32 protein-coding genes and 3 pseudogenes are annotated in these 48,504 nt (G+C 72.0%); 28 read left to right on the top strand and 7 right to left on the bottom strand.

The features are described from left to right. Positions 1 to 1,257: 1,257 nt before the first annotated feature. The 3 genes from GFH49_RS20820 to GFH49_RS20810 all read left to right on the top strand — a co-directional run bounded on the left by GFH49_RS20820 (position 1,258) and on the right by GFH49_RS20810 (position 3,355). Positions 1,258 to 1,686, top strand: a complete 429-nt coding sequence (locus GFH49_RS20820; protein ID WP_155057603.1) for a hypothetical protein — start codon at positions 1,258 to 1,260, stop codon at positions 1,684 to 1,686. Between the two features lie 536 nt (positions 1,687 to 2,222). Then, positions 2,223 to 2,504, top strand: a complete 282-nt coding sequence (locus GFH49_RS20815) for a hypothetical protein (RefSeq protein WP_155057602.1) — start codon at positions 2,223 to 2,225, stop codon at positions 2,502 to 2,504. Next, positions 2,501 to 3,355 (top strand): hypothetical protein, encoded by an 855-nt coding sequence (locus tag GFH49_RS20810; RefSeq protein ID WP_155057601.1) that lies wholly within the window; start codon positions 2,501 to 2,503, stop codon positions 3,353 to 3,355. Before GFH49_RS20815 ends, GFH49_RS20810 begins: the two co-directional genes overlap by 4 nt. A 353-nt stretch (positions 3,356 to 3,708) precedes the next feature. Here the strand turns inward: GFH49_RS20810 and GFH49_RS20805 are convergent, their stop codons facing one another. Beyond that, complete coding sequence (locus tag GFH49_RS20805; protein WP_230396403.1) at positions 3,709 to 4,410, bottom strand: GNAT family N-acetyltransferase; 702 nt, start codon at positions 4,408 to 4,410, stop codon at positions 3,709 to 3,711. A gap of 920 nt (positions 4,411 to 5,330) precedes the next feature. On the opposite strand from GFH49_RS20805, the gene GFH49_RS20800 reads away from it, so the two are divergent. Together GFH49_RS20800 and relB are read left to right on the top strand one after the other, a co-directional pair. Beyond that, positions 5,331 to 5,657, top strand: coding sequence for a hypothetical protein (locus GFH49_RS20800; protein ID WP_155057600.1), 327 nt, complete (start codon positions 5,331 to 5,333; stop codon positions 5,655 to 5,657). Between the two features lie 9 nt (positions 5,658 to 5,666). Continuing rightward, a complete protein-coding gene (gene relB, locus GFH49_RS20795) occupies positions 5,667 to 6,797 on the top strand; it encodes a type II toxin-antitoxin system RelB family anti-toxin (RefSeq protein ID WP_155057599.1) in 1,131 nt (376 codons plus the stop codon). Positions 6,798 to 7,392: 595 nt separating this feature from the next. On the opposite strand, the gene GFH49_RS20790 is transcribed toward relB, so the two are convergent. Both GFH49_RS20790 and GFH49_RS20785 read right to left on the bottom strand, forming a co-directional pair. Further along, positions 7,393 to 8,031, bottom strand: a complete 639-nt coding sequence (locus GFH49_RS20790) for a hypothetical protein (protein WP_155057598.1) — start codon at positions 8,029 to 8,031, stop codon at positions 7,393 to 7,395. Between the two features lie 3 nt (positions 8,032 to 8,034). Further along, complete coding sequence (locus tag GFH49_RS20785; protein ID WP_155057597.1) at positions 8,035 to 11,997, bottom strand: DnaB-like helicase C-terminal domain-containing protein; 3,963 nt, start codon at positions 11,995 to 11,997, stop codon at positions 8,035 to 8,037. 790 nt (positions 11,998 to 12,787) lie between these two features. On the opposite strand from GFH49_RS20785, the gene GFH49_RS20780 reads away from it, so the two are divergent. From GFH49_RS20780 to GFH49_RS20765, 4 genes are all read left to right on the top strand, one after another. Further along, positions 12,788 to 14,173, top strand: coding sequence for a TniQ family protein (locus GFH49_RS20780; protein WP_230396402.1), 1,386 nt, complete (start codon positions 12,788 to 12,790; stop codon positions 14,171 to 14,173). An 81-nt stretch (positions 14,174 to 14,254) separates the two neighbouring features. Continuing rightward, positions 14,255 to 14,509, top strand: a complete 255-nt coding sequence (locus tag GFH49_RS20775; protein ID WP_196218066.1) for a hypothetical protein — start codon at positions 14,255 to 14,257, stop codon at positions 14,507 to 14,509. 319 nt (positions 14,510 to 14,828) lie between these two features. Beyond that, positions 14,829 to 15,725 carry a hypothetical protein gene (locus GFH49_RS20770; RefSeq protein ID WP_155057595.1) on the top strand — a complete coding sequence of 299 codons (897 nt, stop codon included), beginning with the start codon at positions 14,829 to 14,831 and terminating at the stop codon, positions 15,723 to 15,725. 166 nt (positions 15,726 to 15,891) lie between these two features. After that, positions 15,892 to 16,134 carry an Hpt domain-containing protein gene (locus GFH49_RS20765; protein WP_155057594.1) on the top strand — a complete coding sequence of 81 codons (243 nt, stop codon included), beginning with the start codon at positions 15,892 to 15,894 and terminating at the stop codon, positions 16,132 to 16,134. A 153-nt stretch (positions 16,135 to 16,287) separates the two neighbouring features. Here GFH49_RS20765 and GFH49_RS20760 read toward each other — a convergent pair whose 3' ends face one another. The 3 genes from GFH49_RS20760 to GFH49_RS20750 all read right to left on the bottom strand — a co-directional run bounded on the left by GFH49_RS20760 (position 16,288) and on the right by GFH49_RS20750 (position 19,660). Further along, positions 16,288 to 18,357 carry a Shedu anti-phage system protein SduA domain-containing protein gene (locus GFH49_RS20760; protein WP_155057593.1) on the bottom strand — a complete coding sequence of 690 codons (2,070 nt, stop codon included), beginning with the start codon at positions 18,355 to 18,357 and terminating at the stop codon, positions 16,288 to 16,290. Positions 18,358 to 18,426: 69 nt separating this feature from the next. Then, positions 18,427 to 18,708 (bottom strand): hypothetical protein, encoded by a 282-nt coding sequence (locus GFH49_RS20755; protein WP_155057592.1) that lies wholly within the window; start codon positions 18,706 to 18,708, stop codon positions 18,427 to 18,429. A 31-nt stretch (positions 18,709 to 18,739) separates the two neighbouring features. Beyond that, entirely contained in the window at positions 18,740 to 19,660 is a 921-nt protein-coding gene (locus GFH49_RS20750; protein WP_230396401.1) for a PIN domain-containing protein, read from the bottom strand. A 410-nt stretch (positions 19,661 to 20,070) separates the two neighbouring features. Here GFH49_RS20750 and GFH49_RS20745 point away from each other — a divergent pair, with 410 nt between their 5' ends. The 10 genes and pseudogenes from GFH49_RS20745 to GFH49_RS20700 all read left to right on the top strand — a co-directional run bounded on the left by GFH49_RS20745 (position 20,071) and on the right by GFH49_RS20700 (position 32,547). Beyond that, positions 20,071 to 20,907 (top strand): TnsA-like heteromeric transposase endonuclease subunit, encoded by an 837-nt coding sequence (locus GFH49_RS20745; protein WP_155057591.1) that lies wholly within the window; start codon positions 20,071 to 20,073, stop codon positions 20,905 to 20,907. Then, positions 20,904 to 22,880 (top strand): Mu transposase C-terminal domain-containing protein, encoded by a 1,977-nt coding sequence (locus GFH49_RS20740; protein ID WP_155057590.1) that lies wholly within the window; start codon positions 20,904 to 20,906, stop codon positions 22,878 to 22,880. The genes GFH49_RS20745 and GFH49_RS20740 overlap by 4 nt, the downstream gene beginning before the upstream one ends. After that, positions 22,874 to 24,967, top strand: coding sequence for a TnsB C-terminal domain-containing protein (locus tag GFH49_RS20735; RefSeq protein WP_155057589.1), 2,094 nt, complete (start codon positions 22,874 to 22,876; stop codon positions 24,965 to 24,967). The genes GFH49_RS20740 and GFH49_RS20735 overlap by 7 nt, the downstream gene beginning before the upstream one ends. Further along, positions 24,964 to 25,503, top strand: a pseudogene (locus tag GFH49_RS20730) (TniB family NTP-binding protein); the annotation flags it as partial. The gene GFH49_RS20735 and the pseudogene GFH49_RS20730, both read left to right, overlap by 4 nt. Positions 25,504 to 25,653: 150 nt before the next feature. Next, a complete protein-coding gene (locus tag GFH49_RS20725) occupies positions 25,654 to 26,802 on the top strand; it encodes a tyrosine-type recombinase/integrase (protein WP_230396400.1) in 1,149 nt (382 codons plus the stop codon). Next, complete coding sequence (locus tag GFH49_RS20720; protein ID WP_155057587.1) at positions 26,802 to 29,435, top strand: tyrosine-type recombinase/integrase; 2,634 nt, start codon at positions 26,802 to 26,804, stop codon at positions 29,433 to 29,435. Before GFH49_RS20725 ends, GFH49_RS20720 begins: the two co-directional genes overlap by 1 nt. Beyond that, positions 29,432 to 30,019, top strand: coding sequence for a DUF6262 family protein (locus GFH49_RS20715; RefSeq protein ID WP_155057586.1), 588 nt, complete (start codon positions 29,432 to 29,434; stop codon positions 30,017 to 30,019). The genes GFH49_RS20720 and GFH49_RS20715 overlap by 4 nt, the downstream gene beginning before the upstream one ends. Before the next feature lie 130 nt (positions 30,020 to 30,149). After that, a complete protein-coding gene (locus tag GFH49_RS20710) occupies positions 30,150 to 30,968 on the top strand; it encodes a phosphotransferase family protein (RefSeq protein WP_155057585.1) in 819 nt (272 codons plus the stop codon). Between the two features lie 149 nt (positions 30,969 to 31,117). Next, a pseudogene (locus GFH49_RS20705) lies at positions 31,118 to 31,618 on the top strand (TniB family NTP-binding protein); the annotation flags it as partial. A gap of 59 nt (positions 31,619 to 31,677) precedes the next feature. Beyond that, on the top strand, positions 31,678 to 32,547 hold the full coding sequence (locus GFH49_RS20700) for a TniQ family protein (protein ID WP_230396399.1): 870 nt from the start codon (positions 31,678 to 31,680) through the stop codon (positions 32,545 to 32,547). A gap of 251 nt (positions 32,548 to 32,798) precedes the next feature. Here GFH49_RS20700 and GFH49_RS20695 read toward each other — a convergent pair whose 3' ends face one another. Beyond that, a complete protein-coding gene (locus GFH49_RS20695; protein WP_230396398.1) occupies positions 32,799 to 33,329 on the bottom strand; it encodes a metallophosphoesterase family protein in 531 nt (176 codons plus the stop codon). Positions 33,330 to 33,464: 135 nt separating this feature from the next. Between GFH49_RS20695 and GFH49_RS20690 the strand changes: the two genes are divergently transcribed. The 9 genes and pseudogenes from GFH49_RS20690 to GFH49_RS20650 form a co-directional block, all read left to right on the top strand. Next, positions 33,465 to 34,310 (top strand): hypothetical protein, encoded by an 846-nt coding sequence (locus tag GFH49_RS20690; RefSeq protein ID WP_155057583.1) that lies wholly within the window; start codon positions 33,465 to 33,467, stop codon positions 34,308 to 34,310. 48 nt (positions 34,311 to 34,358) lie between these two features. After that, positions 34,359 to 35,498: a hypothetical protein gene (locus GFH49_RS20685; RefSeq protein WP_155057582.1), complete on the top strand. Its 1,140-nt coding sequence runs from the start codon at positions 34,359 to 34,361 to the stop codon at positions 35,496 to 35,498. Then, complete coding sequence (locus GFH49_RS20680) at positions 35,495 to 37,006, top strand: hypothetical protein (protein ID WP_155057581.1); 1,512 nt, start codon at positions 35,495 to 35,497, stop codon at positions 37,004 to 37,006. The genes GFH49_RS20685 and GFH49_RS20680 overlap by 4 nt, the downstream gene beginning before the upstream one ends. Further along, on the top strand, positions 36,996 to 38,345 hold the full coding sequence (locus GFH49_RS20675) for an AAA domain-containing protein (protein ID WP_155057580.1): 1,350 nt from the start codon (positions 36,996 to 36,998) through the stop codon (positions 38,343 to 38,345). The genes GFH49_RS20680 and GFH49_RS20675 overlap by 11 nt, the downstream gene beginning before the upstream one ends. 206 nt (positions 38,346 to 38,551) lie before the next feature. Further along, the gene (locus GFH49_RS20670; RefSeq protein ID WP_155057579.1) at positions 38,552 to 40,087 is read left to right on the top strand and encodes a DUF2397 family protein; all 1,536 of its coding nucleotides are present in this window, start codon (positions 38,552 to 38,554) and stop codon (positions 40,085 to 40,087) included. Continuing rightward, a complete protein-coding gene (locus GFH49_RS20665; protein ID WP_155057578.1) occupies positions 40,084 to 41,379 on the top strand; it encodes a DUF2398 family protein in 1,296 nt (431 codons plus the stop codon). Before GFH49_RS20670 ends, GFH49_RS20665 begins: the two co-directional genes overlap by 4 nt. Further along, on the top strand, positions 41,376 to 46,385 hold the full coding sequence (locus tag GFH49_RS41015; protein WP_155057577.1) for an SbcC/MukB-like Walker B domain-containing protein: 5,010 nt from the start codon (positions 41,376 to 41,378) through the stop codon (positions 46,383 to 46,385). Before GFH49_RS20665 ends, GFH49_RS41015 begins: the two co-directional genes overlap by 4 nt. Next, the gene (locus GFH49_RS20655) at positions 46,385 to 47,617 is read left to right on the top strand and encodes a DUF2399 domain-containing protein (RefSeq protein WP_155057576.1); all 1,233 of its coding nucleotides are present in this window, start codon (positions 46,385 to 46,387) and stop codon (positions 47,615 to 47,617) included. Before GFH49_RS41015 ends, GFH49_RS20655 begins: the two co-directional genes overlap by 1 nt. 574 nt (positions 47,618 to 48,191) lie before the next feature. Beyond that, positions 48,192 to 48,504, top strand: a pseudogene (locus tag GFH49_RS20650) (IS21 family transposase); the annotation flags it as partial.

Raw genomic sequence — 48,504 nt, 5'->3', positions numbered from 1 at the left:
GCGCGCGGTCTCCTCCGGAGACATGACGCGCCGTCACTTCGCGACGGAAGATGTTGGGTTGCTCCGCAACCCTCTTGAAGACGTTGAGAGTTGAACGTTACTCTCTGTTGTCCGCTTCTCGTGGTCCCGGGTGCCGGCCTCGGGGTGGGATCCTGGCCTGTGGGGCGTGGCTCCCGATTTTGGTGGCGGCTCGATCTTCTGTTTTCCCTGTTCAGAGGCTTGATGCCTCCTGTTTGAGGGGGTTTGCGTCTCTGGTCCAGCTGGGCCGGGGCGCCCGCCGGGCTTCCCGGCCCCGGCTCGTTGTGGTTACAGTATGGCAGCAGCAAGGGGAGGTTGGCAACCGGTGCCGCATCGCTGCTGTCTGACGGTTCATCAGATCAAGCGTCCATGCTTGGTTCTGAGTGGACTAGACCTCTCTAGAATTGATACGCATTCCATTACGGGTTACGTGGCGTCAGAAACTTATTCCGCTGGAATTGACAGTGCGTCATCCAGAGGGAATCCCGATTAGCGGGTTGTTACGGGTTCGGGAAAGGACACGTAACGCGTAACGGAGTTGCGGGGAGAGAAAGGCGACCCGTAACAGAATAGGGCACGGGAAGGAATTGGGGAATTGAGCGCCACAAATTCAGTAGTTGCCGTAGTCGACGGTACGCGCGGGGCGGGCGAGGAGCGGGCGGCGGGCGGTGGTGGCGCTGCGGACGGGAACGGTGTGGCGGCCGAGGTCCGGCCGGTGCGGTACGAGCGCTGGGGCGACGTGCCGGCCGGGCTGGTCACCCGGGCCCGGCTGGGCGACGCCGACCCGCCCCGGCGTCCCGGCGGGCCCGTCCGCGCCCGCGTGTCCACGACTACAACTGGCGGGGCAAGCTGCAGACGTTCGACCTGTACGCCGTCGCCGAGTCCGTGCCCATGCGGCCACCGGCCGCCAGCTGGCCGCCGCGGCGCAGCGGCGGGCGGTGGGGCGGGTGTGTGAGGGGTGCGGGGGTGGCGGTCAGCTGCCGCTGCTGGAGCACGAGGGGCGGCGGGTGTGTGCGGCGTGCCGGCATCTGGCGCAGCTGGCCGGCACGCAGGAGGCGTTGCGGGTGCGCAGGGCTGAACTGGGGTTGTGGGCTGGGGGGTTGGTGTCGCGGCCGCTGGCGGTGGTGTGGGTGGAGGTGACCGCGGCGCCGTTGTTCGGGTTCGGGGCGGGCGCGGCCGCCGCTGGCCGGGCGGGTCCAGGTCGCGGACGAGACGGGCCGCGTCCTGGAGGACGTCCTGGTGCGCCTCGCCGGGCCGCGCACGAGCGGGGCACCGGCGGGCGCGGTTTCGGCGGCGGAGGGGTCGGGGCGGATCGCGCGGGTGCTGGCGGTGCGCCGGCGGGTGGTGTGGGGGCCGCTCGGGGACGTCACGGCGCGGCTGGAGGTGCTGGGGCATCCCGCAGGCCTCGACCGCGCCCTGGCCGTAGCGGGCGGCTGCGGGGGCGTCCGGCCGGACGCCGTACCCGGCGGGCACGGGATCCTGTGGCCGGACGACGTCGCCTCCCGGTACGCACAGTGGTGCGGCGAACTCGACCCCGCCACGGGGAAGTTGCGCATGCCCTGGCCACCCGGGAGCGCCGACCGCCTCTGGTACGTGATCGCCCAGATGGCCGGCGCGCACGGGGGCGTTACGGGCCCGGTGGGCGCGGCGGCGCAGCCCAGCGGGTGACGGCCGGGCGCCCTCCGGTCGCCGGCGGGGTGCAGGACGGGCGTGACCTTCCGGGGGTGCGGCTCGTTGTGGGGGTTGGGGTGGCCTGTGCCTTCGCGGGTGCCGGCTTGGTGTGCGGGGTGTGTGCCGGCCCAGGCTCGGCCGGTCGAGATCAGATCGCCTGGTTAGGGTATCCGGTCCCTCGGACGGGACGGGCGCCCCGGACGCTCCCGCCCCGCGTACGCCGCCGTCGAGACCGAGCCCCGCGCGGTCTCGACGGCGCGGCCGGGCAGGCCGGCTGACGGCCCGTACGCAGGCCGGGCCGTGCCGCAGGGGTGGGCGTTGGGCGCGGTGGGCCCTGGCGGGGCGTGGACGGGGACTGCTCGGTTGTGGGCGCTGGCCTGGGCATTGCCGCGGGAGGCGAGGAGAACGTCGGGTGCGGGGCAGGCGGTGCGCGAGTCGCGGAGACGGGGCGGGCGCTGCCACCATCGGCTCACCGCGACCGGGCGCACCCCGGGCCGCGGACGTCCCGCCGAACCGTCTGGAGGCACCCCCTCATGTCCGCTCCCCCGCCCGCCGCCGGGCCCGTTGTCGAGCATGGCGGCGCCCGGTCGGCGGCCCGGGCCGAGGCCGCCTTGGGCAAGCTCGGTGCGGGCGAGGCGGCCGTCGTCATCGCCGTGGTCGCCGCGGTGACGCTGCTCGCCGTCCTTCAGCGCCCGATCCCGATGGTGCTGACCCTGCTCGCGGGCGCCGTGATGGTGCTGCTCGCCGGGCGCCGCGCGGGCCGGCTCCTGGCCGTCGTCGCCGAGCTCGCCACCAGCGGCGGCGGCCGCGGGTGAGCCGCCCGGCGGCCGAGCCGGTGGAACTGGCGCGGCTGCGTGGCTGGTTGCGCGCGGCGAAGGGGCGGCGCACCTTCGAGGCCCTGGCGCGGCGGGCCGGTGCCCGGGAGATGCCGGTCTCGGCGTGCACCGTGCGCCGGGCCCTGGACGGGCGGCTTCCCACCCTGTACACCGTCCGCGCGTTCGCCCGCGGCACGGAGGCCGACGAGGAGGAGGGCGCGCGGGTGTGTACGGCGGCCGCGGCCGCCGTACACCCGGTGCCCGTCAGGAGGCCGACCGCGTACGTGCCCGGACGCCAGATCACCACCCGGGCCGGACTGGCCACCGCCATGGAGAAGATCCGGGCGGCGGCCGGCGGGCCGAGCCTGCGCCGGCTGGCCGACTCGCCCGCGGCCGCGGGCCGTATCTCGCGCAGCGCCCTGCACAACGCCCTCACGGGCCGACGGCTGCCCGGCGAGGAGTTGCTGGCCGGCTTCGCCGCGGCGTGCGGCGCCGGCGAGGAGACCGCCCGCGCGCTGCTCGCCGCCCGCGCACGGATCCTGACCGGCCCCCCGACCCCATCGCGGGCGGGGTACCCGTGCGAGATCGCCGAAGAGGCCGAGGCACGGCGCGAGCGGGACGCGGCCGTGCGCCACTGGATCCGGGACGAGGACGAACTCGACTGGTACGAGAAGCAGTTGCGCGACGAGGAAGAGGCCGAGCACCGGCGGACGGAAGCCTGGGTCGACGACCTCACCGACGACGAGCTCCAGGAGCTGCAGCAGGCGCGGGACGCGGCCGGCGCAGGGCGGGGCAGCCTTCGCGCCGAACTCGCCGCGTACACCCGGACGGCGAGCGGGTCCGGCGACTGACGGCCGTATGGTGCCGCCGTTACGGCGGCGCGTGCTGGTCCCGGGCCGAGCGGAGCGCGGCGCACAGCCGGCGACCGTCCGCGGTGTCCGGGATCTTGGCGCGGCCGGGGTTAGCCAGCCGGTGTGTTCGCCTTGGGTGCGGCGGGCGTAGGCGTCCAGGCCCGCGAGGCCGGGCCGGGCCGCGGCGACCTCGGCGGTCAGCGCGCGGACCGAGGGACGGCGGGCCTCGCCGGGTGCGGCGAGCTCGATCCGGCGTAGCTGGGCGAGGGCGCCGGCCGCGTCGCCGGCATCCAGCAGGGCGCGGGCGGTGTCGGTGGCGGCCCGCGCGCGGCGCTCGGCCGTCGGCACCGAGGTCACCGGTCGGCGAGCAGACCCTCCAGGACACCGTGTCCGTACGACACCCGGCCGGTGAGCGGGCGCACCAGGTGCCGCATCGACGCATCCGCCGGGTACCGGAGCCGGCCGATGGGCAGCCGCAGGTCGAACGGGGCGCCGGGCGCCAGGACGTGGAATCCGTCGGCCTCGTAGTACGGCGCCAGGTGGGGCTTGTGCGTGTGGATGCCGCCGAGCATCGCCTCGTAGCCCTGGCGGGTGTAGGAGTCGACCAGGTGGCCGACGAGCCGGTGCCCGAGCCCCTGGCCGCGGGCGTTGTCGGCCACCGACACCGCCTCCAGCTCGACGAGCGACCGCGACAGCCGCATGCACCACTGCAGATCCAGCCCCGCCTCCGCCAGCCACTGGACCGGCGGGACCGCATGGGCGAGGCCGACGACCTCACCGCCTGGGTGTTCCTGGGCGAGCAGCAGGGTCGCCGTGCCGAACCCGGCCGGCAGACGCCAGCCGGTGCGCATCCGCTCAACGATCCCCTCAGCCATCGCCGCGTCCATGAAGTCCACCGGCTCCAGCAGCGCGCGCACCACACCGGGATCATCGTCCGGGGTGGCCGGACGCAGGAGATACCGCCCCAGCACCACCGCTCCCGGGCCGGATCCGGGTTCCGGCGCCGCCGCCGGTGCGGCGCGGCGTTCCGCACGTCGTCGAGAAGCTCGTCCCATACCCCACATCCTCACCCAACACCGTCCAGTCCGGCGGACGTTGACTGCCGGACCGGCCGGTGGGCGAGCGGGAAGGGAGAAGGCCAGCGGCTGAACTCCCGTGCGCCCAGGTCCCGTACCGGGAACGAGGCGCGGGGCAGCCGGCGGAGCACGCCGGTGACGGACGGACGGCCGTGTCGGCGCCGACGGCCGCTCACGCGCTGGTGCCCGGCAGGACCTGCGCCAACACGGCCTGCGGGGTGTCCTGATGCGGCGGAATCGCGACCCGTACAGCTCAGGAGCGCCGCCGGCTCGGTGAGCCGGTCAGCGGATGCCCCACATCGTGAACCCGACGCTCGCCAGGGGCAAGCACGTCTGGAATACGACGCCCCGGGACAGCAGCAGTCTGCGTCAGCCGGCGGGCGGCCGTCTTCCCTCCGGATGCGCGTCAAGGCCGGCACCGAGGGCGGTGCCGGCCTTGACGCGGCGGCGGGCGCGGGCCAACGCGCTCGCCTTCCAGGACGGGTTCGGGCTTGCGACCAGGAGCCGTCAGGAGGACACCGGCGAACTCGCCGTCGGTGTCGTGCTGTTAACCACCGTCTTTCTGATACGGCCCAGGCCGCAAGTCGGCCCGAACAAACGGTGGGCCGCCAGGAGGGTCTCGGGCACGCAACCCGTCGTCGTCTCCCTGGTTTTGGCGGGCCGGCCGGGCGCCGGATTCCTCGCCGGGACGGGGAACACCGACGGGGCCCGCAAGCCGCATAGCGACCAAAAGGGGCGCTGGGACGGGGCGGCGGGGTACCGGGGCGTGGAAGGCTGTACGCCGCGCAGCCCGATCAGCGGCAGGGCCAACTGCCCCTGGACCGCGCACCCTTGCGACCACAGCACCGGGCCCCGGCATGCCGCCGGGCGGCCCCCGTCAGGAATGAGTCCTGCACACCATGAGCCTTCCCCCGCTCCCCCGCCCGGCCAGCCCCGGCCCGGCCTGTACCTGCGCACCCGCCGCCGCGCCGACGCCGCCGGCGGGCGGCGGCGAGCCGGACGGCACCACCGGGCGCTTCGGGCCCACGCACGCGCTGATCCTGCTGATCGCCGTCCTCGGGCTCGGCACCGGCCTGTTCCTCGCCGGCACCGAGCTGCAGACCGTCTTCGCCCTCCTGGGCGGCTGCGGGGCGATCGGCGCGGCCACCCTCACCGCCGCCGGCGGCGGACGCCGCCTGATCAGCGTCCTCGCCGAGGCCGCCGTACGCTCCGGCGCGGGCAGGTAGGCGCCGGCCATGACCCGTTCCCCCGCCGACGACGCCGGCCGGCACCCCTTCGCGCACCTCGCCGGGCACCTCACAGCCCTGCGCGGCGCCGCCCGGCTGACCCAGCGCGCCCTGGCCGAGGCCGCCCACATCTCCCGCGGCGCCGTCCAGCGTGCCGAGTCCGGCACCGCCCCGCCCACCCCGTCCGTCCTCGACGCCTATCTGCGCGCCTGCGGCGCCGGCCCGGCCGACCAGGACAAGGCCCGCCGCCTGCGCGCCCGCGGCCGTACCGCCCAGCGCGACCGGCTGCGCGAACTGAAGGCGCCCTCCCCCGCCCTCGTCCACGACGAGCGCGACCTCGGCCTCCTGCTGGCCCAGACCTACGAACGGGCCGGCGCCCCCCGCCTCCCGTTGCCGCGCACCACCGCGTGGCGGATCGTCAACCGCAAGGGCCTGCCCGCCAGCCGCGAGCAGCTGATCACGTTCCTGACCGCCTGCGGCATCCACCCGCCCGCACAGCGCCCCTACCTCGACGCCTACCACCACGTCATCGCCCAGCGCGGCACCCGCCCCGCGCCCCCGCGCGGCCGGCGCAGGCAGGTCACCCAGCGCATTGTCCGCAGCCACCCGCTCCCCCTCGCCCGCGGCGGGACCGACACCGGCGCCCTCCTCGACATCGACTTCGACCGGCTCGCCGCAGCCCTCCGCCCCGTCCTCGAAGCCCTCGCCGCCTACCAGTCCCGCTACTACGACGCCGACCGGCTCGCCGCCGGCATCAAACCGGCCGTCGACGCCCTCGCCGCACAGTCCCGTCACTACGACTACGACCGGCTCGCCGCGGGCATCCAGCCGGCCGTCACCGCCCTCGCCCTCATGTTCCGGTCGGCGAGCCGCGAGGCGCACCGCAACGGCACCACCCCACCCGACTGGATCACCGCCACCAGCCTCATCACCCACGGTGTCGACCTCGCCCGGCCCGACACCGCCGCCGTCTCCCGCCCCGCCGACGACCACGGCACCGACCTCGTCGTGCACACCGCCGACGGCGGCACCCAGCTCTACCAGGCCGCACACAGCCAGCGGCCCGGCACACCCCCGGCGCTCCCGCCGGCCCTCGTCCCGCAACCGCCCCCAGCCACACCCGCCGCCCGCGCCGCCTGACCGACGGCGACGAAGCCGGCGAAGCCAACCGGCACGCCCAGCCGTAACGGCGCTGCTCCGTCGCCGTCGGCTCGCGCAGGACGGCGGAACCCCTGCGGGCCTCGCAGGCAGACCCGCTCGCGTACGGCGGGGCAACGGCGTCGTGCGAGCGTGAGCAGCTGTCCGGCGCCGTCCTCAACTCCCCCAGGACACAGAGGTGGAGGTGTTCGTCGCCCGGGCCCGGCCCTCGCGGCGTGCCGACAGAACTGCCCGCCGCACGGCGCGGCGCGGAGCCGGACGACCGGGACGGCGACCAGCAGCAGCGCGTCCCCGACGCCGGGGGGACAGCGGCGCGTCCGGTGATCGAGCCGGCCGGGACGAGCTCGGCGCGCGCCCGCGTCTGCGGAAGCCGCACCGCCTCCCCGACGGCCGCGTACCGGGACTCGGCGCAGGCCGCCGCCAGGAACCGGCCCGGGGCCCGTGACGTGCGGGCGGCGCCGTCGTTGGCCATGCGGAGTCCTGTGCCGCTCAGCCGCCGTCCGCCCCGCCGTACGACGGGTTCAGGCTCGGGCGAGGCCCTCGTCCGACGGCGGACAGCGGACCGGGTCCCCCCTCCTCAGGCGCCGAGGCCGACGTAGGAGACGTAGGTGTAGGCGCCCCAGTCGGAGTCCAGGTCGGTGATGATGTCGTCCCAGATTTCCTCGAGTTTGCCTTCGTCGCCGGCTTCCATGGCGTCGACCGCGTCGTTCCAGACGTAGCGGACCGCGGGCAGGGTGCGGATGGCCTGGTCGCCCATGAGGTTGGGGCGGCGGGCGTGTTCGTCGACGAGGTCCTGGTTGATGGGGTGGATCTCGACCGCGGTGCCGTTGCCCTGGTTGTTGAGGTGCTGCTTGAAGGCGCCGGGGTTGTCGCGGATACGCCGGGTGCGCAGGTCCCAGTACGCGGTGTCGACGAGTTCGAGGTTGGCCGGGTTGGGCTTCTGGGTGCCGGCGAACCAGTTCTTCAGGGCGCGGGACTTGACGGTGATCCCGGCCTCGCGCATGGCCTGGATGCCGGCGTCGCTGTTGAGGTAGTTCAGGCGCGCCTTGAGGCCGCGGGGGGTGGTGACGGGGGACTTGATGCCGCCTTCGAGGATCTGGCGGGACAGGGCGTCTTCCAGGGCGCGGCCGAGGGCTTTGCCGCCGCGGACGTTCTCGGCCGACCGGTTGGCGCCGTAGGTGCCGAAATTGCGCCAGCCGCTGTCGTCGTACGGCATCGGTTATTTTCCCCCGAGGGTGTAGAGGCGCTTCACTTTCATCTGGGTGGGCTTGCGGCCCTCTTCCCACACGGTTTTCCAGTCGCCTCCGGCGACGTGGAGTTCATCGACGCCGGATACCTGGACCAGGATAAGGCCTGCCTGGTGTGCTTTCCACGCCTTCAGCCAGAGGCTTGCGAACGCCTGGGAGCGGATGGTGTGGACCCACTCGGGTCGGCGGAGTTCTCGGTTCTTTCCTGATTCGCCGATCGTGGAGGTGAACCGGGAGTACATGGCCTTGACGTATTCCCCGGTGACCGGGTCCCCGGTGTCGATCGCTGTCTGGCGGGCTTCCTGGAGGACCCGGCGGAATTTCTCCAGGAGTGCTTCGGAGGCGCCGGAGGTCCACGATTCCAGGATCTGCGGCGGCTCGCTCAGGCCGAGTTCGTGGCAGCGGATCAGGAGGCGGACGGTGGCCTCGTCCAGGAGGTAGGGGCCGGGCTCGATCCGGTTGCCGAGCGGGCTGGGCAGGTCGGTGTGATCCCAGTTGAACTGGGCAACCCGGTGGATCCCGGCGCGCTTGCGGTCGAAGCCTCCGGTCGGGTCGTGCTTGAGCGCCCCGATCGGCAGGTGCGTCTTGAACGCGGAGAGATAGGCCGCGTTGATGTCCAGGCCGACCACGTCCAGCGGATGGCGCTCCCCCCGCTTGATGGCCTCGTAGAGGGGGGCGTTGCGCCATTTCTGGCGCCCTTCCCACACTCCGTCAGCCTCGCCCTGTCCGGGCTTGGAGAGGAAATCCAGAGCGGGCGGGTAAACGGTGTGAACGTAATTTCCCCCGACCCGTGTGAGTTTGAAAAGGGCCATTGAGTCCGGCACGGCTTTCTTCTGCAGCGCCTTGACGGCGGCCTCGATGTCGCCGTCCGTCTCGTCCAGGGCCTGCTCGACCGCGTCGCGGATCTTGCCGAGGAAGAAGGAGTAGTTCCGGCGCCCGCTGCCGGTCCCGGTGCCCGGGGTGCCCTCGGGCGGAGGCGTGTCGTCGCTGAACGAGGCCGAGGGCGCATCCATGACCACTCCCTCCACCACGTGCCGGGCCGGAACGGCCGTACCGGACGCCGGTGCCTCGCCGGACTCCGGGACAGCGGTACCGGGCTCAGTGGCGGGGGCGGGCTCGGTGACCGTCAGGGACGCCGTGGCCGGGGTGTTCAGGGGCGCGGGGGCGGGGAGGGCGGACGGGGTGATCCCTGCGGCGGTCGCGGCCGCGTGGTAGGCGGTCAGGGCGGTGCGCAGCCGGGCGGCGTCGTCCGTTGGGGGCAGGCGCAGCCGGCGGGCGCCGAGCTCGGCGGCACGGGCCCGGGCGGCCGACAGCACCGGGAGGAGGTGCTCGTGGCCGGGAGCGAGCGCATCGCGCAGGGCGGTCAGGACGTGCTGGGCGTGGACCGACAAGGGCGAGCGGTGCTCGTTGCCGGTGAGGAACGGCGCGGCGGCGGCGAGGAGTTCGGCCTCCGCCGCGTCCAGGTCCGGCACCTGGGCGGGGACCGGACCCGCCTCAGGCGTGCCGGCGGCGGGGACCGGCTGCGGGCCGGCCGGCATCGCCGGCACCGGTGACGCGCCCGGGGCGGCGACGCCGGTGGGGGTGTCGCGGTGGGCGGCGGTGAACGCGGCCAGCGCGGCGCCCAGGCGCCCGCCCTCCGGTGTGGCCGGCACCGGCGGCCGGCGGGCGGCGAGATCGGCCAGGGCCTGGCGCAGCCCGGGCAGTTCGTCCGCGCGGCCGGACACGGTGGAGGCCTCGCGCAGCGCGGCGAGCGCGCCGGTCAGGCGGGCGGACAGGCCGTGGCGGGCACCGGAGGTGAACGGCAGCGCGGCGTCAAGGAGTTCGGCCTCCGCGGCCGCGAACCCCTCCCCCGCAGCCGCCGCCTCGGCCGGCCCGACGGCCGGTGCGGAAGCGGGCTGCAGGGCGGCGGCCGGGGACGCCAGGGCGCCCCCGGCGGACGGCGACGTCGTCACGGCCGGGCCGGCAGTGGCGCCGGACGGCGTGCCAGGGCCCGCGGCCGCGGACGGCTTCACCGCCCCCGCCGAAACCGCCCCCTGGACAGCCGAAACCGCTCCCTGGACGGGGGCCGGTACGGCGGAACCGTGGCCGTGGGCAGCGGCGTGCGCACAGAAGGCCTCAAGAGCCTGCTGAAGCCGCCGTCCGGGGCCGGTGTCAGGCAGACGCGGCCGGTGAGCGGCGGCGCCGCGCACCGCCCTCTGGAAGTAGGACAGGTTCGAGGCGGACGCATCCTCGCCGTCGAGGACACGGACCATGGCGAGCAGCACAACCCGAAGGTCGTCCGGGAGCTGCCCGAGCGTGCCATCTTCCATGTAGGGGCGGACCGCGTCGGCGAGGTCGGCGGTGACCTTCTCGCCCTCCGCACCGCGGAAGGCGTGTTCGGCGTCGAACCGGTACCCCGGCTCGGGCGCGTCGGTGAAGCGGGCGCACGCGAGATCGGCACGCAGCGGCACCCTCGTCAGCTCGCCGAAGTCGCGTTCGGCCACGGCTACTTGGGCGTCGTTGCCGGTACGGGTCAGGGTCAGGGTCACGTGGGCGGCGTCCAGCGCGGCCAGGACCTCGGGGTCGGCGGTGTCGAGCACGGCCACCACCGGCACGTTCCGGGTACGGGCCACATGCGCGAGCAGCCGGGCCGCCTCCGGAAGCGCGGGACCGGACAGCGGGATGAACCGGTCGGCCGCGTGCTGGAACCGGTCGACGACGACCAGGGCCAGGCCCTCGACGTAGGGGGCGGTCTCCGCGATCGCCTCCGCTGTCAGGCCGGTGCCGTCGTCGACGTGCAGGGCGGCGCCGGCGAGGCGGGCCTGGACGGCGGCCGCGGCCCGCTGCTCGTCCTCGGTGAGGGCGCCGGTACGCAGCCGCCGGTAATCAAGCCCCGCCTCGGCCGCGATCACCCGCATCGCCACATCCGTCCGCGACAGCCCCGACGCCGCGTACAACACAGGCAGCCGGCGGGCGAGCGCGGTGTGCCGGGCGGCGTGCACGGCCAACAGCGAGCCGCCCGCGTGCGGCTCGGCCGCCACCACCGTCAACACCCCCACCGGAAGACTCCCCAGCACAGCATCCAGGGCGTGCAGACCGAACCCGAACCGCGGCACCACCGACGGCGCGACCGCCTTGCTCAGCGCCTGCCCGGCGACATCACCGAGGCCGTGCAACCGGTGCAGCCCACCAGCAGCCGGGACGGATGCGGGGGCCTCGGCCGGACCCGCCAACGGCACCGGACCGTCCCCACCCGCCGTACGGACCATGTCCCGACCGTCGGCAGCAGCCGTGCGGTCACCGGCACCGTCGTGAGCAGCAGCGTGACCGGACGCGGCCGCCGGAGCACCGGGAACTGCCTCGGCGCCTGTGGGGGGCACGTCACGGGGGACGGCCACCGGGATACCGGAGTCGCCATCAGCAGCCGGTACGGCGGCCGGGGCGGCGGAGGCTGTGTCAGCGGCGGGGGTCGGGACCGGGGCGCCAACGTCTGCATCGGCCCCCCGCCCGGCGGCGGGCAGGCCCTTTCCAGGGGCTTCGGGGGCCTGGGGCGCTGTGGACACGACAGACGGGAGATGTGCTGTGTCCACCCACGCTGCGGCCGGTGCGGGCGCGCCGCTGATGGGGACGGCAACCGGTGCGTCGCCGGGCGGGACCAGAGCGGCGTCCACCAGGACCGCAAGAGGCGTCGTACGGTCCAGCAGAACCTGCGGCACGCCCGGACGGCGAGCCGCGTCCATCACGCGGTCACCGAGCTTCGGCCGCGCCGCTGTGCGCGCCCACGACGGCCATCCCGCAAGCCGCATCCGCGCGGAGTCGTCCAGCCGACCCACCGGGATCAGTGCGGCGCGGTAGGCACGGTGCGATTTCCCGTCACGTTTCACGATCACCGTTACCCGGCCCTCGTCCCGCGCCGCGTCTACCAGCTCGTACAGCCGGTTCCGCGCCTCGGTCACCCCCAACACCTCCGGCGCCTCGACCGACGTCGGCGCAGCGGCGGCCGGCTCGGCAGCACAGGCACGCGCGGGAGCACCACCTGCCTCCTCCGCTGCGGGCCCAGCAGCGGAAGGATCGGGGACAGCGGAGTGGGCAGGCATCAGGATCTCCAGACACGCGAAGCGGGACGGATTGGGAAGCACGGCCCCAGGGCACCGGCACGCCACCGGACGCTGAACACGACCATGCCCCCGCCTTCACGAACCACCAGCAGCGGGCGGCGGGGCTCGGTCGAGACGGCCAGGACGCAGCCACAGACACAACACACCTACAGCGCAGCCGAGTTGACTCGGGCAGCCGCCAGCAGCAAGCCCCACCCTACTCGACCCGTAACGCCATCCGCCACACAACTCCGACGCCGACACGTAACGCGGCGAGGTGGAAGGGAGTGACGTGACCGGTGGGGCGAGAATGCGTAACGCAAGGCCGAGTTGGGCGCGGGGCGGACACGGGCGGGCGCTCCTCACACCGCTGCGGACTACTCCCCGGCCGGGGACCGCAGTCCGGCCCGTGCTGGAGGGCAACGTGCAGGGGCGCGTCGGGGCGGTGGGCAACAGTTGCGCTGCTGGTGAGGATGAGGCGGTCACGCCGTGCGGCCGCAGTGTTCATGGTGCGGGTACCTGCCCTGGCTGCACAAGCGGTGCCGCACCATGATGGGGTCCCAGGGCCAGGCGGGAACGGGCTTTTGACCGTGAGACGCGGTGCGCAGAGGGCACCGAGCAGCAACAGGAAACGGCGTCGGGGAGAGCTGTGGCAGCAGGGGTGTTGCGGACCGTGCCGTTGGCCGGGGAGCTGACCACGTCGCTGATCAGCCGGGTCGCGACCCGCTACGGTCTGGCGGCCGGGAATGTGCTGCGGCTGTGGACATGCCGAAACTTCGCCGCGCGGTACGACGGCGGCGGCGTGCGGGCCGATGCGGAGGTCGTGCTCAACGATGCCGGGCGGCGTGTGCTCGCCGAGTTGTGCAGGGTGGAGCCTCACGTGCTGGCGCGCGCCTTGCCGGCCTTCACCGTGGACGACCCCAAGATCAGCACCGGCAAAGAGGCCGCCGTGGCGCAGGCGCGGTGGCGGGCCGCGGGCACGGTGGTGGGGCCGGCCGCGTTCGGCTGCCAGCTGTGCACCGCGCGGCGCACCGGGCAGGCGGTACGTGCGGTGCAGTACGTACCACGCTGGCGGCGGGTCTGCCTCAAGCACGGACGCTGGCTGCTGGACGCGGACGCCGACCAGCCGCTGGAACACCTGACCTTGCACAGTGTTCCCGAGGTGATGGCCGCGCAGCGGCGGTGGCCGGGCGTGGCGCGGCGTGCGATGCGGGCCGGAGTAGAACCGGAACAGGCGTTCACAGTGGCGCATGCAGTGGTGGCCCGCTGGTGGGAGGAGGCCCTGTACTGGGAGCACGAGGAGACCTGGCCGCGCCGTCTGCACCAGCTGGCGGGCAGCAGCGCGGGGACAGAGCTGGAATGGTGGCGGATCGTGGGCCGGGACGCGGCCATCCTCCCCGAGGTGGTGGCCGTGGCGGGGGCGCTGCTGGAGCCGGCGATGGCTGAACTGGCCTGGCGCGCAAGCGGCGGGATGCGGCCGCGTGCGCTGGAGGATGACGACCCGTTCTGTCACCGGCTGGGCGAGCGGGTGGGCCGCCCATGGCTGGGTTCATTGGTCGCGGCCGACTACGGCAGCCCGCTGAGCGACTTCACGGGCGCGATCGTGCGCGGACGCCGCGGCGGCGGGCCGCCGGGGTGGCGGGACGATCCGTGGCAGCTCAAGCGTGAACAGCAGCCCGCAACGATGGCCGGTCAGCTACGCGTCTTGGTGGCGGAGAGACACTCGGGCGGCTCGGGTACCCGATGGCGTGCCACCGTCCGTGCCGAACACCGCCTCCATATCACCCAGTTACTCGACGACGCCCGGGAGCAGCTGGCACAGCTGCACGGCACGCAGAACGGCACCACCGCCGAGGTGGCCCGCACGCTGCTGGAGCACCTCAGCCACAGCGCCGGCCTGATCGACCAGGCCCTCCTGCACACCGCCGCCGCAGCCGTCGCCGCCGGGGTGGCACTGGAGGAGGTCGCCCAGTGGTCCCGCCTGCCCGCCGACGAGCTGGCACAGGTTCTTGCCGCGGGCCAGGATGACGGCTGACGCCCCCATCGTGAGTCCTGTCCTCGCGTTGTCGCGCGGGGCGGGCGGCGGTGGATCCCAAAAGGTGTGAGGCAGGCCCCGATGACGCCGGTGGACAACCCCGAACTCGCGGTCATCCTCGCTGGTGTCCCGGACTCACTCGTCCTCACGTACGCCTCGCTGGTGGACCGCGGCGACTACGAGGCCCTCCAGGAGCAGGAACGCCCCTACGAGCCCTGGCAGGGCAACGGGGAGAGTAGGGCGCAAGAAGACGCGCGGTCCGCTGGAGGCCGCTCTGGCGGGCGGAGAGCGCCTCTACGGCCAGCAAGACAGGGCGCAGTCGTACGGACCGCGTAGGCCGCTGGCAGCCACGGGAAGAGACGCCACCAGCGACCGGCTCGAACCGGATTCGCCGCCGTGTTCTACCAGGTACGGAGTCACGGCGTGAACTATCCAAGAGTAGGGTTCCAGAACATCAAAGATCACCGTCTGAAGCGTTAAAGGTTCCAGGTGTCGATTACGTGACTGCCTGCGGCTGTGGCCGCCAATGGTTTCCTACTGGGGTCATCAGTTATCCCATGTTTTCCGATAGCCCGGTCTGAACGGGAAGCGGCCAAGCGGCCCGCACCGGAATTCGGCACCCGCTTCGTGCGGCCGATCGGTGAACATGGACTCCGTGAACACCGAACTGACCGTGCTCAAGCGGGACATGGCCGTGAGCCAGGACGACACGATACGGATGCTGCTGGAGCAGTCCAAGCGCACCGGCCGTGCCGTCCTCATCCGGCGTGCCTTCGTCCAGGATGCCGATCCCGGCCTCCGCCTGGTCACGCGGCCCGGCCCGTTCTCCAAGATGCTGCGCAGCAACGAGCGGCTGGACCTGTTCCTCCTGATCCACTGTGTCACCGCGCGCGCCGACTGGGGCGTCGCTCACCGGTCCGAGACCTGGGGCCGCGCCGCGGGGATCTCCTTCGCCACCAACGGCACAGCGAGCGCCGCGGTCTCCCGGCACCTGCACAAGCTCAAGGAACTGAAGCTGATCAGCACCGAGCCGTACGGCCGGATGACGAAGATCACCAAGTTGCTCGAGGACGGCTCCGGCGACCCGTACACGCTGCCGTCGGGCGACAAGGAGGGTTCCCGCAAGAGCACCTACTTCAAGGTGCCGTTCGCGTACTGGGAGCAGCACTACTACCGGAAGCTGTCGATGCCGGCGAAGGCGATGCTGCTCATCCTCATGAGCCAGCGCAGCCCGTCCTTCGCCCTGTACAAGGCCAGGGAGTACGCACTCTGGTACGGGATCTCCCCGTCGACGGTCGGGCGTGGCATCGAGGAGCTGAAGAAGAAGCGCCTGCTGTACGAGTTCCTCTCCGAGCAGCAGTTGGACGGTTTCTCCGTCCTCGGGCAGAGCACGCACGTCCGCTGGGCCCTCGCCGCGCCGTTCGACCTGAACGTCAACAAGACGGAGCGCGAGGCGGCAGTGGCCGCCTGGACTCCCGAGGGCATCGCCCGCACCGCGCTGCGGATCGGCTCCCGTATCCCCGCACTCTCGGGGGCCGCGATTCCGCGATGAACACCACCGGGGCGCTACAGCCCCGGTCCTACGACTCCCGGCCCCGCGCACACGGGTCGGGCGCGGCGCAGGCCGCCGCCCCGCAAACGGGCGGCGGCCCCCTGTTCCAGCAGGGAGCCGCCCAGTGAAGAAACCGACAGTCACTCCCCAAGGAGGCACCATCAGCATGTCCAACGAGCCTAAGGGCACTGACCAGCCGGCGTCGACCCGGCATCACCAGGGCAACGGCAAGCTGCGCCACATCCGGTCCGAGATCCGGACCCGGCTGCGGCGGCTGCTGGACGGCGACCTCCGCCGTCGCCTGCGCGCCCTCGCCCATACGGCGGGCCACGGCATCGTCCGCGGCTCCGCCGGCGCCGTGGGCGCGAGCGGAACCGCGTGGATCATCTGGTGGATCCAGCAGCGCTGACCCGGCGCACCCGCTGATTTCACATCCGCAGACCTGGTGGTCCCGGTCCCAGCCGGGGCCACCAGCGGCTCACCCCGTACGACGGTCACCACACGCGGGCCGCCGTACGTACTGAACGCACCCACAGGCCAACCAGACAGGTGGATGGGAGCCTTAGCGATCTTCGACGATGAAGCACGCCCGCTGGTAAAGCTCATCGAACGTGATGATCTCGACGTCCTGGATCGATGTCCGGTACAGCTCGAAGGAGTTGATCTTCTCGGGGTTCACACGGCCGTTGTGGGTGAACTCGCGCAGGCTCCCGATCACCACGACCTGCCGGGGCCGGGTGGTGGACAGTTCGACGCCGGTCGGGGTGCCGTCGTCGTCGTAGATATGGGTGAGGAACTCGCGGGAGATGAGCTGCTGGGCCTTGCTCACGGTCTTCTGCACCTGCGCCACGCCGCCGCCCAGTTCTTTCGATGCCTGGTAGACGCCCGCGCGGTACGGGGTCTTGGCGAGCAGCTCAGTGTCGTGGGTCTTGATTTCGCAGAAGAGCATGCTGCTGATCAGGCCCTTGGAACGCATGATGGCGTCGATGCGTTTCCCGGCTCCGCCGAAGATATCGGCACCGGTGGTGATGCGTTCCAGTTTGCCGTCGTCGATGGATTCACAGGCGATGAGGTTGAGCCCGTAGCCGAAGATCCACTGGTTCGCCTCGAAGAAGGCCTGCCAGACCGCCTCCGCCCCGCGCGTCGTCGCAAGGCTCTCCTCCTGCTGGAAGTAGTCCGGATCGTTCAGCAGCCGCTTGAACCTCTGGAGTTGCTCTCTGCGGTTGCTGATCAACCGGATGTCCGCCTCGGTGAGCCCGCCGCCTATCGCGGTCCTGACCGCACCGAGAACCATCATCCGGTCCTGGCCGGTCAGCAGCTGGGTCAGCTGGGCCTCGTCTCCGGCCACGAGCTGGAGGGAGCCGCCGGGCGTGCTCAGCCCGGCGCAGCCCTGGAGGAAGTTGATGACCTTCCAGAAGTTCTCGTGGACGTCCCCGGTGTCGACGAGCGCCTTGACGGCCCGGGTGGCCACGGTGTCGGGCACCGTCTGCGTGGCGGGGACCTCCCCGGCCTTCTTCTTGTCCTTCTTCCACAGCTTGATCCTCGGCGTGAAGGTGTTGCCCTTCTTGATGATGGTGACGCTGCACAGTGTGGCCACCTGGGGCCGGTCGTCGAGGACGAAGTCGGTGATCATCCGGCGTGCGCGGGTGTCGTAGAGGTAGTGGAACCCGCTGCTGTCATGCGAGGCACGGATCTCCAGGTCGGCGAAGTCCCCGCGGGTGACGTCGAACTCGGTGGTGGTGAAGGGGAGGCGGAGACCGCGAACGATGGGGGTGGCGGGTGCGGTGGCTTGGGCCCGCCAGTCCGGCGGAATGTGGGGCAGCGGCCGGGTGTCGCCTTCGACCACGAGGTCCTGGACGTCGGTGCGTCCGAGCTGGCTGAGCAGGGTCTCCAGTGTCCGCCAGATCGCCTCCTTCGTCTCCGGGGCGCAGGTGGGCAGGAGCTCGCGCTCCACGGTCAGGACCGCCTCATAGGTGTCCGCCGTCCAAGCATCACCAGGCGTGGGGTGGAAGATTCCGCCGTCGGGGCGCAGGGTCAGGACAGCTGTACGCAGCAGGTCGCATGCGGTCTCCTCGCCGGCGCAGTCCAGAAGGCTGTAGGTCTGCCCGAGGACCAGGTCGAGCTTGCCCGTGTCGTCGTCGTTCAGCGGCAGCGGGACCAACGGGCCCGTGGGCGGAAGCCGGACCGGCGTGTAGATCGGGCGGCCGGAGAGGAACTCGTAGGAACGCAGGCCCCACCCGTCCGGTGCCAGCAGCCGGTTCAGCTCCTCAACCTGCTTCATCGCCTCCTCGACGCCGGCCGCAACCTCGGGATGGACCGTTCGTGCCAGGAAGGCAAGCAGCACCTCGTCCGGCCCGTCGGAGAGCTCCAACCGAGAGTCCTCGAAGATCCAGTCGTCGTCCAGGTCGTAGTTGTTAATCCGGTGCTGCTGGATGTCAGCGCGGACAGTCGGGAGCCGACCGTTCTCGGATGCAGGTCGGTCCAGGTCGTAGAGGTCCTCCAGGAACGTGACCTCGTCCAGTTTCCCCCACCAAGGGCTCGATATCCCGCGCAGATAGCTGAAAATGTCATGCCGCGTCACCGTCGTGATCGACGGCTGCGCGTATGCCGGGGCGGGGCCGCTGGACGTCATATGTCCAGGATGGAGGGCAGAGCGGTCAGGTACCGGTCGATCGGAACTTTCCATCTGCCGAACGAGACGTCAGACGACGAAGCGCAGCGCGGCAACGGGGGAACCGCCGAACCGGCCCGCCCCGGCCCACGCGACCGCGTAGGCCATGAAGGCCGCAGCGCCGGTGAACGGCTCGAAGCTCCGGGAGGCCAGGAACTGAGCGGCTGTGGCGGCGAACCCCACCAGGAAGATCGCCTTCGTGTCTACCTTCGCGCCCGACTCCGACTGCCGCGCCAAACGCGCCGCGAGTTCGCTGTTGATCAGCTCCAGGGTCTGTTCCTGATCTTCGAGCTCTTGCGGCGTCATCGTCATGTCCTGAGCGTATGTAGCGCGGAGCGTCCGTTCATGGTGCCTCGATGAACGGCAGTCCGACTGCGGCGAGCTTCGTCTGCAGGTTGATGTCGTCGCTGGCCACGTAGACGGAAGACCCGGGATGCCGGGACTGCAACAGCAACGTGGAGGCCACCAGGCGGTCATCGGACACGTCTAGCTCCAGCCAGTTCGGCAGCCCGTCGCCCTTGGGTTCGATGTGCTCGAAGACGGCGTGCACATCGCCGGCGACTCGGACGCCGCGCCGCACGTCGCCGTTGGTCCGCAGTCCCTTCAGGCGGCGGTCGGCCTTCTTCGCCGCCTCTCGGATTTCGGGGTTGCGTCCGGCGCGCTTGTGGTCGTCCAGTTCCCGCAGGACAGCGGGCATCAGGTGAACCATGTACCGCTTCCCCAGCAGCGGCGTGTAGATCGCCACGTCGGGGTCGTCCAACAGCACGTTCGTGTCGACCACCAAGCGCACCGCCCAGGGGTCAGAGGGCAGCAGCTCACCCAGTTTCCGGAGTGTGGTCACTGCGTCGCGCACATGGTCGGTGGCCTTGTCGATGGTGGCCGGCACCGTTCTGTCACGCGGGCGCTCAAGCCAGCGCCGCAGTAGGTCAAGGTTCTCCTCAAGACGCTTGGTGACCTCGGGAGTCGGATGCGGGAAAAGCAGGCGGAACAGCGGCTCCCAGTCCCGCACGCGCCCCAGCAGTTGCATTCGTCGCGCCTCGAGTCCGGGGCTGCTGGGCACCCATCCCCACTTCGGAGCGCCAAGGTGCATCACGTAGTCGCGTCCCCGGTTGGGGTCGGTGTTTCGGATCTGTGAGTCCGCGAGGATCTGCACGAAGTCCGCTTCGATCAGGTCCAGGTCCGTCCGGAGGCGATCCAGATAGGTCGGTGGAGCTGCTTGCGTGGCCATCTGCCGATGATGTCGCACGCCACTGACATCCCTCACCGGTCGGACATCCCAGAGCACCTCCGCCGCCGGGCTGATGGCGGCGCGGCGCGGCGGCCCCGGCCGACGCGCAACCGGGCTGAGCGCGCCCCGATTCCGCCTTCAACTCGGCCAACTATCAGGTCAGGCATGATGCGGCGGCATGGACTCAGCCGTCATCGCTGCACTGATCACCACACCCACCGCCGTCCTCGCAGCAGCTACCGCCTACGCCGCCCCGCCCCGCGTGGCGCGCATAGTGCTCGCGGGGCGGGCGGGAAGGTGCAGAGACCCGCACTGACACGGGCGGCACCAGGTGACACCGTGGGCGCGCATGCTCATGGCGAGGGGCCTGGAGCCGAGAAGAACGTGTCCTGGTTACCGCCCGGTTCGCCTGCGCGGCGCGACCGGTATGACGTTGTCTGGAGTACGTGATCATCGACAGCAGCCAGGACGGCGCGCCGGCCGGCTTACCCGCCGTCGCCGGCAGCGTCTACCGGGTACCGGAACCGGGCACGGTGGAGGCGGAGTTCACCGGGGTGGACGGCACGCTCGTGCAGCGCCGCTGGGTGGAGGCCGCCGTCGCGGTCAGGTTCGAGCGGCTGGCGCCGGTGGCCGGGTTCCCGGTGGTGCCGGGGCGGCGGTGGGGGCCGGGCTGGTGGTGGTCGGCCACGACCGGGCGGCATGTGATGCACGGTTCGCAGGCGATGTGCATGCAGCTGATGGTCCTGGACCGCGATCCGCACGTGGTGGGCCTCTCAGCGCGGCCGGTGCGGCTGATCTGGCGCGATCCTGACAGTGGGCGGGTGCTGACGTGGGTGCCGCAGCTGTTCGCCCGCTACGCCGACGGGGGCGCGCTGCTCGCCGACTGCCCCGCCGCGACGGCTCCCGCCGCCGGCCGGGCCGAGCGCGCCGGCGCGGTGCTGGAAGCGGCCTGTGCGGCGGTGGGGTTCACCTACCGGCGCCTGGTGCCGCCCGAGACAGTGGTGGCGGCGAACGTGCGGTGGCTGGCCGGCTACCGGCACCCCCGCCACCGTGACGCGGGCGGCCTTGAGCAGGCGGTGCTCGAGGCGTTCGCCGCGCCGCGGCCGCTGATGGCCGGGGCCGCGGCGGCGGGCGAGGTACTCACCGCGCTGCCGGTGCTCTACCACGCGCTGTGGAGCGGTCGGCTGGCCTGCGACCTGACGCGGCCGCTGGGCGAGCACACCCTCGTGACGCCCGGCCCGGCCGCAGGCGGCGGAAAGCGGCGGGAGCAGCAGGAGAGTTGAGCAAGCGCGTGGTGACCGCCCCTGGCGGGCGGTGTGTTGAGGTGGGCGCTCAGGTCACGTTCGAGGGCCGCGCCTGGCAGGTGACCGGCCTGGCCGGCGGGCGGGTGCACCTGGTTGCCGAGGACGGGGCCACCGGGTGTGTGCTGGCCGCCCATCTGGTGTCCGCGCCCGGCTTCTCGGTGACCGCTCCCGCGGCCGCGGAGCCGCCGGCCCCGGCGCTGTGGGAGACGGTGCCGCTGGCCGCGCAGGAGCGGGCCCTGGCCTGGCTGCGGCACATCCGCGAGGTCGAGACCGGGCTGCCCGGCGGCCCGGCAGACGGCGGGATACCGCGGCCCGAATACGACCCGCAGCGCTTCACCCTCGCCGAGCGGGAAGAGGCCAAGGCGCGTGAACTGGCCGCGCTGGGCTGGACCCGGGCCAGCCGGACCACGGTGCAGCGGATGCGGCTGGTCTACCAGCGGCAGGGGCTGTGGGGGCTGGTCGACAAGCGCCACCTGCGCACCGGATCGGCGACCGGGCGTACCGACGAGCGGGTGGTGGCCGCCGTGCTGGAGGCCCTGCGCCGGCGCCGCGGCCGGTCGAAGACCACCACCTTGCAGGTCATCGAGTTGGCCGAGCAGATCGTGGCGGACACCTACGGGCCGGCCCGGGTGAAGCTGCCCGCCCGCTCGTCGCTGTACCGGCTGGTGAAGGTCCTGGCGGATCCGGCCGAGCCGCCGGGCAGTGCGGCGCGCACCGCCACCGGCCCGGCCCGCCCGGGCGGCCCGCCGCCTGCGCTGCGGCCCGCCGAACGGGTCCACATCGCCACCGCCCGCCTGGGCCTTGAGGCGGTGGGCGAGGACGGGGGTGGGGTGCCGGTGGCGGTGACGGCGGCACTGGACGCGGCGAGCGGCTGCGTGCTGGCCGCCGTGCTGCACCCGCCCCAGGACGGGCCAGTGCAATTGTCGGTGCTGCTGGCCGAGATGGCCGTGCCCAGGCCGCAGCGCCCGGGCTGGCCGGCCCTGCTGGAGCAGGCCCACGCGGGCGGGCCTGCCCGGCGGCTGGTGTCCCTGCCCGCACGGATCGAGGCCACCGCGGCGCGTCCGGCGGCCGTGCCCGAGACGCTCGTCGTCGCCCCGTCCACAGCCGCCGTCACCCCCGCTGTCCTGGCCGTGTGCGAGGGCCTGGGCATCAGCCTGGAGCCGGCCCCGTCCCGGGCGGCGGGCGCCCGCCGCGGCGCCGCGTACACGCTGGAGGTCTTCGCAGGCCTGTTCGCGCGGCACGCCACCGCGGCGGAAGAAGCATGCGCAGCGGGAGAGGCCGCCGGGGCGTACTGGAGCATGCCGCAGCTGCAGGACCTGCTGGACGAATGGATCACCGTCAGGTGGCACCAGCGGCCCCAGGAGCAGCTGCGTCATCCGCTGCTGCCCCGGGCGGGGCTCGCCCCCCAGGAGATGTGGGAGGTGTTGCTGGGCGTGGCCGGGGTGGTGCCGCTGCCGCTGGCCGGGCAGCACTACGGCGAGCTGCTGCCGGCAGCCCGGTGCGCCCTCACCGATTCCGGGATCCGGCTGGGCGGGCGCCGCTACGACGATGCGTGTCTGGACGAACACCGCGGCCGCGGCCGGCGGTGGGAGGTCCACCACCATCCCCACGACCCGCGGCAGGTCTTCGTCCGGCTGCCAGACGGCCTGCTCCACGCGATCGGGTGGGCCGACGGCGAGCACACCCTGCGCCCGTTCGACGAGCTGGTCCGGCGCCGCACCGGCGGCGTCCTTGCGCTCCGCGGCACGGGCACACAGCCGGACAGCGAGACAGCCGGCGGCTCCGGTGAGGCAGGGCGCAGTGCAGACGTCGCGGCCATGGAAGGGATCGCCGGCGCCACGATGATGCACTTGGTGCACGACGCTGACGGCGGCGGTGCCGGCGACCGCGTCGCCCGGGATACCGGCGGGTTCGGGGTGTACGACCCGCTGGCGGAGGCCGAGCTGTGGTGAGCGCACACGGCGGCCGCCCGGTGGCCGCAGCCCGCCACCGGCAGGTGAAGCTGGGGGCGTACGTGATGTTCGAGGGCCGCGCCTGGCAGGTGGCCGCCGTGGCCGGGGCGTCGGTACGCCTCGTCGACACCCGCGGGCAGACCGCCTCCGTGCTCGCCCCCTTCCTGTTCGCCGACCCCGCCTTCGCCGTGGTGGACTCCCCCGCCGCCGCGGTGCCGCCGTGGGGGCTGCTGGAGTCGGTGCCCGAGCGGGAACGCGAACGGGCCCTGGCCTGGCAGCGGCACATCCGCGAGGTCGAGACCGGGCTGCCCGGCGGCCCGGCCGACGGCGGGACGCCCCGGCCCGAATACGACCCGGCACGGCGGTCGATGGCCGAGCGGGAGCAGGCCAAGGCCGACGAACTCGCCCGGCTGGGCTGGCCGCAGGCCAGCCGGGCCACCGTGCGCCGCATGCGCGCCCGCTACCACGCAAGCGGCCTCATGGGCCTGGTCCCCCGCCGCAAGCCGTCGCGTGCGACGGGGCGGGCCGATGAGCGGGTGGTGGCCGCCGTGTTGGAGGCGCTGCGCCGCCAGCGCGGCCGCTCGAAGGGCACGCTGAAGGGGCTGCGGGAGCTTGCCGGGCAGATCCTGGCCGACACCCACGGGCCGGGCACGGTCGCGGTGCCTGCGCCGTCGACGTTCAACCGGCTGGTGCGCGTGCTCGCCGACCCTCTGGAACATCCCGGACGGCCGGCCCGCACCGCCACCACCACGCCGGTACGGCCGTACACGCCGACGGTGGCGCTGCGGCCGGGCGAGCTGGTGCAGGTCGACACCACCCGCCTCGACGTGATGGCCGTGGGCGAGGACGGGAAGCCGGTGCGCCCGGAGCTGACGATCGCTCTCGATGTGGCGACCCGCTCGGTGGTCGCGGCCGTGCTGCGCGAAGAGGGCACCAAGGCCGCGGACGCGGCGCTGCTGCTGGCGGAGATGGCCGTGCCCCATCCCGCGCGGCCCGGCTGGCCCGGCCATCTGCGCCTGGCCCACGCCGCCGTCCCCTACGACCGGCTGCTCGCCCTCGACGCACGGCTGGAGTCGGCGGCGGCGCGGCCGGTGGTGGTGCCCGAGACGATCGTCATCGACCGCGGGGCCATCTTCGTCTCCGCCGCTTTCCTCGCCGCCTGCGAGACCCTGGGGGTGAGCGTGCAGCCGGCACCTCCCCGCTCCCCCGCTGCCAAAGGCGCCGTCGAGCGGACCTTCGGCAGTATCAACACGCTCGTCGCCCAGCACATCGCCGGCTACACCGGCTCCCATATCCTGGAGCGCGGCGAGGCAGTGGAGGACGAAGCACGGTTCACCATGGCCCAGTTGCAGGAACTGCTCGATGAGTGGATCACCACCCGCTGGCAGCACCGCCCCCACGAGGGCCTGCGCCATCCCCTCCTGCCGAAGAAGGCCCTCACCCCGAACGAGATGTGGGGCGCGCTGCTGGGCGCGTCCGGGTACGTGCCGCTGCCGCTGACCGGCGCCGACTACCTGGAACTGCTGCCCGTACGCTTCCACCCCATCACCGCCCGCGGCATCCGCATCAACTACCGCACCTACGACCACGCCTGTCTCAATGAGCACCGCGGCCGCCCCTCCCCCACCGGCCAACCCGGCGGCAAGTGGGAGGTCCACCTCAACCCGCACGATGTGCGACAGGTCTACATCCGCCTACCCGACGGGCTCCTGCACGAGATCCCGTGGATCCACCGCGACCACGTCCACGCCCCCATGGGCGAAACCGCATGGCGCCACATCCGCGCCGCCCTGAACCGGCGCGGCGACCGCGAGCGCCACGAGGCCGACCTGGCCGAGGCCGCCGACCAAATCCTGCGCCGCGCCCGCCCCCTGCCCGGCCACGGCGCTCCCGCCCCAGCGGCGCCGGGAACGGCGGGCCCGCAGACGGCGGATGACGACGCGGAGGCCGAGGAGAGTCCCGACACCGCCGACTCCCACGCCCCTGACGCTGACGCTGACGGCAATCTTGCCGACAGCGATGAACTCTCCCCGCCTGCGGGCCGATACGCGCTGTACAACGCCTTCGAGGAGGCCGAACACTGGTGACCAGCCCCGATGTCACACCCACCGTCGAGGAGACGTCCCCGGGGACGGTCACCACGTTCGACGCCTTCGCCCGGTTCGCCACCACCGCCCCGCCCACGCCGCCGCAGCCGGGCCAGGCACCCCGCCCGCCGGAGGAACGCCTGGCCTACCACTCCCAGTTCGTCACCGTGCGCACCCCGGCCATCGAAACCCTCTCGCGCAATGTGCGCACCCTGATGATCCTCGGCCGCCACCAGCAGGTGACCGCACGCCCGTCCCTGATCGTCACCGGGCCGGCCACGACCGGCAAGACGACCGCGCTGCTCGAAGTGGGCCGCACCTGCCACCTGGCCCACACCCGCCGCGCCGCGCCCGGCGACGACAGCGTGCCCGTCGCCTACGTACTGGTGCCGCCCGGCGCCACCGCCAAGACGCTGGCCGGGGAGTTCGCCCGCTACCTCGGCATCCCCGTCACCACCCGCATGACCACCACGCAGATCACCACCGCCGTCTGCCACACCTACACCGCGGCCGGCATCAAGCTCGTGCTGATCGACTTTACCGACCGCCGGTAGTCCTGCCCGTGATGTCCGTCTGGGACTGTGACCAGCACGTCCTGGGCTTGTTTACCGACCGTGTCCGGGGCGTCTGTCATGTTCTGGAGTCGGTACGGAGGACAAGTGGTACGGCACGTGGTGGTCGGGGACTTGAGGGTCCAACGGATCGAGCGGAAGGAGGGGCGACGGTCGTGGACGATCGTCTGGCCCGAGGGAACGCTGCACACGGAGGCGGACCGGTTCCTGCGTGAGCACGAGGGCTCGGGCACGCAGAAGACGTACGCGTACTACCTGGTGGACCACCTGCGGTGGCTGGAGCGCGAGTGCCTGGGCTTCGACACGGTCCAACTGCGGGACCTGGAACGGTACATGGGCATCGTCGGCGCCGAGGTCCGCATGCCGCTCGGGGAACCGTGGCGGGTGGGCAAGCGCCCCTACGGCCGCTCGGCTCTGTCGACCGCAGCCGCCTGCCTGAAGGGCTTCTACCTGCAGCAGGCTTCTCGCGGCATCAACGGCGAGCTCGGCAAGAAGCTCGATCAGTCCCGGCTGCCGTCGCGGGTGGACAAACGCCGCTCGTTCCTCGGGCATGTGAAGAACACGCTGCCCACCAACCCGCTGGCGCCGAAGGGGCCGCACCGCCGGCACCCGAAGATGCTGCCGGACGGCGCCCGGGAGAGGCTGCTGGAAACGGTGAACGCCGCCCGGGACCGGCTGGTGGTCACCTGGCTCGCCGACGGCGGGCTTCGTATCGGCGAGCTCTGCGGACTCCACCTGGTCGACCTGCACCTGCGCGAGAACGCGGCCTGCGGCGAGTGCCACACCCCGCACCTGCACGTCTGCCACCGGCCCGGCAACCCGAACCGGGCCGAGGCCAAGACCAAACACCCCTGGCGGGTCGAGCACGGCACCGTGACTGGCGGGCTGATCAAGCGGGTCAGCCCGGCGATGGTGCACTCCTACTTCGAGTACATCACCACCGAGTACCCGCAAGGGGTTCGGCACGGCATGCTCCTGGTCCAGCTGCACGGCGCCGATGCCGGGCAGCCGTGGGCACCGGTCGGGGCCCGGCGGATGCTCGGTCGGGCCGGGAAACGCGCTGGTCTGGGGCTGGTGAAACCCCATGCCTTCCGGCACACCTTTACCTCGGCGGTTCTCGACGCCGCTGACGGCAACCTGCTGATAGCCCGGGACGCCGGCGGTTGGGCGTCGGCCGCGATGGTCGACGAGGTCTACGGGCACGTCGATGTCCACGACCCGGCGTTCGACGCCGCACTGCGCGCGGTCTGGGGTGGGGCGTGATGCGGCGGCAGGAGTACCTTCGGCCGCTGTTCACCGAGCGTCCGGACCGGGTCGGCCGCGACCGGCTGGAGATCCTGACCGCGCTCATCGGCGGGCCGTCCTTCGACCCGATCTACCGGCCCGACATCATCGAGATCCCGCGCGGCCACGCGATCTACCGGTGGGAGTGCGTCGTCGGCAGCTGTGAACGCACCCGGACGGGCGGGTCGGACCTGTGCTCGGAGCATCAGCGGCAGTGGGTCTGCGACCGCGAGCGCGGCGTGGGCAAGGCCGCTTTCGTGGCCGCGGCCCAGGGGCTGGAGCGACATGTCGGAGCGGAAGAGAGCATCTGCCGGATCTGCCCTGAACGGCCCGCAGCACACAGCGACCTGCGGCTTTGCCAACGACATCTGAGCCGGTGGGTCGCGCGCAAGAAGGAGGGAGATGACAGCGACTCCTTCGCCACCTGGGTGAGCGACGAACAGCCGTGCCCTGGCTACGGTCCCTGCGGCGCGGTCGTCTGCCCGAACCTGGCCGATGCCCCGCTGGGGCTGTGCTCGTGGCACGGCAGCCGCTACCGCCGTGACGGCAGCCCTGGAGGCGCCGCGATACCGCCCAACTGGTGGCAGCGATATGAGAAATTCGGGAAGACGGTCCCGATTGAGTACGGCGACCAGGAGGAATTCCGACACTGGTGCGCTACCGTTCCCGCGCATCCGTGGCCGGGGCAGATCAACCTGCGCGGGCTACGGCCCCTGGTGCGGGCCGAGATCCAGTGGGGGCTGTTCGTCCACACCCGCCGGGCCCGGCCCAGCCGGTGGGATCTGGGCTGGATCCGGTCGCTGGTGACCACATGCCGCACGCTGGAAGTGAACTCGCTGATCGACTTCGAGTTCGGGACCGGTGGTTCTGCCGCGTTCACCGGGGCGATCGCCAAGGAGATCCTGCACGAGCTGCGATTGGTCTACTTCACCCCGCAGGAGGCCAAGGACGCCGGTTTCCTGGAGACCGAGCACTTCGGAGTGCTGTTCCCGCACCGGATGAGTCACATCGACCTGACCGGCATCCCGCAGCGCTGGCTGCGGGATCTGACGTGGGACTACCTGGCGGACCTCCTTCGGTCACCACGCTGTCCGCGCTCTGCCGGCCCGATCGACGATCTTCGCCGGGCCGCCATCGAGCTCGGAGCATTCCTGGAAGTCGAGGCGCCTGGCGGTGGCCACGACCCTGCAGTTCTGCGGGAAGAACACGCCCAGCGATTCGTCACCGACCAGCGCCATCGTGAACGCGAAGGGCTCCCCTCTCTGGCCGTGAAGCGGCCGGACGGGACCGCGAGCATCGTCACCACCGTCACACGGTCGGTCGTATTCAACGCCGTGCGCAAACTGATGCGCGACGCGCTGGACACCGGCACTGCCGAAGGGCTGGGCCTGGAGCGGGAGTTCATCATCGCGTTCCCGACAGCCGGCGCCACCACCGGCCGGACCGCGCGTCGGCCCTTCCCCGACGAAGTCGCCCGGGCCCTGGCCGACGAGGCGAATCTGGCCGAACTCGCTGCCACCTACGACGCCCAGGACAACGGCGTCCGCGACATTTGGGAGACCACCGTCACCACCGGTCGCCGCATCGGAGAGGTGATCAAGGTGCGGTGGGACTGCATCGGCCGCTACGGCGGCCTGGCGATGTTCTGGCACGACCAGACCAAGGTCGGCAACTACGACGCCGCGATCCGCATACCCGAACGGCTCTACGAGATGCTCGCCGAACGCCAGCGCAAGACCCTGGACCGCTTCACTGCCCGCTACGGCTACCGGCCGACCGGCGCCCAACGCGCCGGACTGGCCCTGTTTCCCACGATCTACCGCAGCCAGGACGGGACCGTGTCGCTGACCCATCAGTGGTTCTACAGCCGGTTCCGGCCCTGGGTGGACGCCATGGACCTCGGCCACTATGTCCCCCACCAGGCTCGCCATACTCTGGCCACCAATCTGTTGCGCAACGGGGCGACTTTGACCCACATCCGCCGCTATCTGGGACAGGTCAGTGATCGGATGGCAGAGCACTACGTCCATCTCACCAGCTCCGATCTGGAGAACGTGCTCCAGCACGTCTGGGTCGCCGGTCCCGGCGCCGCACACCCCGGCGAACTTCTGGCCGGGAAGACCACCCCGCTCACCCGGGAGCAGGCTCAGGCCCTGGCGATCGACCTGTCCCGCCGCAGCACCCCGGCCGAGGGCGGGTTCTGCACCTTCCAGCCCGTGGTCGACGGCGGCGCCTGCCCCTGGAACCTCGACTGCCACAACTGCGACAAATTCGTCCTGTCCGGCGCCGACCTCCTCTACTGGCGTCGCAAACGCGAGCAGTGGCAGCTGCTGGCCGAAGGCGCCCCCGACGACGCGACCGCCGACTACCTGCACCGCTACTTCGAACCCACCGCCCGCGCCATCGACGGCCTGGAGAAGGCCCTGGCCGGCCTCGGCCTCCTCGACGACGCCCTTGCCCTGGACCTGCGCAAACCCCAGGACTACTTCCACCGGGTCTGGTCCACCGCCTTCCGCGCCGCCGACCTCGCCGACGCGGGCAGCGACGGGCCAGACGAGTACAGCGGTACGTGCACAACCGACGGCGACGACCCCGAACAGGAAGCTGCATGAACACCGCCACCATTCCCGGACCCCGCACTGCGGCGGCCCTGGCAGCCCGCCGCCGCAAGACCGAAGCCGCCCTTGAGCGCGTCCACCAGGCCATCGCCCGGCTCCGACGCGAGAAAGCCCAGGTCAGCGTCGCCTCTGTCGCCCGCCGAGCGAACGTCTCGCGCACCTTCCTCTACGACAATGCTGAGGCCAGAGCCGCAGTCGCCGCAGCGATGACTCAGAACGGTGAACGCCGGTCCCGCATGCTCGTTGAGCAGGACAACGAGCGCGAGGCGACCTGGCGCGAACGCGCCCTGAACGCCGAGGAGGCCCTCAAGGCCGCCCATACCGAGATCCTCTCCCACCGCACCCGCATCGGTGAACTCCTCGGTCAAATACGTGACTTGGAGGATGAGTGGCCGCAGGAAGCCGTCCAGCGGATCACCACCGAGAACACCACCCTCAAGCAGCGCGTCCGCCAACTCACCACCGACAACCGCACCCTCGACGAACGGCTCAAGGCCGCCCGCTCCAACCTCCGCTTCCAGGACCGCCGCCTGGCTGACCTCGAAGCCCGCCTTGCCGACCCGGGATCAGGCATGTGATCCCGTCCGCTGACCGCCTCATGACCAAGTAACCACCTTGGTGACACCATCGGCGAAGTCCGGTGGCGCCCCAGATAGGCCAGAGGAAAGGGGGCGGTCCTGCCCCCTACACCTGGCAGGATCGCCTCCCATGAGTTCTGACCGATGGAGCACCCACACGATCGAGATGGGTCCCGACAGCGTGATCAAGCGCTTCCGGGACGCGGATCGCGAGCGGTGCGAGCGCGAGTGGCGTGCCCTGAGACTGCTCGACACATACGTCCCCGGGCTCGCACCGCGACCCATGCCCGCCGATCCCTCAGCCGCAGTGCCCACCGTGGTGATGTCCCGACTCATCGGCAGACCTCTGCGCGGGCGCCCCATCGACGAGCGGCAGACCAAGGCCCTGGCAGAAACCGTCGCCGCGCTGCACAGCGCAGTGCCGTCGTCAGCACTTGACGAAGTCCCCCTCAGACCAGGACGTCAAGGCGAGCTCATCGCCCACATCGACACCTGGTCCGCGCGCATCCCCGCTCGCGCCAGCAGCCCGGTGTCCCGGGCCATGGCCGCGGGCCTGGCGTGGCTGGCCAAGTCGGGCCTCGAACCTTCGGGCGAGCCATCAGTGCCCACAGTCTTCGGCCCTGGCGACGGCAACCTCGCTAACTATCTTTGGGACGGCTCGAAAGTTCGGGTCGTCGACTTCGAGGACTCCGGCCGCAGCGATCGCGCCTTCGAGCTGGCGGAGATCACTGAACATGTGTCGAGCTGGGTGGAGCACCCTCTTGATGTCCCGGCGTTCCTGGGGCACTTTGACCTGACCCTCGTTGAAGCCTCCCGGCTCCGAGAGTGCCGACGGCTCCTCGCCCTCGTCTGGCTGTTCCTGCTCTCTTTCGACGATCCAGACCATCCCAGGAACCCTCCCGGCACGGCGGATCGGCAGGCCGACCGTCTGCTGGAACTGCTGGACTGAACAGACACCCCTGCCACCTCGATAGGCGGGATGCGTCGCACGAGACAACTCGGACGAGCAATAGCATCGGCCGCACACGACCGCGCGGACATGTAGTCTATGAATCGTCGCAGTTCAGAGCCGGTTCACGAGCTCCTGCGGTCGGTAAAGTCGACGAGATCCACCGGCTCAACCCCCGCACCTCCAGCGGCTCCGAGGCCGCCGACTGGCTCAAAGACCTCACCGAACGCGTGCGGGCCACGTTCGTCTACGCGGGCATCGACGTCACCGACAGTGCCGTTTTCACCGGGCTGCGCGGCGCGCAGCTGGCCGGGCGTGCCTCTCTGATCGACTGCGGGGCACTGCCCGCCCGAGCTGGCCAGCGGGAGCCGTTCCGGGAGCTGATCGCCGCCCTGGAACGCGCCCTCGACCTGCACGCCCACCGCGCGGGCAGCCTGCCGAAGCTGGCCCCCTACCTGCACGAACGGACCGCCGGACGCATCGGCAGCCTCTCCCGCCTGATCCGCCAAGCCGCCATCGAAGCCATCCTCGATGGCAGCGAACGCATCACCAAGACACTTTTGGACGGCATCGCGCTCGACCACCTCGCCGAAGAGCACTACCGGCCCCGCAACCCCGCCCGCCGCCGCACCCGCCCCAGCGGCCGGTGACCTCCCCGGCCTCAACCAGGCCATCGCCCCCGGTGCGGGCCGCCACCGCGTGGCCATCCGTGCCCGGTCCGCTGCGCGTACGGCCGCTGCCCGGCGAGGCCACCGCCTCCTACCTCACCCGCCTCGCCGCCACCTACCGCCTCAGCCCCGCCCAGCTCCTCGACGGACTCGGAACCACGGTCACCGGCACCGAGAACGCCCCGCCCGCCGCCGAGATCCGCCTCAGCACCGAAGCCGCCCGCCGCCTGTCCGGCTTCGCCCGCATCCCGACCGCGCACCTCACCCGTGCCCTGCCCCATCTGCGCCCGCCCGCGCCCTCGTCGGCCAAGATCGGCGTGCACGGCACGGCCACCGCCCACTGGCATGTGGTCGAGCCCGCCCTGCAGCCGTTGCCGGCGTGCACCGCCTGCACCATCCGCCGCAGCCCGCACACGTCAGCCTCCGCGTGGATCCACCCGTCGCCGGGCCTGCCCCGGATCATGATCTGCACCCGCCACCAGCAGGCATCGAGCGACCCCAGGCATCCCGCGCCCCTCGACATCCGGGCTGTCCCCGAACTCACCCAAGCCCACCTTCGCGCGCGCCGCCCGGCGACACCGGTCTCCCTGAGCTGGGCATCGACGATCACCACACGCTGGTACGACCACCATCAACACCTGCACCAGCGCTGGCGGATGCGCCTGCACCGGCTCATCGCCGCCAACCCCCACATCCCCACGGGCCCGGCCTCCCCCGCCCTGACTTGCCGGGACCTGATCACCTATCCCGAGACCCTCACCCTCGCCGCGGCCCTCGACCGCCTGCGCCCGCACCCCCTGACACGCACACAGCAGACCGCCTTCCTCCACCACCTCGCGGGCCACCTCCGACTGCCCCGCCTCGCACCCGCCGACCACGACCTGCTCTGGCAACGCCTGCACACCCGCTGAACCAACACACGCCCCTCGCTGCCCGGCCCTGACAGAACAGGCTGACAACTCCCGTACCTATAGACGCGCCAACTACCCTGCGCAAAAACCACCACCACACTCAACTCACTGCGCAGCCATAAACGTCCAGCTCAGCCCACGTGCCACCCGTCGTCGGCGCCATGGCCCCACGTAAGCCTCCCCCGCCGAACAGGCATACCGCTCACTACAACTGAGCAACAGCAGACCACAACCAAGATCAATAAGCAGGCTCACCAGCTACGCCACACCTGGACGATGCGTATCCGCTCGGTGTAGGCCGCGGTTGTCATGCCGGGGTCGGCGAAGTCGTAGGTGAACCGGTTGGGGTGCAGGTACGGCAGCGCGCCGATGCGCAGTGTCAACTCCTCGCCTTTGGTGGGGTATTCGGCCACGAGCAGCCCGTCGGGGCGGGCGTCGGTGGCGAAGCGGACCCGGACCTCGTCCCCTTCGCGGGTTCCCATGTCGCTCAGCATGAACTTCAGGAACGCCAGGACGTAGGTGGTGTCGTGGTTGCCGGCGACGACGACCACGGGCGCGATCTCGCCGAGGCGGCGCAGTGCCTGCGCCGCACGGCGCAGGTCGTCCAGGCTCGGCCGGGAGCTGTCGAACAGGTCGCCGCTGTGCACGATCAGGTCGGGGGCGAAGTCGGCGGCGATGTCGATGATCTCGTCCAGGACGGCGTCGACTTCGGTGTCACGCCGGTAGCGGCCGATCTGGCGGCCAAGGTGCCAGTCGGAGGTGTGGAACACACGTCCCGTCACGGGGTGCCTCCAGGGGAACGGTCTGCGGAGCGGCGCGGGCTGCGCCGCTGCGGCCGGAGGTTCGGTGGCGCCGACTGTACACCGGATCTCGGGAAGAAGTCTGGAAAGCTCTGGAACTCTGGTAGCCTCTGGGGCATGAGTGATCCGCTGGACGCCTTGGAGAAGAGCATCAGCACCCTGCGCCGCGCGATCCGCGACGCTTCCGCCGCCGGTGACACCGAGCGCGCCGGCGAGCTGCGGATGCAACTGCGCCGCGCCGAGCGGGCCTGGGACGCCCTCGTCGACGCCGACGAACCGGCCACCGCCCCGCCTCACCCCGTACCGGCAGCGGCTCCGGCCGCGCGGGGGTCACAGCTCCCGGCGCGCGAGCACGTCCACCGTGCCCTGATGCTGCTCGGGACCCCGGCCGCCCCCAAACTGATCGTCGGCGTGCACGAGGCGTTCTTCCCGGGCGAGCTGTCCGCGTCCAAGCTTTCCAGCCTGCGCCGGGACGAGGAGCGCTCCTACCGGTCCAGCCCCGGCGCCCGGCCGTACTACCTGTGCCCGGCACTGGCGCACGACCTGCTGACGCCGGTGCGGGCGCTCATCACCATCAGCACCTGGACACTGGACCAGCGAGTGATCGGCCCGCTGTCGCCGCGCGTGGACTTCCTCACCAGCGCGATCCGCATCGCCGAGGCCGTGCGCACCTCGGCCGAGTCCACAGCCGGCGGGCCCGGTCCGGAGGCGCTGCGGCTGCTGTGGCGCTTCGCAGTGAACATCCCCGACGCCCTGCCGAGGAGCGTGGCCGGTCACGAGAGCGCGATGGACCCGCAGCAGGTGATCGACGCCGCCGGGGCCGAGCTGGACGTGCACGCCGACGCCGACCGCGCCGCCCGGGCGGAGGCCGCACGGCGGGCACGCAAGTCGCTCAAGGACGACCAGCAGTTGTTCGGCGCGCCCGCGCAGGGCGTGACGTACCTGCGGACGGCCCGGGCCTGACTCCTGACGCTCAGCAGTCCCTTCTCCCCCGCAAGGATCTACGAGACCGTGAATGCACCAGTCGACGAACGCCTCGCCGCGCTTCGCGGATCCGCGAAGCGCCTGGACTACAACGCCCGGTCGCTGGCGGCCCTGCAGAACAACCCGCGCTGCACGCTGCGGGCGCTGCTCGACGCCTCCGGCTCCGACAAGGCCGCGATCGCCGCGCACGCCGGCCACCCCTCGCCCTTCGGCCAGTCCGTCTTCGCCCTCGCGCGCGGAAACGCCTTCGAGACGATGGTGAAGGACAACGGCTGCGCGGAGCTGGTACGGGTCCTGCGCGAGACCCTGCAGCTGACGCTGCCGGAGGTGGGGTACGAGGACCTGAACAACGTCGGCGGCGACGGCCGCGCCGCGGTGCGCCACGACCGCACCGCACAGGTCCTGCTGCAGGCTGCCCGGGGTGACGGTGACGGCACCTTGTTCGACCATCCGATGCTGCGCCTGCGGGTCGGCGGGCACGAGGCGTTCCTGGAGCCGGACCTGGTGGCCTTCCGTATCGACGGGCGCTTTCACATCGTGGAGATCAAGAGCTTCCCGATCCTCGACGGGCAGGCCGATCCCACGCAGGTGCGGGCGGCGACCACCCAGGCGTGCGCGTACATCATCGCGCTGCGCGACCTGCTCGCGCGGGCCAGTATCGACGGGCAGGCCGTGTCCGACACGGTCGTGCTGGTCGCGCCGAAGGACTTCACCAACCGGCCGACCGCGGCGTTCGTCGACGCCCGCAAGCAGGTGGCCGCACTGAGCCGCCAGCTGGCCCGCATCGCGCGCATCGGCGACCTGGTGGACCTGCTGCCCGAGGGCCTCACCTTCGATCTCGACCTGGATGAGGAGCAACGGCCCCGGCGCCCGGCCGGGGAACTGGCCGCATCGCTGGATCGGGTCCTCGTAACCTACCGTCCGGACTGCCTGAACCACTGCGAGATGGCGTTCTACTGCCGCAGCCGTGCCCGCGCGGAGGCCTCGCTGGATGTCCTCGGGCCGGTGGTGCGCGAGCAGTTCGGTGGTATCGACACCACGACCATGGTGATGGGACTGGCCCACGGCGAACTGCAGCCCAGCGAGGCCCAGTCCGAGATGGCCGACGCCCTGCGGCACGCAGCACGGCTGCGCGCCGAACTGGAAGGCCTCGGAGGTGCGGCGTGAGCATACTGTCGGCGTTGGCGCATGTGCAGGCGATGGAGTCGATGCGGGCGGTGCCGCTGACCGAGTTCCGGCACCGGCGTCTGTCGGGCCGGCCGCTGGTGATCGTCCCGCTGGCCATGGCTGGCGAGGCCGGGGCACCCCTGGCCGCGATGGTCGGCTCCGCCAGGAGGAACGGTACGCTGCTGGTCGTGCCGCAGCCCCGCAACCGGGACCAGCGGTTCGCGTTCGCCGCCGGCCTCGGCCGGATCGTGGTGGACTACATCGATTCCTTCCGTCACAACCGCCGCGGTGAAGACGAGCGTTCCCTGTACACCGACGCTCCGCAGGTCCTGGTGCCCAACCCCGGCGGCGTCAAGGCCCTGGCCGATCTGGGACGCATGTGCCGCTTCCGCTCGACGTCCGGTCCTCACGCGGTGCCGGATGTCGTCCCCGAGTTCGGCATGTGGCTGACGTTCCTGGTCGACAGGGCCGAGCAGGCAGGCACCTCCCTTCTGCTGCCCGTCACCGGAATGCTCGCCGAGCACTGGGCGACCGGCCAGAGCACGCTGGAGGACCAGAACCTCGCCTCCCTGATGGCCTGGATCGCTCCCCCGGCGGGCCTGAGCGTCGAGCAGGCCATGGCCGAGGCGGAGAACCCGGACGTGTGCCCGCCAGCGGGCCCGACGACCTCCCCCGAGTTCGACAACCGCGACCTGGCGCCGGCGATCAGACGGTTCGACACAGCCCGCGCCCTCGGTGACCCGCGTGCGCTGGCCACCGCCGAGTCCGACCTGCGGGAGCTGATCGCGGGGCAGATCCAGCCCACCTGGCGCATGGTGTGGGAGGCCATATCGCTGCTGCGGTCCGTGCCCGAGGCTCCGCAGACCGCCAGGCGCTTCGAACGCGATTGCGCGGCCTTCACCCGCTACTCCGACGACCGGGACGCCGGGGGCCTTCCGCAGCGCAAGCGGGACACCGCGATCGGCGCGGCCCGGAGGCTAAACCGGCTGGAACGCGCGCTGGCCGACTTCGAGTCCGAGACGGCGTTCGACGACCGGTTCGTGCGGGCCGACCGGCGTAGCGCCGGGGAGGCGTTCGCCGGGACGGTCGTGGAGACCGAATCCGGCCGGACGGTCACCACGGTCAAGAACAGGCGGGTGCCACGGCCGCGGGTCACCGTCCGCACCGAGGATCCCGTGCGGCTGGCCGCCGACACCACGCTGATCAGCCCAACCATGCCGACCAGTCACAAGGCCGTGATCGTCTCCGTCCTCCCCGACGGGGACGCCACGCTGGTCATGGTGGAGGTCACCGGCGGGATGGGGCGCTCTGTCGTCCCGAAGCCGGGCACGGTGCCGGAGCTCGGCCAGAGCATCGACTACCTGCCCGACCCGGGGTGGCGCCCGGAGCCACGATTCCCGGTGTCCGATCACACCCCGTGGACGCACAGTGCCGGCCCGGACGGGCCGGGCATCGAATCCGCCGTACCCGAGGACGCCGCCGCAGAGGAGTGGGGCAATGACGACTGACGACACCACCGCGTTCGACGCGTCCGCGGCTGCGGGCGCCGCCACCGCGGCGATCCTGGCCGACCTGGCCGACTCCCGGCACAGGGCCGTCGTCGTCGACTCCCCGCCGGGCGCCGGCAAGAGCACCCTGGTGATCGACGCCGCCCAGGAACTCACGGCGGGCGGCGAACGCCCGATCATCGTCGCCCAGACCAACAACCAGGTCGACGACCTGATCGAGCGGCTCGCCGAGAAGCATCCCGACCTTCCCCTCGGCCGTCTGAGCGCAAGCACCTACAGCCCGCCGCAGTCCCTGAGCGAGCTGACGAACACCACGATCGGGCACACCCTGGCTGATCTGGCCGGCTGCCGGATCGTCGTCGGTACCGCCGCCAAGTGGGCCACCGTCCGCGACGCCACCACGTTCGGCTGGGCCATTCTGGACGAGGCCTACCAGATGCGCTCGGACATGCTGCTGCAGATCGTCGAACACTTCGACCGCGGTCTGTTCGTCGGCGACCCCGGCCAGCTGGACCCCTTCACGATCGTCGGCACCGAACGCTGGATCGGGCTGCCGCACGACCCGACGCAGAACGGCGTCAGCGTGATGCTGGAACACAACCCCGGCATCCCCGTGCACCGGCTTCCGGTGTCCTGGCGCCTGCCCGCCTCGGCCGCACCGACCATCGCCCAGGCGTTCTACCCCTTCAACCATTTCACCGCCGGAACCGAAGAGGCCACCCGCGCCCTGGAGTTCAGCACCACCGGGTTCGCCCGCACCGACCTGGACGAGACCCTCACCAAGGCGTTCACCACCGGCTGGGCCCTGCACGAACTGCCCCGCCGGCACGTACCGCGCACCGACACCGAGACCCTCCGGACCGCCGCCGATCTCGCCGCCCGGCTGCTGATCCGCGGAGCGGTTGCCACCTGCGAGCGCCACCCGGACGGACGGCCCCTGAACGCCGGTGACATCGCCATCGGCGTCGCCCACCGCGACCAGGCCGACCTGGTCCGGGCCGCACTCGCCCGGACCGGGAACCCCCGCGCGCGGGGCGTGGCGGTGGACACCGCAAACCGGTTGCAGGGCCGCGAGTTCGAAGTCGTCGTCGTCGTACACCCGCTGTCCGGCCGCCGGGACGCCACCGCCTTCCACCTGGAGGCCGGGCGGCTGTGCGTCCTCACCTCCCGCCACCGGCAGGCATGCATCGTCGTCGCCCGCGAAGGCATCACCGACCTCCTCGACAGCCACCCCTCGATGGACCCGGTGCATCTGTCCGTGCGCGCCAAGTTCCCCGACGGGTGGGAGGCCAACCAGGTCATGCTGGCCAAACTCGCTCAACACCGCGTCGCCGCATGATGCCCGTACAGCACCCCATATCCGGAATGCCCGGGCGCGCAGCCTTCCCGTCTGCCTTGGTGGACGGCCGGGACGGGAAAGTGCTGGTGGGTGGCACTTTGCGTCTGGTGTAAAACGGCCGTTATTCCGGGTTCGTGGGGGATCTGTCAGTGGTGGCCTTCAGACTAGGAAACTCTGTGCACGCGGGGAGCGTACGAGGGGGCGGTATGGATCAATCGCGACAGTGGTGGCGGAGCGTTCTGTCCAGCGACTGGACCGTGTTCGCCTTGCCCGAGGACCTGGTGCGGGAACGCTATACGGCCCTGCTGGCCGCGTTGGAGGAATTGTCCACCCGCGGCCCGATGTGGACACCGGCTCAGATCCTCGAGCAGCTGCACATCGTGGGCTACCACGATGGGCTGTCCGAGGAGCAGTTGCTGTCGTCGCTTGAGCAACTGGCCAAGTGGGAGCTTGCCAAGCCGTTCAGGGACTATGCGGCGCCGGTGCGCAACTACCGCGGGGTGATCTCGCGGCAGGAGGCCTGGGCGCTGACGCTGCGGGGCCGGGCGCTGGTGGCCGCCGTACGGGCAGCGGTGCTGGACTCCCGTCGTGCACTGCAGCTGCCGAGCCGATTGCTGGACGGTGTGGAGCAGACGGTCCGCCGGATGCTGGAGCATTTCCAGAGCGATCCTGGGCTGCTGACGGGTGATCTCGATGATGTGCGGACGCGGATCGATGAGCTCCAACGGGTGACGGCCGACTTCTACGGTGCGCTGGCGCAGATGGTCCAGTCCGATGTCACCGACGACGACGTGTTCGGCAGGAACCGGGACCGGGTGCTTGAGGCACTGCGGCAGTTCCCGCGGGAGTACGGGCGGGCGCTGCGGCGGGTGGGAGACGCGCTGACAGCGCTGCGGGAGGTGGGCCACGGTCCGGTCGTGGAGACCGCAGCCGTGCACGCGGGTCTGGTGGATCCGGCCGAGCAGCAACGCTGGGTGGACGAGCGGACGCGTCGCTTGGCCGACTTGGAGGCGTGGTTCACGCCTGACGGGACGGTCTACCGGCTGATCGCTTCGGCCACCGGTGCTGTGCACACGCTCCTGATCGCGATCGACCGGCGGTACGCGGCCAGGAGACGGGGTGCGGATCTGGGAGCCGACTTCCGCTCCGTGGCACGTAGCCTGCACCGGCAGGGCGACGAGGAGCAGGCGCGGCGCGTGTACGGCGCGGCGTTCGGGGACTGGCCAGCGTGGCACGCCCAGATCGGGCCCGCCGAGGAAGACGTGGCACATGCGACGGTGGCGGCGGCCGGACTCACCGTGCACCGCGTAGAAGTGACGCTGCGTGAGCATGAGCGGGTGGGAAGACCTGGTGGCAGGCCCCGGAAGCTGGCGGACACCACCGTGGACCGGGAGAGCGCGCTGGCGCTGGCACACGAGGAGGCGCAGCTGCGCCGCCGGTTTGCCCGAGTGCTGGTGACGCCTGGAGAGGTGGGGTTGGAGCATTTCGCAGGGTTGGCGGCAGATGCCTCGGTGATCTTGCTGCGGGCGGTCGAGGCGGCGCTGCAGGAGTTCGACCCGGTGCTGGGGTTCGGGTCCGCGGTGGCCGAAGGGGCCAACGTCGTGGTGCGGGTACGGCCGGGGGTGGCGGACCGGCAGGTCCGGGTGGAGTTGGCCGAAGGGGTGCTGACCGGCCCGGATCTGCGTATCCGTGTCGATGCGAGCGAGCGGGCCGACGAAGCGGTCGCGCGGGGGGCGGCATGAGTGGCGAGGTACTGGAGGCCGATCTGCGGGATGCGGCCCGGGCGCTGGTGGATCGGGGACGGCTCCGGGCCGAGGCTGAGCCGGAGCTGTACCGGGCAGCGGTGAAGGGGCAGGCCGCGTTGGCGGGGCTGTTCCGGTCGGAACTGGGCTGGACGTTCGAGGTGCTGGAGGTGGCGCAGCTGGTCCGGCTGCACAAGCGGCGTGTGGATGTCCCTGGTGACCGGGGACCTTCGGTGGCCCGCGGCGGAGGCCGTCCGGTGCTGCTGTCGCAGGAGGCGCTGGTGCTGGTGTGTCTGGTGTGTGAGCAGTTGTGGCGACGGCCGCGGTTGAGCGTGCGGGAGTTGATGCAGGCGCTCGCGCAGGTGTGCGCGGAGGAGGCTGCCGCGGGTGGGCTGCCGCGGGTGCAGTGGGTGGCCGGGGAGGGGACGTCGAAGCAGGAGGCCCGCTGGCACCGGCAGAATCTGGTGGACGCGTTGCAGGTGCTGGAGGCCGAGGGTTCGGTGGAGGCGGACTCCGACCTGGAGCGGGTCGTGGTGGACGAGGACGCTGACCTTGTGGTGACGGCTTCGAGGGACCGGCTGGCGGCGCGGTTCTCGTCGCTGTCCCCCGCGCTGCTCGGCCTGGACGCAGTGCCCCCGCAGGAGCACGCGGCGGCACTGTCGACCGCTTCGTTGCTCGACCCGGTGGCACCGGAGCCGGACCAGGCAGCGACGGTGGAGGAGCGGCGGCTGCAGGCGCTGCGGCGGCTGGTGGACGACCCGGGCGTGGATCCCTTCGACGAGCAGACGCCGGGGACGGCGTACCTGCACACGCTGGCCGGCCGGGAGCGGGGGCTGGCGCTGCTGGCCGGCTTGGGGTTGGGGGTGACAGTGCGCCGGGACTGGTGGGAGGTCACCGATCCCAGTGGGCTCGGGACCGCGATGGACTTCCCCAACGGGCGGCGGATGGAGCGGCAGGCCGCGCTGGCGCTGCTGGCTCATCTGTCCGAGCGGGACCGGGCCGGTTCGGTGGTGCAGGTGGGCGACGTGGTGGAGCTGCTGGAGGGGGTGCGGGCGGTGATGCCGAACTGGGCGGCCGGTCACAAGGCGCAGCTTCCCGCGTTGGCACGGGCAGCGATCGGTGAGCTGGCAGCGGCGCGGCTGCTGGTGCCGGTGGTGGGTGAGGCGGAGCAGTGGCAGGCGACGCCTGGGGTGCACCTGTGGCGGGTGCGGGTGGCGCACGCCGCCCGCAGCGCGGCGGGGCCGGAGCCCGGCGAGGCGTCCGGTGTGGAACCGGCTGAGGGGGATGTGTGAGGATCGCCGGAAACGGGCCCGTCGGGGCCGAAGGCGTCGGGCTGGGGGTGCCGGTCGCACAGGGCCGCTGGCAGCCCACGCGGGCCGGGGTGGTGAACTCCTGGGCCTGGGCGGAGGAGGAGCTGCTCTTCGGCAACGGGTGGCTGACACTCGCGGGGCCGAACGGGTCGGGGAAGTCCTTGTCTGCGTCGATGCTGGTCACGGTGCTGCTGGACGCGGACGTGTCGCAGACTGCCTTGTCGGTGTCGGGGAAGGCGGCGGGGACGCTGCTGAGCCGGCACACCGACCGGGACGAGCAGCAGGACCGCACGGGGGTGTGGTGGCTGGAGTACGGGCGGCGCACCGATGGCGGGGCTGTGGAGTATGTGACGACCGGGTTGTGGCTGAGGGCAGTCGGCAAGGCGGTGCACCGGGTGTTCTTCCTGGCGCGGGGCCGGGTCGGGGAGCAGCTGCGGCTGCAGGTGGACCGGGAGCCGGTGCGGATCGGTGACCTCGCAGCGCAGTTGGCTGCCTGTCAGGGGCAGGCCTTCACCTCCAGCGCTGCATCTGCAGCGTCGAACCGGGCGCGGTTGTCGGAGCATCTGCGGGTAGTCGGGGACGAGCACGACTACCGGCGGGCGGTGCGCGAGGAGTTGTTCGCTCCGCTGGACGAGGTGCAGTTCGACGCGCTGGTGGGGGTGCTGCGCAGCCTGCGCAGTGTGCGCACTGCGGAGGCGATCTCCGCGGCCGAGATGGGCCGGCTGCTGTCCAGCGCACTGCCTGCACTGGACAGCGAGCGGCTGACGGTGATCGCTCAGGCGATGGAGCGGATCTCCGAGCTCGAGGACCAGTTGGAGCGTGCCCGGGCGGAAGAGAAGCTGCTGCAGGGCGCGGAGCGGACGTATCGCCGGTATGTGGAGGCAGTGGCGGTGGTCGAGGCCGCCTCGCTGATCGCGGCAAACACCGGGTTCGACGCTCAGACCAGGCGTGAGCGCCAGGCGAGCGAGGAGGCGCAGCAGGCCGGGGCGCGGGAAGCCGAGGCCGTAGAGCTGCTGGCCGGGACACGGGCCGAGATCGGGGAGTTGGAGGGGCGCAAGAACGCTGCGGAGGAGGAGCTGCGTGGGCACGCGGGCGCGGTCCTTCCGCAGCGTGAGCAGCGGGCGGTCGAGCTGGCCGCTGCCGCCCGCACGGCGGCCAAACGGTCGGACGAGGTCGGTGGCGAGGCTTCCCGGGCTGAGGGCGCCGCCCGGGAGTCGGCGGATGGCGTCCGGTCGGCGCAGGGCGCCGTGTCGGCGGTGTCCGGGCCACTGCGGGTGGTGGGGGGCCGGCTGGGCGCGGATGCGGCCCTGGAGGGACTGCTCGCCCTCGACGAGCGGCTGGTGGCGGCCGAGGCCACGGCAGTGGCCGCAAGCGTGGTCGATGAGGCGTGCGCGGCGCCGCTGGCGTGGGTGGACACCCGGCTCTCCCAGTTGCGGAAGGTGGAAGCCGCGCTCGGCGACCATGCAACGGCGCAGGGGCTGGAAGTCGCGGCGGCGGCCGATCTGCGCGAGGCCGAAGGGATCGAGGAAACGGACCGGGCCACGGCCGACCAGGCGGGCAGGACGCGGGCGCGTGCCGAGGACACGCTGCTGGAGGAGATGCGGCAGTGGGCGGACGCGGCAGTGGAGTTGCGCGGTCCCGCCCTCGAACTGCTCGTACGGGACGGTCGCGGCGACGGGGAGCGGTTGCCCGTCGGGAAGCTGACAGCAGGGCTCGCTCAGGTCGCGGGCGAGGCGCGGGCGAGGATCGACGCGGCAGGGCACCACCGGCAGGCGGCCGCGGACCGCGCGGTGGCCGAGCAGGCGGCCGAGGCATGGGGGCAGGCACGCACGCTGTGGGAGGAGGAACGCGGCGCGGCCGAGCAGGCCGCGCAGGCGTTGTCCGGGGCGCAGGCGGAGGCCCGGGAGCAGGACGCGGCCGAGCAGGAGGCCCGGGAGCAGCACCAGGAGACGCACCGGCGGCAGGTTGCACAGGCGGAGGCCGCCGTCGCGCAGGCTCAGGAGGCAGCGGACGGGGCCGGATCGGCGGCCGTGGCAGCATGGGAACAGTGGCAGGGCCTGGTCGGCGTGTGGCGGCGTGACGCGGTCCTGATCGACGTCGGCATGGTGCCGGAGCCGGCCGGGGACGGGGCCACGGTCGACGCCGCGCAGACAGTCGCGCAGATCCAGGTGTCCCTGGAGCGGGCGCACGCAACGGCCGCCGGGCAGCTACAGCGTGCGGTGGACGCCGCCGACCAAGCAGCGGGACTCGCGCAGGAGACGGTCCGTGACCTGGAGCAGCAACTGGAGCAGGCCCAGCAAGCGGCGCCGGTGCCACCCGCACCGCCGTGGCGCAGCCGTCAGCCCGTGGACGGCACCCCGTTGTGGGCGCTGGTGGACTTCGCCGAACACCTGACGGACGAGGCCAGAGATCGCCTCGAGGGTGCTCTGCTGGTCAGTGGCCTGCTGGACGCACTGGTCCGCGCCGACGGGCAGGCGGTGACAGGGGATGTGACCCTACGCCCGGGAGCTGCGGTGGCGTCGGGGGCGAGTCTGGCGGACGTGCTACGGCCCGACGCACAGGGCCGGATCGCCCCCGAGCGGGTCCACCAGCTGCTGCGATCGATTCCCCTGGACCCGTCGGCGGGCGATCAAGTCACCATCGCGGTGGCGACCGCGGTCGCGCCGGACGGCTACCAGGCGCGGTTCATCGGGCGAAGTGCCCGCGAACGCGCCCGGCTCCAGCACGTTGCCGGCCTGGAGCAACAACTCGACCAGGCTCAGGGCGCATTGCACCGGGCACGCGAGGAAGCCGCGCGTGCCCGCGCCCGGGTGAACGCCGCCGCGACGGAACGGGACCACTTCCCCTCCCCCGCCGGGTGGGAGCAGGCCCGCGAGAGGTGGCAGGGCCTTCTCCAGGCGCTGCAGGAGACCCGCAACCAATCCGCTCAGGACATCCGCCTGGCCGAACACGGGCTGGCGCAGGCACTGCACGCCCTGGACGCGGCTGCCGCACGGCGCCGTGCCGCGCTGGAGCTGCTGGTCCAGGATGCACGGCACACCGAACAGGTGGCGGCCACGGCACTGACCACCGCCCGGACGGCTGAAGGCACCGCGCGGGAGACGGCCCAGACCGCGGCCGCCAGTCACACCGGGTGGGAGCAGGCGAAGGATGCCCAGGCGCAGGCCGATACCGAGCAGGCCGGTTTCCCGCCGCTGGATCAGGTCTTCTCGGCCCAGCAGCAGGAGGACGACGCGAGCGAGCAACTGCAGCACTCCATCAGGCGCACGGCCGACGCGCGCGAGCGGCACCGCCGGGCCGGCGAGGCCGTGCGCCAAGCGCTGCGGGCGTTGAACCGGGCAGCCGACGCGGGCGGCGGCACCATGCTGCCCACGGATCCGAAGGCGGCCGGCGCCCACCGTGAGGACACCACCTTGATGTTCCGGCAGGTCGAGGCCTGGCGGGGTGCCGCAGGGCGGGTGATCGACCTCGCGGGACGGGCACGCCAGGACGCGGCAACCGCCGGGCGCTGGCGGACCCTGGCAGCCGACGCCGCCCGGGAGGCAGAGCAGACCGCCGTGGATGCGGGGCGCGAGAAGGCGGCCGTCGAGGAGATGCGGCGCCTGCACGGCGCCGAGTACGAGGAGCTGCGCGCCTCGCTGCAGGAGGTCACCGGTGCGCTCGACCGTGCCCGGGCACGCGTGGAGGAGCTGCAACGCGCCAAGGAAGAGGCTGCTGCTGACGCGGCGTCGGCCCGGGCGCGGCTGGATGAGGTCGCGCCGCTGCGCCAGGCAGCCGAGGAGCACCGCGATGCCTGCCTCACCCGGTTGGGCCGACTCGTCGACGAAGGCCTGGCACTGGTCGGCGAGGACATCTCCACCGGGCCGGAAGGCCGGCCCGCGAACCTGACCGCGGGACTGGCCTGGGCCAGGCACCTGCTGGCCGACCGCCCCACCGGGCCAGGCACAGGGGTGGGGACGGATCGGCTCGCCGCGGCGTCCCGGGCCCGGGACGCTGCACTGAAGACCCTCGAGGGCGCCGCCCGCACCGCCAACAGCGCACTGGCCCGGTTCAACCGCCAGGTCATCCTCACCAACGTATCGGGCACCGGTTGGCAGCGTGCCGAGGTCGCCGACCCGGCCGCCGCCCGCGGCCAGGACCTGCGCGCAGCGGTGGAGGCGCTGCGCGGGGCAGTCTCCCAGCTGGAGCGGGACCTGCGCGCCGACATCAAGAAGGCCATCAAGACCAGCATGTTCGCCCAGCTGCAGAGCGACGTCCAGGTCCGCCAGGATCTCGCGCAGCGACTGGTGCGGCAGATCGGCCAGACCCTGGCGGACGTGCGCACCGGGGTGGCCCGGGTGGGCGTGAAGGTCGAGTGGGCGGTGCGCAAGGACACGGACGCGAAGGCCATGGTGGAACTGGTGAAAAGTCCCCCCTCGGACGAGATGTTCGAGCGGATGTATGACGTGCTGCGGCAGCGGATGGACGAGTCCGTCGGGGACACGTGGGCGGACCGGGTCGCGCACACCTTCGACTACCGGGCCTGGCACGAGTGGACGATCTCGGTGACACACTCCTCGTTCAGCGACGGAGACGGTGACCGCTTCAAGGAGGTCAAGCCGCGCGGCATGAACCCGCTGGAGACGTTGTCGACCGGGGAACGGCGCCTGGCCACGATGCTGCCCCTCCTGGCGGCCGCGTGGTCGATGTACAGCGGGGAGTACCGCGGGCCGCGGCTGCTGTCGATCGACGAGCTGGACGCGGCGTTCGACGACGCGAACCTTCGGCAGATGCTGGGACTGCTGCGCCGGTGGGAGTTCGACGTGCTGGCGACCGCACCGTCGATGACCCCAGTGATCAAGAAGGAGGCCGGGCAGGTCGTCATCCACCAGGTCATCACCAGCGGGAAGCACCGCGTGACTGTGCCGTGGCTGTGGCAGGGCCACGGGGAAGCGCAGCCGCTGACGCTGGACCTCGGCCCGGGCTTCGACGATGGGATCGCCGGCTGATGGGCACGACATGGGAATGGGTCGCGGCCGATGAGGCACTCGCCCCGCTGTGGGCCGCCGTGCACGACCGGCTGTGCGCAGGGACGGATCCGGCAGCAATGGCGAGTGTGCGGGTGACCGGTCTGCCGCCGGCAGGGGTAGCGGCGTTGCGGGCGTGGCTGGACGACGCAGGGCGGCTGCGGCGCGGCACCTCCGCGGTGGTCGTGGACGCCCGCGGGGCGCGAGTACCGGTGCGAACGCTACGCGAGGTACTGCGGCTGGAACCGCAGGACTTGGTGGCACTGGTGGAGCAGGCTGTGGGACGGCCGGTGGTCAACCGCGCGCGGCAGCGCACGAGCGACACGGCGCTGCGCCAGGATGTGTGGCAGTACGCGGCCGCACAGCTGCCGGCGTGTCCGGGGCTGGTCGCGCGGATGCGCGCCGCCGGGATCGGCGTCGACGAAGGCACAGGGGTGCGCAAGCTGGTCGACGCCCTCGCCGCCGTGGTGACACGGCTGCCGGCCGAACCGCCGGTCTCACTGCCCAAGCTCGCCCACGACACCGCCGGCGACCCCCATTTCTTCGACCTCGACACCCTCGCCGGCAGCCGGCTCGTCACACTGGTCGCCGAACTGACCGGACAGGTGGAGCCGACACGGCCGGACCGAATCCGCGCCCTGCTCGAGCAGACCGGAGTGGTACCTGACCGGCTCACCGCCACCGTGCTGCTCCACCACGTCCAGGCCACAGGCGACGGACCGGTCGACCGGCGCCTGCGCGACGCCGCCGCCCCAGTCGCGCTGCACCTGTTCGACCTGACCCGCACTCCCCCGCGTCTGGACCCGACCCAGGTGCTCACCGTGGTGGAGAACCCCTCCGTCCTCGAAGCCGCCCTCGCCCGCGGCCACACCGCGCCACTGGCGTGCACCAGCGGGCAGTTGCGCGCCGTCGACCACGCCCTGCTGCAACTCGCCGTCGACCAGGGCGTGGCGCTGCAGTACGCAGGCGACCTGGACGGGCCAGGGCTCGGCATCGCGCACACCGTCGCCCGCCTGTACGGCGCCAGACTCATCGCCATGGACCTGGCCACACTCCACGACGCCGGAACCCACCCGTCCGCAGTGCTGCTGGGACCGCTCCCCGCCGAAGGCATCGACCCGCAACTCGCCCGCGAACTGCACGACGTGGGGCGGGTGGTGTTCCAAGAACACGACGCCGTTCTGGACCGCCTCCTCCCACCCGCCTCGACGTAATAGAGCCGGTGCGCCGAGGTCGCTGCGGTGATCAAGGCGTGACGCAGTTCCCACAGGGGAGAACCGGGTCAATGGCCGTGCGGCAGCTGTGCAGCATGGGTCAGCAGGCGACGGGCGTGGGTACGGGCGGCGTCGTATCAAGGGGTGGTGAGTCAGATCTCGACCTGCCCACGGGCGGCGTTAGATCCGCACCAACGAAACGGTGCCGTCCTGCGCGACGTGGACACGGCCAGGGTGCCTGCCGGGCTTTGGGCATGCGAGACGGAGGGGGCGGGCTCGCTCGATAACATGCAGCACCCGCCGGCCGATAGGCGCCGCTGATCATGTTTTGAGGAGCCTTTGTGTCCAGCCGTATCCAGCCGGTGCACCCGGGCGATCCCCGCCGCATAGGCCCCTACCGCGTCATCGGGCGGTGGCATTAACGCTTTGAAGTGGCCCCACTTTTTCGGTCCGAACTGGCCCCACTGTCGGGGCGCACGGGAGCGTTCGGGGGTTGTTTCGGCTTGAGTTGGCCCCACCCTGGTGGCCCGAACTGACACGCTCGGTGTGGGCCGCCGTGAGGGGGCGATGCCGGGTGGCGTCCACGAAGGAAGAACTGTTCCTGCTGATACGGCGTGACTCGTGGCGGGAGGGCCTGTCGGTACGTGCGCTGGCGCGTAAGTACCGGGTGCACCGTCGGCTGGTGCGGGAGGCTCTGTCGTCGACCGTGCCTGCTCCGCGGCGGACGCCGCGGCGGCATTCACCGCGGCTGGAGCCGTTCAAGAAGACGATCGACCAGTGGCTGCTGGAAGATCTGGACGCGCCGCCGAAGCAGCGGCACACCGTCAAGCGGATCCTGACGCGGCTTCAGCAGGAGCTTGGAGCCGACATCGCCTATACAACGGTGT

It is taken from the genome of Streptomyces blattellae (assembly GCF_009709555.1).
Lineage (GTDB): Bacteria > Actinomycetota > Actinomycetes > Streptomycetales > Streptomycetaceae > Streptomyces > Streptomyces blattellae.
This window is presented reverse-complemented; position numbering and strand designations above follow the sequence as displayed.

Excerpts from the sequence above, each read along its gene's own strand:
- GFH49_RS20790 (WP_155057598.1), bottom strand. The coding sequence starts at position 8,031 with ATGCCGTACGACGACAGCGGCTGGCGCAATTTCGGCACCTACGGCGCC.
- GFH49_RS20655 (WP_155057576.1), top strand. The coding sequence starts at position 46,385 with ATGGGCACGACATGGGAATGGGTCGCGGCCGATGAGGCACTCGCCCCG.
- GFH49_RS20670 (WP_155057579.1), top strand. The coding sequence starts at position 38,552 with ATGGATCAATCGCGACAGTGGTGGCGGAGCGTTCTGTCCAGCGACTGG.
- GFH49_RS20690 (WP_155057583.1), top strand. The coding sequence starts at position 33,465 with ATGAGTGATCCGCTGGACGCCTTGGAGAAGAGCATCAGCACCCTGCGC.
- GFH49_RS20775 (WP_196218066.1), top strand. The coding sequence starts at position 14,255 with ATGACGCCGGTGGACAACCCCGAACTCGCGGTCATCCTCGCTGGTGTC.
- GFH49_RS20755 (WP_155057592.1), bottom strand. The coding sequence starts at position 18,708 with ATGACGATGACGCCGCAAGAGCTCGAAGATCAGGAACAGACCCTGGAG.
- GFH49_RS20815 (WP_155057602.1), top strand. The coding sequence starts at position 2,223 with ATGTCCGCTCCCCCGCCCGCCGCCGGGCCCGTTGTCGAGCATGGCGGC.
- GFH49_RS20805 (WP_230396403.1), bottom strand. The coding sequence starts at position 4,410 with ATGGGACGAGCTTCTCGACGACGTGCGGAACGCCGCGCCGCACCGGCG.
- GFH49_RS20765 (WP_155057594.1), top strand. The coding sequence starts at position 15,892 with ATGTCCAACGAGCCTAAGGGCACTGACCAGCCGGCGTCGACCCGGCAT.
- GFH49_RS20665 (WP_155057578.1), top strand. The coding sequence starts at position 40,084 with ATGAGTGGCGAGGTACTGGAGGCCGATCTGCGGGATGCGGCCCGGGCG.
- GFH49_RS20760 (WP_155057593.1), bottom strand. The coding sequence starts at position 18,357 with ATGACGTCCAGCGGCCCCGCCCCGGCATACGCGCAGCCGTCGATCACG.
- GFH49_RS20715 (WP_155057586.1), top strand. The coding sequence starts at position 29,432 with ATGAACACCGCCACCATTCCCGGACCCCGCACTGCGGCGGCCCTGGCA.
- GFH49_RS20675 (WP_155057580.1), top strand. The coding sequence starts at position 36,996 with ATGACGACTGACGACACCACCGCGTTCGACGCGTCCGCGGCTGCGGGC.
- GFH49_RS20710 (WP_155057585.1), top strand. The coding sequence starts at position 30,150 with ATGAGTTCTGACCGATGGAGCACCCACACGATCGAGATGGGTCCCGAC.
- GFH49_RS20720 (WP_155057587.1), top strand. The coding sequence starts at position 26,802 with ATGCGGCGGCAGGAGTACCTTCGGCCGCTGTTCACCGAGCGTCCGGAC.
- relB (WP_155057599.1), top strand. The coding sequence starts at position 5,667 with ATGACCCGTTCCCCCGCCGACGACGCCGGCCGGCACCCCTTCGCGCAC.
- GFH49_RS20800 (WP_155057600.1), top strand. The coding sequence starts at position 5,331 with ATGAGCCTTCCCCCGCTCCCCCGCCCGGCCAGCCCCGGCCCGGCCTGT.